Annotated in this window: 50 protein-coding genes, 1 tRNA gene, 1 pseudogene and 1 riboswitch (2 of these 53 only partly in view); of the genes and pseudogenes, 32 read left to right on the top strand and 20 right to left on the bottom strand. The window is 45.5% G+C overall.

What is annotated here, in order from left to right:
* From EHV08_RS06515 to EHV08_RS06500, 4 genes and pseudogenes are all read right to left on the bottom strand, one after another.
* A protein-coding gene (locus EHV08_RS06515) for a DUF4465 domain-containing protein (protein ID WP_126678601.1) crosses the window boundary here: on the bottom strand, positions 1-4,209 show its 5' portion. It extends 2,355 nt beyond the left edge of the window; the window shows 4,209 of its 6,564 coding nt (coding positions 1-4,209); the start codon lies at positions 4,207-4,209; its stop codon lies off the left edge, out of view.
* 41 nt (positions 4,210-4,250) lie between these two features.
* Positions 4,251-4,556 (bottom strand): hypothetical protein, encoded by a 306-nt coding sequence (locus tag EHV08_RS06510; RefSeq protein WP_126678600.1) that lies wholly within the window; start codon positions 4,554-4,556, stop codon positions 4,251-4,253.
* Between the two features lie 40 nt (positions 4,557-4,596).
* Positions 4,597-5,523 (bottom strand): annotated as a pseudogene (locus tag EHV08_RS06505) (TonB-dependent receptor); the annotation flags it as partial.
* 187 nt (positions 5,524-5,710) lie between these two features.
* A riboswitch (cobalamin riboswitch) is annotated at positions 5,711-5,896 on the bottom strand.
* A 47-nt stretch (positions 5,897-5,943) separates the two neighbouring features.
* Positions 5,944-7,665, bottom strand: coding sequence for a Na/Pi cotransporter family protein (locus tag EHV08_RS06500; RefSeq protein ID WP_126678599.1), 1,722 nt, complete (start codon positions 7,663-7,665; stop codon positions 5,944-5,946).
* Positions 7,666-7,808: 143 nt separating this feature from the next.
* Between EHV08_RS06500 and EHV08_RS06495 the strand changes: the two genes are divergently transcribed.
* The 6 genes from EHV08_RS06495 (at position 7,809) to EHV08_RS06470 (ending at position 14,762) form a co-directional block, all read left to right on the top strand.
* Positions 7,809-9,476 carry a nucleoside kinase gene (locus EHV08_RS06495; protein ID WP_126678598.1) on the top strand — a complete coding sequence of 556 codons (1,668 nt, stop codon included), beginning with the start codon at positions 7,809-7,811 and terminating at the stop codon, positions 9,474-9,476.
* A gap of 685 nt (positions 9,477-10,161) precedes the next feature.
* The gene (locus EHV08_RS06490) at positions 10,162-10,500 is read left to right on the top strand and encodes a TM2 domain-containing protein (protein ID WP_126678597.1); all 339 of its coding nucleotides are present in this window, start codon (positions 10,162-10,164) and stop codon (positions 10,498-10,500) included.
* Positions 10,501-10,807: 307 nt separating this feature from the next.
* A complete protein-coding gene (locus tag EHV08_RS06485) occupies positions 10,808-11,188 on the top strand; it encodes a TM2 domain-containing protein (RefSeq protein WP_126678596.1) in 381 nt (126 codons plus the stop codon).
* The gene (locus tag EHV08_RS06480) at positions 11,188-11,619 is read left to right on the top strand and encodes a DUF2752 domain-containing protein (protein WP_126678595.1); all 432 of its coding nucleotides are present in this window, start codon (positions 11,188-11,190) and stop codon (positions 11,617-11,619) included. Before EHV08_RS06485 ends, EHV08_RS06480 begins: the two co-directional genes overlap by 1 nt.
* 41 nt (positions 11,620-11,660) lie before the next feature.
* Positions 11,661-14,363 carry a hybrid sensor histidine kinase/response regulator transcription factor gene (locus EHV08_RS06475; protein WP_158676063.1) on the top strand — a complete coding sequence of 901 codons (2,703 nt, stop codon included), beginning with the start codon at positions 11,661-11,663 and terminating at the stop codon, positions 14,361-14,363.
* A 213-nt stretch (positions 14,364-14,576) separates the two neighbouring features.
* Complete coding sequence (locus EHV08_RS06470) at positions 14,577-14,762, top strand: hypothetical protein (protein ID WP_126678593.1); 186 nt, start codon at positions 14,577-14,579, stop codon at positions 14,760-14,762.
* A gap of 202 nt (positions 14,763-14,964) precedes the next feature.
* On the opposite strand, the gene EHV08_RS06465 is transcribed toward EHV08_RS06470, so the two are convergent.
* The 7 genes from EHV08_RS06465 to EHV08_RS06435 form a co-directional block, all read right to left on the bottom strand.
* Positions 14,965-15,035, bottom strand: a tRNA-Gln gene (locus tag EHV08_RS06465).
* Between the two features lie 294 nt (positions 15,036-15,329).
* On the bottom strand, positions 15,330-16,247 hold the full coding sequence (locus EHV08_RS06460) for a DUF6935 domain-containing protein (protein ID WP_126678592.1): 918 nt from the start codon (positions 16,245-16,247) through the stop codon (positions 15,330-15,332).
* Between the two features lie 255 nt (positions 16,248-16,502).
* Positions 16,503-16,796, bottom strand: coding sequence for a nitrous oxide-stimulated promoter family protein (locus tag EHV08_RS06455; RefSeq protein WP_126678591.1), 294 nt, complete (start codon positions 16,794-16,796; stop codon positions 16,503-16,505).
* A 162-nt stretch (positions 16,797-16,958) separates the two neighbouring features.
* The gene (gene argS, locus EHV08_RS06450; RefSeq protein WP_126678590.1) at positions 16,959-18,779 is read right to left on the bottom strand and encodes an arginine--tRNA ligase; all 1,821 of its coding nucleotides are present in this window, start codon (positions 18,777-18,779) and stop codon (positions 16,959-16,961) included.
* A gap of 186 nt (positions 18,780-18,965) precedes the next feature.
* Positions 18,966-19,382 (bottom strand): hypothetical protein, encoded by a 417-nt coding sequence (locus tag EHV08_RS06445; protein ID WP_126678589.1) that lies wholly within the window; start codon positions 19,380-19,382, stop codon positions 18,966-18,968.
* 240 nt (positions 19,383-19,622) lie between these two features.
* Entirely contained in the window at positions 19,623-21,116 is a 1,494-nt protein-coding gene (locus tag EHV08_RS06440; protein WP_126678588.1) for an MBOAT family O-acyltransferase, read from the bottom strand.
* A 13-nt stretch (positions 21,117-21,129) separates the two neighbouring features.
* A complete protein-coding gene (locus tag EHV08_RS06435) occupies positions 21,130-22,506 on the bottom strand; it encodes an SGNH/GDSL hydrolase family protein (RefSeq protein WP_126678587.1) in 1,377 nt (458 codons plus the stop codon).
* Between the two features lie 336 nt (positions 22,507-22,842).
* On the opposite strand from EHV08_RS06435, the gene EHV08_RS06430 reads away from it, so the two are divergent.
* Together EHV08_RS06430 and EHV08_RS06425 are read left to right on the top strand one after the other, a co-directional pair.
* The gene (locus EHV08_RS06430; RefSeq protein ID WP_126678586.1) at positions 22,843-24,369 is read left to right on the top strand and encodes a DUF438 domain-containing protein; all 1,527 of its coding nucleotides are present in this window, start codon (positions 22,843-22,845) and stop codon (positions 24,367-24,369) included.
* Between the two features lie 85 nt (positions 24,370-24,454).
* Positions 24,455-24,778, top strand: a complete 324-nt coding sequence (locus EHV08_RS06425) for a cupin domain-containing protein (protein ID WP_238988085.1) — start codon at positions 24,455-24,457, stop codon at positions 24,776-24,778.
* A 110-nt stretch (positions 24,779-24,888) separates the two neighbouring features.
* Here EHV08_RS06425 and EHV08_RS06420 read toward each other — a convergent pair whose 3' ends face one another.
* The 6 genes from EHV08_RS06420 to EHV08_RS06395 all read right to left on the bottom strand — a co-directional run bounded on the left by EHV08_RS06420 (position 24,889) and on the right by EHV08_RS06395 (position 31,043).
* Positions 24,889-25,557, bottom strand: coding sequence for a Crp/Fnr family transcriptional regulator (locus tag EHV08_RS06420; RefSeq protein WP_126678584.1), 669 nt, complete (start codon positions 25,555-25,557; stop codon positions 24,889-24,891).
* A 34-nt stretch (positions 25,558-25,591) separates the two neighbouring features.
* Positions 25,592-26,191, bottom strand: a complete 600-nt coding sequence (locus tag EHV08_RS06415; protein ID WP_126678583.1) for a hypothetical protein — start codon at positions 26,189-26,191, stop codon at positions 25,592-25,594.
* 274 nt (positions 26,192-26,465) lie between these two features.
* Positions 26,466-28,109, bottom strand: a complete 1,644-nt coding sequence (gene hcp, locus EHV08_RS06410; RefSeq protein ID WP_126678582.1) for a hydroxylamine reductase — start codon at positions 28,107-28,109, stop codon at positions 26,466-26,468.
* 277 nt (positions 28,110-28,386) lie between these two features.
* A complete protein-coding gene (rnc, locus tag EHV08_RS06405) occupies positions 28,387-29,436 on the bottom strand; it encodes a ribonuclease III (protein WP_126678581.1) in 1,050 nt (349 codons plus the stop codon).
* Positions 29,426-30,688 carry a beta-ketoacyl-ACP synthase II gene (gene fabF / locus EHV08_RS06400; RefSeq protein ID WP_126678580.1) on the bottom strand — a complete coding sequence of 421 codons (1,263 nt, stop codon included), beginning with the start codon at positions 30,686-30,688 and terminating at the stop codon, positions 29,426-29,428. Before fabF ends, rnc begins: the two co-directional genes overlap by 11 nt.
* Positions 30,689-30,806: 118 nt before the next feature.
* Positions 30,807-31,043: an acyl carrier protein gene (locus EHV08_RS06395; RefSeq protein ID WP_126678579.1), complete on the bottom strand. Its 237-nt coding sequence runs from the start codon at positions 31,041-31,043 to the stop codon at positions 30,807-30,809.
* A gap of 218 nt (positions 31,044-31,261) precedes the next feature.
* Here EHV08_RS06395 and EHV08_RS06390 point away from each other — a divergent pair, with 218 nt between their 5' ends.
* The 17 genes from EHV08_RS06390 (at position 31,262) to tyrS (ending at position 47,422) form a co-directional block, all read left to right on the top strand.
* Positions 31,262-31,867 carry a DUF4254 domain-containing protein gene (locus EHV08_RS06390; protein ID WP_126678578.1) on the top strand — a complete coding sequence of 202 codons (606 nt, stop codon included), beginning with the start codon at positions 31,262-31,264 and terminating at the stop codon, positions 31,865-31,867.
* 5 nt (positions 31,868-31,872) lie between these two features.
* Positions 31,873-32,919 (top strand): glycosyltransferase family 9 protein, encoded by a 1,047-nt coding sequence (locus tag EHV08_RS06385; protein WP_126678577.1) that lies wholly within the window; start codon positions 31,873-31,875, stop codon positions 32,917-32,919.
* 16 nt (positions 32,920-32,935) lie between these two features.
* Positions 32,936-33,109, top strand: a complete 174-nt coding sequence (locus EHV08_RS11450; protein ID WP_158676062.1) for a hypothetical protein — start codon at positions 32,936-32,938, stop codon at positions 33,107-33,109.
* Positions 33,110-33,141: 32 nt separating this feature from the next.
* On the top strand, positions 33,142-34,077 hold the full coding sequence (locus EHV08_RS06380; protein ID WP_238988025.1) for an acyltransferase family protein: 936 nt from the start codon (positions 33,142-33,144) through the stop codon (positions 34,075-34,077).
* A 130-nt stretch (positions 34,078-34,207) separates the two neighbouring features.
* On the top strand, positions 34,208-35,698 hold the full coding sequence (gene cysS, locus EHV08_RS06375; protein WP_126678575.1) for a cysteine--tRNA ligase: 1,491 nt from the start codon (positions 34,208-34,210) through the stop codon (positions 35,696-35,698).
* 563 nt (positions 35,699-36,261) lie between these two features.
* The gene (locus tag EHV08_RS06370) at positions 36,262-36,879 is read left to right on the top strand and encodes a DUF2975 domain-containing protein (RefSeq protein ID WP_126678574.1); all 618 of its coding nucleotides are present in this window, start codon (positions 36,262-36,264) and stop codon (positions 36,877-36,879) included.
* A gap of 53 nt (positions 36,880-36,932) precedes the next feature.
* Complete coding sequence (locus tag EHV08_RS06365) at positions 36,933-37,142, top strand: helix-turn-helix domain-containing protein (protein ID WP_126678573.1); 210 nt, start codon at positions 36,933-36,935, stop codon at positions 37,140-37,142.
* Between the two features lie 123 nt (positions 37,143-37,265).
* Complete coding sequence (locus tag EHV08_RS06360) at positions 37,266-37,583, top strand: heavy metal-binding domain-containing protein (protein ID WP_126678572.1); 318 nt, start codon at positions 37,266-37,268, stop codon at positions 37,581-37,583.
* An 18-nt stretch (positions 37,584-37,601) separates the two neighbouring features.
* A complete protein-coding gene (locus EHV08_RS06355) occupies positions 37,602-38,507 on the top strand; it encodes a TraB/GumN family protein (protein ID WP_126678571.1) in 906 nt (301 codons plus the stop codon).
* Between the two features lie 282 nt (positions 38,508-38,789).
* Positions 38,790-38,957 (top strand): hypothetical protein, encoded by a 168-nt coding sequence (locus EHV08_RS11445; protein ID WP_158676061.1) that lies wholly within the window; start codon positions 38,790-38,792, stop codon positions 38,955-38,957.
* A 108-nt stretch (positions 38,958-39,065) separates the two neighbouring features.
* Positions 39,066-41,891: a M16 family metallopeptidase gene (locus tag EHV08_RS06350; RefSeq protein ID WP_126678570.1), complete on the top strand. Its 2,826-nt coding sequence runs from the start codon at positions 39,066-39,068 to the stop codon at positions 41,889-41,891.
* A 283-nt stretch (positions 41,892-42,174) separates the two neighbouring features.
* A complete protein-coding gene (gene metK / locus EHV08_RS06345; protein ID WP_126678569.1) occupies positions 42,175-43,479 on the top strand; it encodes a methionine adenosyltransferase in 1,305 nt (434 codons plus the stop codon).
* Between the two features lie 57 nt (positions 43,480-43,536).
* Positions 43,537-44,586 carry a DUF4271 domain-containing protein gene (locus tag EHV08_RS06340; protein ID WP_238988024.1) on the top strand — a complete coding sequence of 350 codons (1,050 nt, stop codon included), beginning with the start codon at positions 43,537-43,539 and terminating at the stop codon, positions 44,584-44,586.
* Positions 44,587-44,590: 4 nt separating this feature from the next.
* The gene (locus EHV08_RS06335) at positions 44,591-45,337 is read left to right on the top strand and encodes a uroporphyrinogen-III synthase (protein ID WP_126678568.1); all 747 of its coding nucleotides are present in this window, start codon (positions 44,591-44,593) and stop codon (positions 45,335-45,337) included.
* 17 nt (positions 45,338-45,354) lie between these two features.
* Entirely contained in the window at positions 45,355-45,786 is a 432-nt protein-coding gene (gene rnpA, locus EHV08_RS06330) for a ribonuclease P protein component (RefSeq protein ID WP_126678567.1), read from the top strand.
* A 13-nt stretch (positions 45,787-45,799) separates the two neighbouring features.
* Positions 45,800-46,039, top strand: coding sequence for a membrane protein insertion efficiency factor YidD (gene yidD, locus EHV08_RS06325; RefSeq protein ID WP_126678566.1), 240 nt, complete (start codon positions 45,800-45,802; stop codon positions 46,037-46,039).
* A 78-nt stretch (positions 46,040-46,117) separates the two neighbouring features.
* A complete protein-coding gene (tyrS, locus tag EHV08_RS06320; RefSeq protein ID WP_126678565.1) occupies positions 46,118-47,422 on the top strand; it encodes a tyrosine--tRNA ligase in 1,305 nt (434 codons plus the stop codon).
* 6 nt (positions 47,423-47,428) lie between these two features.
* Here tyrS and EHV08_RS06315 read toward each other — a convergent pair whose 3' ends face one another.
* Complete coding sequence (locus EHV08_RS06315; RefSeq protein WP_390892057.1) at positions 47,429-48,082, bottom strand: DUF4294 domain-containing protein; 654 nt, start codon at positions 48,080-48,082, stop codon at positions 47,429-47,431.
* 176 nt (positions 48,083-48,258) lie between these two features.
* On the opposite strand from EHV08_RS06315, the gene ribD reads away from it, so the two are divergent.
* On the top strand, positions 48,259-49,239 hold the full coding sequence (gene ribD, locus EHV08_RS06310) for a bifunctional diaminohydroxyphosphoribosylaminopyrimidine deaminase/5-amino-6-(5-phosphoribosylamino)uracil reductase RibD (RefSeq protein ID WP_126678564.1): 981 nt from the start codon (positions 48,259-48,261) through the stop codon (positions 49,237-49,239).
* Between the two features lie 269 nt (positions 49,240-49,508).
* The gene (gene eno / locus EHV08_RS06305) at positions 49,509-50,819 is read left to right on the top strand and encodes a phosphopyruvate hydratase (protein WP_126678563.1); all 1,311 of its coding nucleotides are present in this window, start codon (positions 49,509-49,511) and stop codon (positions 50,817-50,819) included.
* Positions 50,820-50,919: 100 nt separating this feature from the next.
* Here eno and EHV08_RS06300 read toward each other — a convergent pair whose 3' ends face one another.
* Together EHV08_RS06300 and EHV08_RS06295 are read right to left on the bottom strand one after the other, a co-directional pair.
* Positions 50,920-51,336 carry a rhodanese-like domain-containing protein gene (locus tag EHV08_RS06300; RefSeq protein ID WP_126678562.1) on the bottom strand — a complete coding sequence of 139 codons (417 nt, stop codon included), beginning with the start codon at positions 51,334-51,336 and terminating at the stop codon, positions 50,920-50,922.
* A gap of 289 nt (positions 51,337-51,625) precedes the next feature.
* Positions 51,626-52,042 (bottom strand): DUF3127 domain-containing protein, encoded by a 417-nt coding sequence (locus EHV08_RS06295; RefSeq protein ID WP_126678561.1) that lies wholly within the window; start codon positions 52,040-52,042, stop codon positions 51,626-51,628.
* Positions 52,043-52,244: 202 nt separating this feature from the next.
* Between EHV08_RS06295 and dnaN the strand changes: the two genes are divergently transcribed.
* The 5 genes in view from dnaN to recN are tightly spaced (at most 56 nt apart) and all read left to right on the top strand, a layout consistent with a single transcriptional unit that may run on beyond the window.
* Positions 52,245-53,369, top strand: coding sequence for a DNA polymerase III subunit beta (gene dnaN, locus EHV08_RS06290; RefSeq protein ID WP_126678560.1), 1,125 nt, complete (start codon positions 52,245-52,247; stop codon positions 53,367-53,369).
* A gap of 10 nt (positions 53,370-53,379) precedes the next feature.
* Positions 53,380-54,234, top strand: a complete 855-nt coding sequence (locus tag EHV08_RS06285; RefSeq protein WP_126678559.1) for a 3'-5' exonuclease — start codon at positions 53,380-53,382, stop codon at positions 54,232-54,234.
* 7 nt (positions 54,235-54,241) lie between these two features.
* Positions 54,242-55,453 carry a bifunctional phosphopantothenoylcysteine decarboxylase/phosphopantothenate--cysteine ligase CoaBC gene (gene coaBC / locus EHV08_RS06280; RefSeq protein ID WP_126678558.1) on the top strand — a complete coding sequence of 404 codons (1,212 nt, stop codon included), beginning with the start codon at positions 54,242-54,244 and terminating at the stop codon, positions 55,451-55,453.
* A gap of 56 nt (positions 55,454-55,509) precedes the next feature.
* Positions 55,510-56,412, top strand: a complete 903-nt coding sequence (porD, locus tag EHV08_RS06275) for a type IX secretion system protein PorD (protein ID WP_203227060.1) — start codon at positions 55,510-55,512, stop codon at positions 56,410-56,412.
* 3 nt (positions 56,413-56,415) lie between these two features.
* Positions 56,416-57,671, top strand: the 5' portion of a protein-coding gene (gene recN / locus EHV08_RS06270; protein ID WP_126678557.1) for a DNA repair protein RecN. It continues 412 nt past the right edge of the window; only the first 1,256 of its 1,668 coding nucleotides appear in the window; its start codon is at positions 56,416-56,418; the stop codon falls past the right edge of the window.

Here is a 57,671-nt window from a genome sequence, read left to right as displayed (position 1 = left end):
GGCCTGTGCACCCTTCTTGCCGGTAACCGTGTTCTCTATATTGTTGTTGAGAATCTTCACTCCCAGTTCGTCGTAACTATATATGCTCTTGTATCCTTGGTTCTTGAAGACGTTATTCTCGATTACTCCACCAATTTCCTTAGGCAAGGCAACATAACCTGTTCCACCCATATTGACACCCATGTAACCGCCTTCTATGAGAGAATTCTTGACAGTAAGGAAGTCATTGTTCTTGTTTGCAACGTTCTCTGCGAAATGACCTACAAGGTTTATTGACTTCTTGTAGTCACCATCTGCGGTTTCGGTCGGAGCATGCAGCCAGCAGTTGTCTATCGTTGCGTGGCGGCTCTCGTTCTTAACCATTACTACGGCATCGTAATAAACATCTTCCGTGCAAATTTCAAGGTCCTTGAGTGTTACATAGTTTACGCCAAACAGTGTTACAACACCATATCCGTTCTTATACTGATTCGGGTCGTATCCGCCGCTGCTGGTGTAGGTGTTGTGGAATATTTTAACGTCGCGCTTTCCGCTTGCAGACTGCAGAGTGAGAGTGTTGTTTGCGCTCAGTCCCTTTATTCCGGATATGAGTACGCGCTCGTTGTATTCGCCTGCGTTGATGTTAAGAACCACAGGGCCGTCAACACCTACTGCTGCGATGTCGTCGATTGCTGCCTGAATAGTTGTATAGTCGGCATCGGTGGCACCCACTGTGAATGTTCCGTGCTTTCCGCTCTTCACAGTTACTGTTGCCGTTGCGGGGTCTGTAACGTTTACAGTTTCTCCACCTACGGTGATTGCAGTTACCTGAGCCGTTGCAGTCTGATCAACTTCAGCATCGCCCTTGATGTCGTAAGCCACCCAGAAATAGTATGTGCCGAAACGCTTCAGAGTGTATTTCTCTTTGAACTCTTCGTTTGCAGAGAACCCGTCAACAGTACCTGTTGCATAGATGTGATGTGCTTTCACAGCCTCACCATCGGTTCCTGTTATGGTGAAACCTGTGATGTCGGTGCTTTCTTTCTCACCTTCGGCTGTTACGGCAACCTTCAACATCTTCACGTCTGTCTCTCCCTTCAATACTTCGGGAACTGCCACAGCCTCGGTTGTAACGCTTGTAACCTTTACGTCAGTCTTCTTGTATGCAGTAACCTCTATGGCAAATCCGTCGGGAGTGCTTGTCTTGTTGGTGAACTTAACAGTTATTTTACCGTCTTCCGACTTTGATGTTATAGGGCCATTCTCATGCGGTTTGTCATACATACTAAGTTCCATGTCTGCTTTGTCTTTGACTTCGCCGCCATGATAGATATAGAATTTGGTAGTATATGCAAGATCCCACTCCTTGAAATCGAACTTGATATTGTCGGCAGGAGACTCCGGAACGAATGTTACCGTACCATTGAAGTTCTTAGAAACAGTACCATCTGCACCGCCATCGTCATAGAACATAAGTGCCATTCCTTCCTTGACCTTTACCTCGCCGTTCTCTCCATTCTTGATAAGATAGATGTTCTTTATCTCGCGTGCGCCTTCCGGGTCACCGTTTTCAACGGCTTTCGTAGTACCGTTTATCTTTACCGATGTCACCTTTGCATCGATGGTCTGTCCCACTTGTGCGTTGTCAGACACATCAACATTCACGCGGAAGAAGTTGTTTCCTTCCAGAAGTGCTACCTGATTTGTTGTATTAACGGTAATAACCGATTCTGTTCCGTCCACCATTGCAGTAGCAACTGCTGCGTCGGCTTCAGTGATTTCGCGGTCGGTTTTACCTACAGAGAACACCTCTATCTTGCTTATATTAGCCTGAGTGTTCTTCAGATCGAGAGTAAGTGCTTCAAGATTCAGAGTGCCTTGGTCTCCTTCTGCCTTAACATTCAGCGTCAGCAGGCTCTGCGATTTGTTTCCTACAGAAACGATACCGGTGCTTGTTTGTGTTACATCAGTTGATGTATATTCCATCGGTTTGCTCATGTATTCGCTTACTGTTGAGGTCCAACCCTTACAGTTATAAGCATAAGTTGAGTTCGGATTGAATAGCACTGTAAGTGCACCATCAGGACTTGTAGAGCGTATTATCTTGCCCGGGCCGGTTTTCTGCTCGGCATTTGATTTCAGTTCATAGAGAACTTCTCCCGTTGTACCGTCACCGTTTATAATCTTGAAAGTTGAACGTGTGCCGTAACTGTTTGGAGCATACAAGACATCAAATTCTGTGATGTCAATCTGCATAACATTACCGCTGTGCTTCGGCTTGAAGATGTTCACGCGGTTGTCATTTCCCGGCTGACAGTAGTTGTTGTATGAGTTCGTCTTGGTTTTGAATACCATAGAACCGTTCACGGTTTTTGTCTGTGTTCCCATTTTCTCGTAGGAATAGACAATATTCTCCACCTTACGTTCTGCAACATTGCTTGTTGTGGCAGTTGCTGTGGTGTTGTTTGTGAACGTTGCGCTTACGAAGTTGGCGGCAACTTTTTGCTCGTTTTGTGCCTCATCGCTGATGTTGTATGTAAGCCAGAAGTAGTTGTCGCCCTCGTTAAGGGTAACGGTCTTTCCGGTTGTTGTGATCTCAAAGGCATCAGCAGTCACGTCAGCCTCGCCCACTTTATATGTTTCGGAGTCAGAGAAATTCTTTTTGTTGCCTGTGTAGTATAGCGTAGCATGTGTTACGTTGGCATTTGTGGAGTTGGTGTTGAAAGCAAACTTCTGAGCCACGAGAGCCGGTTCGGTGTCGTGGGTCTTAATGTTCACACACATCATAGGCTGATTTGCATCGCCTGCACATACCGTTTCTGTAGAAGCGGTTTCCGTTTCGGCATCGTCAGCAACCATTGCCTGCGGTGTGAACAGAGAAACTTCTGCCTCGAAACCATCAGCAGGCACAGCGTTGCTTGCATCACTGAACAGCACCACTGTCAGCGAACCATCGGCTGTGGTGGAACTGAATTCACCCAATTCACCCTTTTGCAAGGTCTGAATAAGGTTCTCCGGTTTTACTTCGCTACCGTTATATATACGCAACTCTTGGTTGTAAAGAGAGCCGTGCCAAATCTTGTTGACATTGAATTTTACCCTTACTTTTTTGCCGGAAACACCCGGTTGGAATGTTACCTGTCCGTTTGTCTTAGATACTATGCCGCCGTCTTTTCCTCCTTCATCGTAGAACAGCATTGGTGTCTCGCCCACGGTAATTGTCTGTGGGGTAGATGTCATTATAACGATGGCAGGATTTTTTACTGCAACCGATGTGCCCGCAGTGAATGGATTTACTCCGTCGGGATGAGCCGTCGTCGTTATTTTAGTGATGTCAAGCCTAACTTTTGCATTAATAGCAGCCGTTTCGAGGAAGTCGCCTATAATGTCGAAATTATTGATTCCTGACGCAAGAACTTGTTCGAGAGTGAATTTATAACCGCTACCTTCTGCTTCAACGGTTGCATTGAGAGGTTTGTTGCCATAGAAAAGTTTCAGAGCCGTAGGGTTAACTGCGCCTTCGTTCTCAGTAAGGTTGAACAGAATAGAGGTCACCTTGTCAGGATTCATCACGCCTGTTGTTGTGACAAAGGCTCTCGCAAGGTTTACATTGTTTTTGCCTGATACCGTTTCAGTAACGTTGTCATAGTTTGAGCCGGCACCGGTAGTGGTCTGATTTTCCAGTGTGACACACCTAACCTTTGCCACCCAGCCTTCACAAGTCTTGGAGTAGCGGTGCATGAAACCCACCGAAAGAGCACCATCAGGGGTAGAAGAGTAGTAAGTCTTATTCTCATGACTGCCGGTCAGTTTCTCTTCGAGCAATGTTCCGGTCATGCCGTTGAAACTTGAAGTTGAAGTTACACTGATTGCATCTTTCGCAAAACTGAACGTATCGCCGGCATCGGCGATACCGTCGTATATGTTCAAATACATGAAATAATGGTCACTATGCTGCTTCAAATCGATTTTCTCGAATGTGATTTGAATCGATTTTCCTGCCTCAACCGGCTTGAACACCGTTAAAGACTGGCAGTTGTAACTGTTCTCTCCCTTAATCTTGTCCGTGCCCCAAGGGTCATAGAACGTGATTACCTCGTCGGAAGCCACCTCTATGGTTTGCTTTCCGAATTGCAACTGATTGACGTTTCGGTCTGCCATCATCTCTAATGGCACCCCTAACAGTACTGTCAGAAGCAATAGTGATAACTTTAAAAATTGTTGTTTCATAAAAAATTGATGATTAATTAATGTATAAAATTATTTTCGTTTTAGGGTATTAATACTTTTCTTACCTCTCCGTTACTCATTTTCACGATGTTCATACCGCGTCGCGGAGTTGTAATTCGTGCTCCGTCGGCGGCATATCGTGCCACCTCTGTTGATGTATGTGAGCCGTTAATGTCGTCTATTCCGGTTGCAATGATTGCTGCGATAGACTCTTCGAGGTGCAGGTCTTCGGCTCCGCTCACCTCCGTACTCGTTTCTCCCAGCGCTCCCACGGTCTGGTTCAGTCCGCTATATACACGCACGAAATCAACAAAATCGAGACTCACCGGTTGGCGATTATTGTCCACCGCCCACGCTATGTCTATGCTACGGGCATCTATATTGTCATATTATTTCGAACACATTTGACGACGACACGTAGAACTCTTGCTGGCGATAACGGTTGTCGATCATCAATGTTGTCGTGTCGCGGTTGATGTAGTGGGTGTTATAGTGTACGTATTTCGTCAGCAGTCGTGTGCTGAATACGTTCCCTATGCTCTTCTGCAACGAAGCCTGTGCGAATGTGTTATGATCCCATTGTCGCTCACCGCGTCGCCATACGTTGTTCACTATTGCTCCGGGAATGCCGCGCCCGGAGTGGTAGGTGTATGCCTTAATGTTCCACGCGCCCTGCTCGAACACCCCGTTAAGATTGGCCTCGGCGCGTAATGCCCAGATGTCGCCGTTCTGTCGGGTGGCAGTGGTGTCGTATGCAACAGTTCCGTCGGGAGTTATCCTGCGATAACGGAAATCATATTTTCCGCTCGATGATATTATTCCGGCACTCATTGAAGAACTCACAGCCTCTGATATTCTCTCTTCCCAAAGCGTGGACAGAGCCACCATGTCGCTCGAACCATATTTAATATTAAAGCGAAGATGCCTGTTCTCGCCTATTGCAAAGCGTGGGCGACGTGTGCGGATATACACCGAACCGGCGTTCCCGAACTCGCTTGCGGGCTGGAATATCGCGCTCTTCTGTCCGTTGTATAGTGTTATTTCTTCAACATTGTCGAGTGAGAATTGTCCAAGGTCAATCTGTCCGTTCTGTGCATTGCCAAGTTCTACGCCGTCATAGAATATGCCCAAATGGTTTGTGCCCATAGAGCGTATGTTAGCGGTTTTTATGCCTCCCACGCCTCCGTAGTCTTTCAGTTGCAGTCCGGCGAAATATCTCAGTGCGTCGGCAACGTTATGAGAGTTGAGTCTTTTCAGTTGTTCTACGTTCAGGGTGTGTGACGGAATTACCTCTCTGAACGTGAGACGCGACATTACGACCACCTCGGCAACATTTTGAATGCTGTCAAGACGGCTCTTCTTTATTTGTCCGTATGAAACGGAGAAAACAAAGCAAAGCAGGCATATAAGCCATGAGCGCAGAGTGATTTCCACAAATATTTACACGTAATGACTACACGTCATAGTCGTTTCCCCATCGATGCCCATACCCAGGGGCGTTCCGATGGTATTTATGCAGGCAGGTCTTCTGACTTTGCCGACGGCAACGAACGTCTTCCCAATAATCTCAGTGACATTCTTGTTCGTGCCTTTACAATTTCGGCTTACAGCAGCGGGTCTGTCCGGGAGTTTCACCCGATTCCCTTTTCATCTCCAAAAGGCGAGAACCTGCATATTCGATGCAAAGTTACGGTGTTTTGTTTTAATCCCCAAGAAAAACCTTAAGAATTTATCTTAGGCATCCCGATACTTGATTCCGGTGCGTGCCTCTACCACGTTCACCACGTAGTCGCCAAGTTTTTCACACTCGTTCACGATGTCCATGTATATCGTTCCGGTGCCGTAGGAATAAACATGGTTGTTTACATCTTTTATGTTGAGGCTTCGCAGTTGGTCACGGAAATTGTTGATTTCATTCTCTATGTTGAACGTAAGGTTTACGTCGAAACTCTCCTTGCGTCCTGCCATGAGGGTATTCATGTGGGTGAGTGCCTGATCGGTGAGTTCCATCATCTGATGTATGTGCTCGTATTGTTTCTCAGTGAAATGATCTTGCTTGGCCTGTATCTTACGGCTTATTGTGCGTGCGACGTTGTAGCATGAGTCTCCGATGCTCTCTATCTCGGTTATCTCGCGCAGCATGGCGCGTATCTTGGCCTTCGTTTCGTCAGAAAGGTGGTTGTCGCTCACTTGGTCAAGATACGTTGCTATTTCTATTTCCATGTTGTCGGAGATATTCTCATACTTCTCTATCCTCGCATAGAGTTTCGCAAATTTCGCTTCGTCTTTCTCCACGAGCAGTTCTCTCACCATTCCGAACATGCGCTGCATTCGCTCGGCAAACGATTGAATCTCTTTCTGTGCCTGAAGAACCGACAACTCAGGGGTTTCCATAAGTCCGGCAGGGATGAATCGCAGACGGAAATCTTCTTCCTCATCGAGTTTCTTAGGCTTGATTATACGGCACACGATTTTTTCTATCTGAGGAATAAACCAAATCAGAATTGACGTATTGGCAATATTGAAACAGGTGTGGAATGCGGCCAATACGAAACTCAGTTTGGCGGCATTGGCAAGAAAAACATCTTCTCCCACGCTTGTCTTTGTCATCGTTACATCGTAGCCTGCCAAGCCGCAAACGAGGTCAACGAACGGGCGGAAAATGAGCAGAATCCAGCAAATGCCGAACAAGTTGAAGAACATGTGTGCGAATGCGGCACGCCGTGCCTGTGTATTGGCGGTGAGGGCAGCGATGTTAGAGGTGACGGTGGTGCCGATATTCTCGCCCATCACGAGCGCGATGCCTTGATAGATGGGAAGCACACCGCTCGAACATAGAATCATGGTGATGGCCATGACGGCGGCCGACGACTGCACGCACATCGTAAGTACGCCGCCAATCAGCAGGAACACCAATGTGGTGACAAAACTGTTGGGGTCGAACGATGAGAAGAACTCAAGCACCGACAAGTTCTCGCCGAGGTGCATGTCGATACCCGTCTGGCGCAGGGTGCCGAGTCCGAGGAACATGAACGCGATACCGAAAAGGAAATCGCCGATGTCCTTACGCTTCTTATTATATATAAGGAGTATGGCTATGAAGAATGCAGGATATACGAAGTCGGTGATATTGAACGAGAATCCGGCCGACATAATCCATGCCGTGAGAGTGGTACCTATGTTGGCACCCATGATTACAGATATGGCTTGGGCAAGTGTCAGCAGACCGGCGTTAACGAACGAAACGGTCATCACCGTCGTCGCCGTTGACGATTGCACCGATGCGGTGACGAAAACTCCTGTGAGCATTCCCGTGAAACGGTTGGTTGTCATTGCCTGAAGAATGTGGCGCAGTTGCGAACCGGCCATTTTCTGAAGGCTTTCGCTCATTGATTTCATACCAAACATCAACAGTGCGAGAGAGCCTATCAACTTGAAAAATATCCAAACATCCATAGCGGATAAATTAAAAAATATAAATATTAAATGTTTAATCAGGTTTTAATTCCTCGATAGCAAGATTGTTGTTATCTTTGCCATTGACTTCGCGAAAACTATTCGCACGGGTTTCGCGAATATTAACCGTAAAATCCATTATTATGAAACAAACAGTTAAAATCCGTTGCAAAAATAATAAAAAAACGGTAAATGTGGAAATAGGAAGCACACTTTCTGATATTTTTTCTATTTCGGGGGTGGAAATGAAGCATGGACCGGTAAGTGCCGAGGTAAACAATCGCGTGGAAGGAATGCATTATAGGGTTTATCATAATCAAGACGTGGAGTTCCTCGACATCACCACACCAAGCGGTCACCGTGCCTACGTGCGTTCGCTTTTCTTCGTGCTGTGCAAGGCGGTGAGCGACATCTATCCCGACGGACATGTGGTGATAGACATCCCGGTGAGCAATGGATACTATTGCGACCTGCGCATTGGACGAGCCGTGACGCTCGAAGATGTGACAAAAATCAGACAGCGTATGGAGGAAATCATTAAATCGGCCAGGCCGATACGCCGACATGAATGTCCCACCGAGGAAGCCGTGGAAGTGTTCAGTCGTGTCTCCACGCACTCGTCTAAGGTGAAACTGCTGCGTGGCATAGGCTCGCTTTACACCGTGTATTACGAAATAGACGGATATAACGATTATTACTATGGCACGCTGCTTACAAATACCGAACAACTATATCTATTCGGTCTGGAAAAATATTACGACGGACTTTTGCTGCGTATTCCTTCACAGGACAATCCGGATGTGCTTGGCGAAATGGTAAAACAGGATAAGATGTTCGAGATTTTCCAAGAACATCATCGCTGGCAGGACATCATCGGTATATCCACAGTGGGCGACCTGAACGAGGAAGTGAGGCACGGGAATGCAACAGACATAATAAAAGTGTCGGAGGCTTTGCAGGAAAAGAAAATCGCACACATCGCAGAAGCAGTGGCAAACAGCCGTGGCGTGAGAATGGTTCTCATCGCAGGGCCGTCGTCAAGCGGTAAGACAACGACGTGCAAGCGTCTCTCGGTGCAACTGATGACATGCGGGTTGCGTCCGGTGCAGATTTCGCTCGACGACTATTTCGTTGACCGCGCAGAGACACCGCTTGACGAAAAGGGCGACTATGACTATGAGAGCCTTTATGCTCTGAACATACCGTTGCTCAACAAACATCTGAAACAGTTGTTCGACGGTGAGGAGATAACGCTGCCGAGATACGACTTCCAGACAGGGAAAAGTGCCCCGGAGGGGGGAGGAAAGATGCGGTTGCGCGAGAACGATATTCTCGTAGTGGAGGGAATACATGCACTGAATCCGAAACTCACGGAGCAGATTCCGGACGAGATGAAATACCGTGTCTATGCCTCGGCACTGACAACGATACTTATAGACAATCATAACTATATACCCACCACCGACAACCGACTGCTGCGACGCATCGTGCGCGACTATAAATATCGTGGATGTTCGGCACGGGAGACCATCAGACGTTGGGGTTCGGTGCGTGCAGGAGAGAATAAATGGATTTTCCCGTATCAGGAGAATGCCGACACGATGTTCAACACCGCAATGCTTTTCGAACTCGCCGTGCTAAAGAGTCAGGCGGAACCGATACTGAGAGAGGTGCCGCAGAATGCTCCGGAGCATTCCGAGGCCTACCGCTTGCTGAAGTTCCTCAGTTACATATCGCCAATCAACGACCGCGAAATACCGCCTACTTCACTGATACGCGAGTTCCTCGGTGGCTCGTCATTCAAGTATTAGGTATTACGGAAACAGGGGCTTTGCCTCGCTTTTCAGCATGGTAAGATAGGGACAAAATGCTTGGAGCATGTCTATGGCGATATAAAACATGCCCTATCGTAATGCAAAATGGGCGAAATTGGTCAGCAATTTCGCCCATTTTGCTGACCAAATTCGCCCAATTTGTTTTCTGGTAGGACAGAAAGACATGAAAGTTTGGGACAAAAAGACATAAAGGTCTGTGGACAAAAAGACATATTTTGGGGGACATAAAGACATAAAGGATTTAGGACAAAAAGACAAAAAGATCATTTTTTGTATGAATTTATATGTCATTTCTTCAAATCCTAAAAGTCTTTATGTCTTTTTGTCCTAAATCCATTATGTCTTTTTTGTCTTAATAATATGTCTTTATGTCCTCCCAAATATGTCTTTATGTCTAAAATTTTTTATGTCTTTTTGTCCGGAAAATATGTCTTTATGTCCCAAACCTTTATGTCTTTATGTCAAAATCGGCTCTTTATGTCTCAAAAATCCCATCTTTTTATCAAAATTTTATCTTTTTTTTTGCAGAATAAATCAATTTGTTTATCTTTGCAGAGTAATTTCTTTTCACGGCTTAAGCACAACGAGAGCCTGTGATTTGGAATCCAACTGAAATCAGGAAAGGTGATATACTATTATTAACTCATAAATAAACAATATTATGGACGCAAATCAGATTGATCAGTTTTTAGCACTGAACAGTGAAAACCTCCCGGAAGAGAGACTTAACGAAATTCGTGAACTTCTTGCAGCAGCAGATGATAACAAGGTAAACTTGCTTAATGCAACTCCTTTGAAAGGTAAGACAATGATGCTGCTCATCTCTGTCTTCCTTGGCAGTTATGGCGTTGACCGCTTCATGCTGGGTGACACTACAATGGGTGTTATCAAGTTGTTGACATGTGGAGGTTGTGGTATCTGGACCATCATCGACTGGTTCAGCATCATCAACAAAACCAAGGAGTACAACTACAAGAAGATTATTGAGGTGCTTGGATAATCCTTACACGGATTTCATCCGCTTCCAAATTTAATCACAAAGACTATTTGCAGCGTGCTATGGCGCGTTGCTCATAGTCTTTTTTTTAACCCCAATCGGTCATTAGAGTCCTTGGCTGATTTTGTTCGATTGTTGAGCAAATATGCTGACGTTTCATCGAAGGCGTAGCGGGCTACATCGAGATGTAATGGCTGCGGCAGATGTCGGCAAACGGACTAAAGTAGTAAGGAAGTATGCCGGTAATAACAAATCTAAGCAAATGCGTTCAAATGACCGATTGGTGTTTAATATTATATTCTGAACAATAATGGATTCTAACAAAGTAAGCACTTTCTTCATTGCCAATCAGGGATATATCCCCACGGAGTATATCCCAATTATAAGGCAAAGATTAGAGGCTATGGACGACAGCAGATCGTTCACATTGATGTCGATAAGTCTCAAAAGTCCGTTAGTTGCACTCTTTCTGTCAATCTTTTTGGGTACGTTCGGGATAGACAGGTTCTATATCGGAGATGCCACTAACGGTGTGATAAAACTCATCGTGGGACTCTTCGTTCTGCCTACAGCGTCGGTGTTCACTTTCGGCATTGGAGCGATTCTGTATGTTGGCTATATGCTCGACTGGTTCTTGATAATGGGTGCCGCGAAGAAAAAGAATGCCGAAAAGATGATGATGTACCTTTGATGACGGCGAGGGAAGAAAGAAAAAAACTGTGGCTGCTCAATATTGTGTGGGTAGCACTACTATTTTGGCTGCTAATCAACTGGACTGACGGTGGCTATAAAAACACTGTGACGGTGTGTCCCACTAAACTGTTGTGGAGCGTACCGTGTCCGTCGTGTGGTGTTACGCGTGCTTTTCTGCTTGCTGTGCATGGTCGTTTTCTCGAGGCGGTGCAGATGAACATCAATGTGATTTTCCTCGTCCCGATATATGTAGTTTTCCCGATAGTGGGAATTGTGGGAATGATAATGCGCAAGAATCTGCAACAGATGATGCTTGACACGGCAGAGAAGTATATGAGGCAATGGCGATTCATTGTGCCGTTCGCCCTTTTCGAGATAACTGCCGAGGTTTTGAATATATATCACCATTTAACCTGCGGCATGCCATGAATGCATGGTCGCGGATAATCCTTTTAAATAAGGCAATCTTGATGAAACGAATTTGTCTTTTCCTTATATTCATCTATGCACTCCTCTTATGTGCATGTAGCGACAACGGAGATTCCGGTGCATCGAAAAATTCGGTCATGCAGAAAGCCGACTCTTTGCTCGAAGCATCGTTCGATACATTCGACAAAGGAAATTTCTCTGATGCGCAGAGCATGGGAGAGAGGGCTTTGGCAATTTATACCGAAGCAAAAGATACGGCAAACATGCGCGAATGTTACTCTCATTTATGTTGTTGTTATGCGCGTACCTCCAATACGGAGAGGGCGATAGCAATGGGAGAGAAGGCTCTGAAGATAGACAGTATAAAGATGGATTATGAGTCGATGGGGTCTGACTATAACAATCTTGCTGCCGTTTATCTGGCCGTGAAGGATGTTGAGAATGCAAAGAAATTCATCGATAGCTCTATGAAAATGGATCGTATATCGGGCACCAACAAGAGTGAGTCGGCACATTTGGGAATTGCATGCGAGGTGTATAATAAACTCGGAAGGCATGAAGAGGCTCTGAATTTTGTTGCACAGGCATTCGAAATTGACAGTGATGCCGGCGATTCGCTGAAAATGGCACGCAGGTTGTCGCAAATGGGCGATGTTTATGCCGATATGGGAAACTATGTTAAGGCGGAGAAAAACTATTTGGACGCAAATGTGTTGATGCATGACACGCCGGAAAATATTTCCGTATGTATCAACTTAAAGCAACTGGGCAACGTCTATCTGAAGATGGGAAGACGGACAGACGCGGTAAAAATGCTGGAGAAAAGCAAAGAAATGGCGGAGCGCATGGGCGTGAAATATCTTATACAACAGAATCTTGAGATTCTTGCTGAGATATACAAGACCACGCAACCGACAGTCGCCGTGACTTATTTGCAGAAAGCAGGAGAACTGAAAGACAGTATCTTTAATGAAAATACATGTCGGATAAAAGAGAACTATGCCGCAATGTACGAGTCAACACAAAAGCAAGAGACGATTAAAAAACAAGAAGCACTGCTGTCTATTCATAAAATGGTGTTTTGGGGAGGTGTGACATTGGTACTCATGTTGCTGTTTCTTTGCGTGGCGTTGTTCTACATAGTAAGGCTGCGCTCGCAGCAACAAAAGATGATTGCTCGGACAAACTCCATACGACAAGACTTCTTCAAGAATATAACGTATGAGTTCAGAACGCCACTCACGGTGATACAGGGACAAGTGAACAGCATGAAAGAGGGCGAGACCGATCCGCAAAAACTGAACGCTTATGACACTATAACAGGACAGTCGGATGTTCTTCTCAACCTCATTAACCAACTCATTGAAATTTCGAAGGTGCATACCGATGACGTAAATAATGTGTGGCGTTCGGGCGATGTCGTGGCTTTGACGCGTATGGTGGTTGAAAACTTACGCACTCATGCCGAAAAGAAACTCATAACATTGGAGTTCGAGTCGAAGCAGCCGTGTATTAATATGGACTTTGTGCCGGGCTTTATGAAGAGGTGTTTGTGTAATCTGATATCCAATTCGCTGAAATTCACACCGCGAGGTGGGGTAATTATCATCACTATGAAGAGGGAGGAAGGGATGATTGTTATCAATATCGCCGATACGGGAATCGGTATTCCGAAAGAGGACTTGCCACATATCTTCGAACCTTATCACAGGGGGAGCAATGTGGATCCAAATATAGGTTCGGGAATTTCGTTGTCGCTGACACAGCAAATGGTGCTAGCAATGAACGGAAGTATTGAGGTTAAGAGCATTGAAGGTAAAGGTACGTTGTTCACACTTTCTATTCCTCTGAAACATTCCGAGCGTGAATTACCATACTGGATGCCTTCGCTGTTTGCCATGGGAAATGCGGTAGTGGAATCTGGTTTGGGGGAAGTAAAAAAGGGATGGGTAAAAGAGGAGTCCCGAGAGATTGCCGATGGTGACAGACTACAGGTGCTATTGGTGGAGGATAATGCCGAGGTAGCGCGGTATATGCGTGCAATACTGACAGAGAAATACAAAGTGATGTATGCCCCGAATGGTAGTGATGCGCTTGCAAAAGCCATGGAATATGTGCCAGACATCATCGTTACAGACCTTATGATGCCCGAAATGGATGGGTATGAGTTGTGTCGCAGCGTAAGGGCAAGCAAATTGCTGAACCACGTTCCTGTGATTATCGTAACGGCACATGCCGAGCATGATAATCTTATGAAAGGTTTTGAGGTGGGGGCCGATGCTTATATTGCAAAGCCCTTCGATAGCGAAGAACTGATGTTGCGCGTGGAAAAACTGCTCGAACAGCGACGGTTGCTGCGAGAGAAATATTCTAATGCGCTGCTTGACGAAAGTGTGGAAAAGGTGGATACCACCGCTGCCGACCAGAAATTCATGTCGCAACTGCATCAGATACTACAGGCGAATATGAGTGATACGGGACTTGGATCGGCCTTCGTGGCAGAAAAGTTGTTCATGAGTCAGCGACAACTGAACCGTAAAGTGAAAATGCTGACAAATGTTGACACCGCTACCTATATCCGGGAGTTCCGTATATTGTTTGCAAAACAGATGTTGAAGAATACCGATAGTTCGATAACCGATATTTATATGCAATGTGGCTTCGACTCTCCTTCTTATTTTTCTAAGATGTTCAAACAATCAACCGGGATGACACCTACGGAATATAGGAAAAAGAATGTATAGCGAAAATATTTGATTGTAACATAATAAAAAAGGTAAATCGATGTTTATTAGCGATTTACCTTTTCTTATGTCCTTACTGTTATATTTTTTATTGTTCAAAAAGTCCTATTTGTTATACTTTTTGTCCGTAATATAACATAAAATATAAAATAAACTTTGCACCTTTGTACCAACAAAAGTTCAATAGCCTACACTATCAATATATATAAGAGTATGATGAAAGAATGCCCTCAAGCGACACACGATAAATCAGAGACCGGTGATGTTTCTGCCTATGAAATGATGAATATGGAAATAGAGAAGTTCATTAATATGGTGGATGAAGAAGAACGCAATAATAATGTAGTTCTCCACAACAAACTCAGTTGGAGGGACGGAAAATATTTTAAACCATCATGATAAATTGCTCAAATAATGCTTTGGGCGTATGCTAAATTAGTTACTTAGCGTGCATTTTCAGTGTTATGTGCGCAATCAGACTACACAACACAAGGCTTTAAGTAAGTGTTAGACTTATTCATACATAAAGATATGAAAAATTTTAGAAAGTGGTAAAAAGAGTAAAGCCGCGCTGGAAGTGATTCCGACGCGGCTTGTGTTGTTGTCCAAGGCGGATTCGAACCACCACAAACAGAACCAAAACCTGTTGTGCTACCATTACACCATTGGACAATTGCGGATGCAAAGGTACGATTTTTTTTGCTCTCTTACAAAATTTTCGCATTCTTTTTTGTCAAGCGATTCTATTTTGTCGGTTTCCAAGCGCGCCTAATGTTACTTTTCGCTTGTTATACGATACAATTCGCTCATCGCTCCGCTCGTCTCCGACAGGATACGCTTTCAAAGCGAAGCGGAGAAAGAATCCCTCATCGCTCAAAGGTCAACAAAAAAAGAGAGTGTGTCAATATAAAACTTTGGCACACTCTCATTGCGTTTTACCTCAGCCGACACAAGCGGCTCGGAAAATTATTTCAAGCCATTCCAAGTACCACGAATATTACGGCATTGTACAAATAAATCCGGGAAATTGAATATCTTGTATGGGCCACTTTCACTATCGTACATTCTTATTACGCTGACCATACGTTTGTAACTATCCCATCCACCGCTGGTAATTACAAGAGCGTGCAGTACTTTACCGCCTGCAACTTCCGAATCTTCATTCGCTTTATTTGGGTTTGCAGTTATTTGTACGGTGTATGGTTCATTAGGCTTGTATGCATTTGAATAAGTCGCTCCTTCCAATGAGGCTGCCGGGAGATAACGTTGAACATAAGGGTCTTTGCTATTCGACTTGATTTTATCCTTTATTATTTTTAGCGAACTGCTTGCACAAGTTGGTGTACATAACAACTCAATACACTTTTTTCCTGTTTCATGGTTGCGACCATATATTTCCATAGCCATTGGCAACATGGCAATACAACCCTCAGCAGTTAAGCCGAGAAATTTCTCATAAACGGCCTTGAACTCTGTGTAGCCTGATGGTATGTTTGTGAAAGATACCCTGTTTTTAGCATTTTTGTTATATTCATCAAAAGAGAAAGCAGATGTCACGCGACGAATGGCATTTCCATTAGACGAGAAATTGTCCTCCTTGGAGTTTATTTGCACACCTATAGTGTAGGTGTGATCACCATAAGTTGCAGTGTTACCATCAATTTGCAACGTTTTTTTATCTTCATTTACGAGGTTTGCCCAAGGGTCTTTATTTGTGCTTCCGCCGCCTCCGCCACCTCCGCCGGAGTCATCACCACCGCCTCCGCCGCCTCCGCTTGGGATATCCGGATCATCACTACCACAAGATACAAACGTCAGTGTGCCTGCTGCGAATAGTCCGAGCACTGATAATAACATGATTTTCTTAAAAATGTTCTTTTCCATAATTGTTGTTTTTAGTGTTAATACTATATGAGGAAATCACTTTTTCAGTAGTAATCGTTTCATTTGAATTGATATTTCTGTTTTATGTTTTTCAGATTTTCATCTAATAGATGTCATCACTAATTTATTGTTGTACTTATTTTTGTTTTTGCAAAAGTAAGTTTTTTTTTAAAAACGTGCAAATTTTTAATAGAAAAATAATTTAAACCCATAAAAAAATGAGTTTCTCTGTTTTTATTTTATGATAAACATGCGCTATCTGTTTAACAGGTGGCGTATTGCAGAAATTGGGGAAAATAACAACATTCTCGGGCCAGACCATCTCATAATCTTTCTTATCATTTCCCGCTCTCGTGGTGCATAGCAATGTATCGGGCATTTCTTGCAGGCGGTTTTTTTATCCCCGAACCTACATCGTTCAAGTCTTTTACAGGCATATTCTGCCAACCTTTGGTATTCTTCAGGGATATCTTTCTGCTTCAGTTTGTAACGAGAATAATGCTCAATCATTGTTCTCACTGTCTTTTTCTCTCGTTCTATTTTTCTCATTTGCTTTTCAATTATTGCATGCCGGCATACCAATCATTCCCCGTATGATATTTTTCGCTTTTAGAAAAATCACCAATGCCGCAGAAAAGTGGATGTTTTGTATAAAATACAATCCATTTCTTCAGCGGCATTGGCGGTATATAATTAAATGTGTGAAGTGACTTACATGCGTTCCGGAACCTCTATTCCGAGCAGAGCCATGCCATTCTTGATTATCTTCGCCACGTTCTTGGCGAGTACAAGTCGTGTGATGCGTGTCTGTTCGTCGTCGGCATTCAGTACGCTGAAGTCGTGATACCACTGGTTGAACTCCTTGGTAAGTTCGTAACAGTAGTTCGCTATTCCGCTCGGACTATAATCCTTGCCGGCCTGTTCCACTGCTGTTGCGAAACTGTTCATCTTCTGCACCAGTTCGATTTCTTTCTCGTTCAGCACCGCATCATTCCTTGTCGCTATGCCATTGATGTTAATTCCCATTGCTTCTGCTTTTCTCATAATGCTCTTTATGCGTGCATGGGTGTATTGTATGAACGGACCGGTGTTGCCGTTGAAGTCGATTGACTCCTCCGGATTGAATAACATATTTTTTCTTGCATCGACTTTCAGAATGAAGTATTTCAGTGCTCCCATTCCCACTATTCGTGCAATGGACTGTTTCTCCTGTTCTGTGAGGTCGGCGTTTTTGCCCGCCTCGTCTGCTGTGCGTCGTGCGTCGTCTGTCATTACGTCAATCAGGTCGTCGGCATCCACTACCGTGCCCTCTCGGCTTTTCATCTTTCCGTTAGGCAATTCCACCATTCCGTATGAGAAATGTACGAGTTCCTTGCCCCATTTATATCCCAGACGGTCGAGCAATATCGAGAGAACTTGGAAATGATAGTTCTGTTCATTGCCCACCACATATATCATCTTGTCAATAGGGTAGTCGTTAAATCGCATCTCGGCGGTACCGATGTCCTGTGTCATATATACGCTTGTGCCGTCGCTGCGCAGTAGAAGTTTCTTGTCGAGTCCCTCGTCTGTGAGGTCTGCCCATACCGAGTTGTCCTCGTGACGTTCGAAGAGTCCTTTCTCCAAGCCCTCCTCAACCTTTGCTTTTCCGCGCAGGTAAGTCTGACTCTCATAGTAAATCTTGTCAAACCCAACGCCCAACGCTTTGTAGGTTTCATCGAAACCGGCATACACCCACGAGTTCATTTTCTCCCAAAGAGCGCGTACTTCCGGGTCGTTCTGCTCCCATTTTACAAGCATATCGTGAGCCTCCTTTATTAACGGAGCCTCCTGTTTTGCCTTCTCTTCGGCCTCTTTTTCAGGCAATCCTTGTTCTATGAATTTGGGTTTTAGCAAAGAAATTTCTTCCCTATAATGCTTGTCGAAGAGTACATAATAGTCACCGATTAGGTGGTCGCCCTTCTTTCCGCTTGTTTCCGGTGTCTCTCCGTTGCCCCATTTCTGCCATGCGAGCATAGACTTGCAGATGTGTATTCCCCTGTCGTTCACTATATTAGTCTTCACCACTCGGTATCCGTTGGCCTCCATTATGCGTGACAGCGACCAGCCGAGCAGGTTGTTGCGCACATGTCCGAGGTGCAGCGGCTTGTTGGTGTTAGGCGAAGAATATTCTATCATTACCAATTGACTGTCTTCTCCGGCTTTCTTATAACCGAAGTCAGCATCTTTATTTATATCGTTCAGTAAACTAATCCATGCCGATTGCGAGACCACGAGGTTAAGAAATCCTTTCACCACGTTGAACGAAGCCACCACTGCGGTTTCTTTTATCAGTCTTTCTCCAATCTCCTGTGCCGTATCTTCCGGCTTTTTCTTTGATATTTTCAAGAAAGGGAACACCACAAGCGTGAGGTTTCCTTCAAAGTCTGCACGTGTTTTTTGCAACTGCACGGCAGTGCGGTCAACGTCCTGACCATATAGTTCCTTGACAACTTTCAGCGTTGCCTTTACTATTTCGTTTTCTATATTCATAACTTATTGATTTCCAATTTGACTGCAAAGTTACTGAAAATTGGAGACAATACAAAGAATTTGCTACTGATTTATCTCAAATCTAAGCACATGCGTCTTAATGCCCGAGTTTGGTTTATACAAAAGAAAGACTTCGGAATCAGGCCTAAACCCTCATCCGAAGTCTTTTACCAACATGAAAAAAAACTACATATCTTCTACTAATTTATCCATTCCAAGTTCTTTTGCCAACTCCTTTTGGAATTCCAGGTCTTCAGAAACTTTCTTACCGTTTTCTGTTGCATGTGCTGCCTTGTTAAAAGCCTCTAACTGATTGCTGAGTTCCTCATATTTCTTCATCTTCTCAGCAAGTTCACCTAACATCTTCACCTGGTCTTCCTCGCTTAAATTCTGAGCATTCTCCTTGATTTTGCTAAGTTCCTCAAGCATAGGCTTTGTAGCCTGCATAGAAACTCTGTAGGCATCTTTCCACTCTTCTACACTCCAATTTGCGCCATCTTTCTGTGCATTTTCAAGCACTGTCTTAAAGTCTTTTGTTCCTGAGCAAGAAACAAAGAATAGACCCATCATCATTAAGAATGCGCTAAAAATTACTTTTTTCATTGTTTATTAAATTTAAATGGTTAATAAAAATCGGACTTTCTTATACGATTGTATTTTTATATCTTCGACTAAGCGTGTTGCATAATATCATGTTTGCAAATATAACTAAAAACATGATAAGTTCCAAATTTTTTTTCATAAAACGATTTTTTTCGTCTGTTTTCTGTGTGTTATGTCTTGATTATTTCTTGTATTTCACTATGTTCCATGCAGATACCAACCCGATATCTGCATGAAACATCAGAACTGGAAGTAGATGAAGGGCTGTATGTCGCTCGACTTCACCTGAATTACGATGTATATCACGGCCGTGATAAGTGCCGCACTGACAAAAACATTGGTCATGGACAGTCGGACGATGATGTGCTGCTGCCATCTGTCCGGCAGGAAATGGCTTAAGAAACCGAATGCCATCAGACCGAACACCCATGGATAACCGCTCACCACCTGCCACAACAGTTCGGGGTGGAAGTTGGTCAATACCTGTCCGATTATCGTGAGACTCGTATCCAAATCGCTGCTGCGGAAGAATATCCAGCAGAAACAAACGAAGTGGAAAGTAATGATTATAGCCCCAATCTTGCGTATTCCGGTGCTTTTATATCGTTTGTCGTGACGGAAAATGTTCTGTGAGAAGAACTTATGAACGCTGAGTGCCAACCCGTGCAATGCTCCCCAAAGGATGAAATTCCATGATGCGCCGTGCCATAGTCCGCCGAGCAGCATTGTCAGCGTTAGGTTCAAGTATGTCTTAAATTTGCCCTTGCGGTTGCCGCCGAGCGAAATATACAGATATTGCTTAAGCCATGTGGAGAGCGAAATATGCCAACGTCGCCAGAAATCGGTCACCGACACCGAACTATAAGGCGCATTGAAGTTCATCGGGAAACGGAAACCGAGCAGCAGTGCTATACCTATGGCCATGTCGCTATATCCTGAGAAGTCGCAGTAAATCTGCAGGGCATAGCCATATATGCCTAACAACACCTCCAAGCCACTGAACATTTCGGGCTGATCGAACACGCGTTCCACGAAGTTGATGCTTATATAGTCGGAGATTACCGCTTTCTTGAAGAGTCCTATTATGATAAGATATACACCCATGCCAAACATTCGTCGGGTTATCGAGAGTGGTTTTCGAATCTGCGGAACGAAGTCGCGTGCTTTCACGATAGGTCCTGCCACGAGTTGTGGGAAGAACGAAACGAAGAAAGCATAGTCGAGAAGCGAGTCTAATGGGCGTATTTCGCGACGGTAGATGTCTATCGTATAACTCAGACTTTGGAACGTGAAGAAACTTATTCCCACCGGTAGGAATATGTCGAGCGGCTGGAAATTGTTGCCGATAATCTGTGACAGCGAACCGAGGAAGAAGTTGGTGTATTTGAAATAAGCCAGCAACGAGAGGTCGATTACCACACTCAGTGCCACGAGCAATCGTGTCTTGCGCTTGTCATCCGGTTCGCGTTCGATAATCTTTCCCATCATCCGACCTATCAGCCAGTCGCTCACCGTAACCACGGCGAGCAAAAAGAAATAGATGCCACTGCTCTTGTAATAGAAGAAATAGGAAAACATTGTCACGAACACAAGCCGTGGCATGAGTTTCTTCTGCAAAAGCATATATATGAAACAGAAACCGAGGAAGAGCCAAAGGAATATGCCGCTGCTGAAAATCATTGGCTGGGCAGGGTCGTAAGTCAAGACCTGCGCAATATTGTCTATTATTGTCATCTTTGCGTCTTGTTTACTTTCCGGCCATTATCCCGTCATACAGTTTCTTTGCAAGGTAGGCTCCGCCCTTGAAATTGATGTGGGTATAGTCCTTGCCTGCCATACCTTTCTGTGCCATTTTGCTTATGCCGCCATTTCCTCCCATTGCCTCGAAGAGGTTGAAGAAAGCCACTTTGTTGTCGGCAGCCAATAATTGCTGATAGGAAACCAGTTCTTCTACACCTTTCATTGTCTTGATCTCTCCACCGGAACGTTGGTCTCTGTCGCTCATGCTGACAATCAGTATTGTGGCATTGGGGTAGCATCGCTTCAGCATTTCCACTACTTTCGACATCTGTGTCACATAGTGCTGCAACTGTTTCTGGGTGCTTCGCTGACTCGTTGCGTTCAGTCCGAACTGCAGCACCAGCATGTCGTATGGGCGTTTTGCCGCCATCTCCTTCATTGTCTGCTCCGGTATGCTTGCCAATGACATTCCGGCACTTCCGCGCATGGCGAAATTGTCCACCACCACACCGTTTTTCGGGTCGAGTGCCGTGCCGTAGAACTGTGTTGAAGAATTTGCTCCGTTCACAGCCCATTTCACTTTCGTCATCTGTCCTGTCACCGAAACGCTCTGCACATTTGACGCAGCCTCTATCGAGAACGACTTCTGTTCTCCGTCATTCATCGTCGCTGTGATGCTGATTGGCGTTGAAGTCTTGAAGTAAAGGGTTGATGTGCCCCACGAACCGCAGTGGTTGTTCCATGTTGTTCCGCTGAACGTAGCCTGTGCAGAGCCTGCTACGGTAAAATATCTCTGCGAAATACCCTGCTGTGAGGTGTTGAATGTCTTTCGTTCCATTACCGAATGGCTCGTGAAGCCGTTTGTTGCCACCCTCACTGTTGGTCGTGCACTGTTTGTTGTCTTGCCACAGTCAACCCACCCGACACCATTTCCGCCATACTTGTCTTGCAGCAGTGCTCGCAGGTCTGTTGTCATTATGTCGCTTTCGATGAACGAGTCGCCCCAATAAGCCACCCTCACCGGACGGTTCATTTTCTGCACATTTTCAAGAGCCTTGTAGAAACTCTCCATGCCGTGAGCACTGCCTCCCGAATAGTCTATTATGCACGTAGTGCCCGGTGGGCAAGGTTTCTTTTTCTTTGCCGGTGCTTGCTCGCCAGGTTTTCCTGCCTTTGCGGTCACTGTCGGAGCAGCCGGTATCACCGGTTTCGCTATTACTTCGCTGTTGTCATCACCGTCAATTTCGGGCAATACGTCACTCAGAATGTCAACATCCCTAAGTGATGTCCCTGCCAGCGACACCTGCGGCATGAAGTGCATATAAACCAATATCGTTACTATAATTGCTATAAGAACAAATGTTCTTGCCGGTTGATTGTTCATATTGTTGGAAATGAATAATTTAAATAAAATCCTATTGCCTATATTAATATAGAGTTTGCAAAATTACTACTTTTTTATCAATTAGCCTTATTGCCAAGAGTTTTTTTACAAAATTATTTAGAATAATATTGCGTAAAAAGGATGGATTCCATAAACATGTGCAAATTTATATAATTACACGAGTTAGGGATAGACACTTGCGCACCAATAGTCTCGGTGGTGAAACTTATTGAACATTTAACAATACTTAAGTCTGTTGAATAACATTTGTTACCAACGGCTTATTTTTACACCTATATCTTTGCACTAAAAAAGAAAATATAAAAAGATAAGCATATGAAGAAGTTAGATTTATCGCAGAACATATATGAGTTGACAACTCAGTACCCGGAACTTATTGATATTATGAACAATCTTGGTTTTGTAGAAATCAAGAAGGAGTTCATGCGTAAGTCGATGGGCAAGTTGATGACATTGCCAAAAGGTGCCAAACTTAGGGGTATCGCGATGGAGAAAGTAATTGTTGCTCTTATGCAGAATGGTTTTGAATTATCTGGTGAAATGACACATTTTGTAAAGGAGAAAACAGAAAAGTTTACTTATGCACCGGAGACATCTACTAAAGAAGAGAGAATAGATTTACTAAAAGGATATTTACATCGACTAAATGCCGGTGAGGATATTGAAAAGGTCAGACGAGATTTCGTCAAGAATTTCAAGGATGTGGAAGCATCAGAGATTATGCGTGCAGAACAAGAACTTATTCGTGAGGGAGAGTCTATAGACAAGGTGCAGAAACTGTGTGATGTTCATTCTGCATTATTTCATGGTGCTACGCGCGAGGAAAAGATAGCCAATGCAGAAAAAGAAGTATCAGCCTCACTAAAAAGAGAGCATGCATTTGCTGAAACTAAAGCACAAGAGACTCATAACATGGCTAAGGCAAGAGAGAATATTGATAAATGTGGAACACTCATAAATATAGATGGTCATCCGCTGCAGACATTCACTCGGGAGAATGACTCTCTTGCAAAACTCATTGCTGATATTAGAAATCTCTTGGATGAAGACAAGGATGTATCTTCTACTTTAACTAAGATTCGTGAGATAGCAGTGCATTACGCCAAGAAGGGAGATTTGATCTATCCCCATCTGAAGGTTAAATACGATATTATTGGTCCTTCGCAGATAATGTGGACGCTCGATGACGAGATACGTAATGAATTGAGTTCACTTGTAAAACAACAGGCTCGTGATGAAGAGTGGACTATACGTGTACAGAATGTCATTCAGCGTATTGATGAGATGATATATAAGGAGCAGAACATCCTTTTCCCTATATGTGCAGCCAATTTTACTGATGAGGAATGGATGGGTATTTATCGCGACAGTAAGGATTACGCTACTTGCCTTGATGTTGTGAGCAATAAATGGGTGGTTGCAGAAGAATATACCAACTCAATTCCTGAGCATCAGGGAGAGGTGGTTATGCCTGGTGGTCATCTTACAATAGAGCAACTGACAGCATTACTTAATATCATCCCACTGGAAATCACTTTTGTGGATGGAGATAACATTAACCGATTCTTTAATGAAGGCGAGAAAGTGTTCCATCGTCCACAGATGGCCATTGATAGAGAAGTGTTCTCATGTCATCCTCCTAAGATAGAATCAATTGTAAGAACCATTATCAATGATTTTCGTAGTGGCAAACGTGAAAAAATACAGATATGGATGGAGAAAAATGACAGAACAATGCTTGTAACATATCAGGCAGTACGAGATAAAGCGGGAAAATATATTGGCACCGCTGAGTTTGTTCAGGATATGGAGTTTGCCAAGGAGCATTTCCTAGAGAAATAGTATGTAATAAATGTTAGAATTTACAGGCTAATGGCACAACTGTTGCAGAATGTATAATAGAAGTAATAACAAGTAAAAAGATAATATTATGAAGTTCGAAAAAGGAAAAGTATTTGTAACAAATGATTTGGTAGATTACGCAGAATGTGGAGTTGTTAGTAAGGAATTGGTTCACAATAATGCCGGTAGTATAACAATCTTCTCATTCGATGAGGGGCAGGGATTATCAGAGCACATTGCTCCATACGATGCATTTATACATGTTATAGATGGCAATATGGTACTAAATGTAGAAGGAACAGATAATCACATAAAAGCAGGTGAAAGTTTCGTTATCCCAAGTGGTGCTCTTCACTCTGTAAAGGCCGAACAGAAATTCAAGATGATTATTACCATGATCAGAGGCTAAACAATCCGTAGATGCAAGGTCAGAAAAACAGTTGCATAGGAAATAATAAAAAAGACCAGAGTATTTTAGTAATCTCTGGCCTTTTTATTATTAAGCACAATGCTGTTCTATCATTTCATTTTATCGGAGTTGATAATCGTGATAGTTTTTCCCTCTATCTTAATAGCTCCATTATCCTCGAATTCTGATAAGCAACGAAGTAGCGAGAACTTCCGAATACCAAAAATATCTGCCATTTCCTGACGACTCACATTAAGTTTAATAGTTCGACTTTGTTGTTCTGTAGCTATTTTTATCAAGTATTGAGCCACCTTTTCTTTAACACTGAAAAGCGAGAGCATGCGCATCTTTTGCGTAAGGAAAACATCAATCATTGACAATTGTTGAATAAAATTCCAACGTATTCTTTCGTCTGTATCAATAAGTTTTTTCAGTTCTGATGGCATCATACGCATCAGAAGTGTTGGCTTGCTAGTCTCTACGCTTACAGGCATTTCATTCTTATTGGCAAAGATAAAAGCTGGAGATATCAGGGTTGATGCAGGTAACCTGTCTATCTGAACTTGTTTACCCGATATTCCTGTCATACGAGCAATCATCTCTCCCTCAATGATAATATCGGCATACTTGCAAGGCATGCCAGCGAGAGTATATATATCCCTGGCAGGATAATTCACTATTCTATAATCTGCTAACATCAGTGCTTGTTTAATTTCATCAATTGTAAATCCGTGGAATAATGGACATTTCTGTAAAGTAACGAATGCAGTTTCTTTCATATTGCGTCTTTTTTATTAATAGTACGTTAAAATACTATGCTGCGTCAGCAGCGAAACTAAATATCTCATTTGCACTTTCTTTATTTAATGGCGTGTTCGGGTTCTTCTCTAACACGTCAATAATTCCTTGCGCATAGTAGGCGTTGACCATCTGCGCTTTAAGGCGGTCTATGGAGATGTCAAGTTCCTTGCACCATGCCTTGAGTGCATAAGCCTTGCCTGAGGCATCCTCCAACACCCTGGCATACCGGTCGAATAGGTTCATCTTGTTTTTCTCCTCAACTTTTCCAAGTGTGGTATGTACGGTCTTGAGCATCATGCACTCATGCAAGTCCACGTCTATCACTCCGATGCCGAGTATCTCAATACCGTGCTTTACTGCACCTGCACAGCCCGACCAAAACGTACCCACGTATGGGGTATGCTTCCCGGCCTTCTGCCGATAGCATTGCTCGCCACGCTTGCCATAGCGTCCCATCTGCGTGAATTTGCATCTCCTTGGGATGACCATCAAAAGAAAAAGCATTTCCATGTCGCTTGTCTGAATACTTTTGGTTAACTTTGCCCCATCTCCGGCACTAAATGCTACTTTGCAGAGTTTCATATATCGGCTAATCAAGTTGGTTATCAGCATGAACTTTATTGTATTTTGAATCTACAAAGTTGCTGAAAATTAGAGAGATAACCGGTTTTATGTTATATTTCATTACTTAACTCATTCTTTTTCAACCATTTATATTCTATCGCTGAATCGTATTTTTGTCTCACTTTTGAAGTCATGCTCAAACGCTCTCCAAAAAATTAACGGACTAACGGACTATTGTTTTATAAGAACGCTATTTTTACATGTTTTATTGCTCTAAAACATAAATTCCCCCGATAGTGTTTTCTATCGAGGGAAATACATATTAAATAATATATTTTTGAATATCTTCTTCTACTGTAGAATTCCCAGCAAGACCGAAGTTATCAATCAGTACCTGAAGCACACCTTCTGAAACGAATGCAGGAAGGGTCGGCCCAATATGTATATTTTTCACGCCAAGATGTAGAAGAGCCAACAGAACAATAACGGCCTTCTGTTCATACCATGCAATATTGAAGAATATTGGCAGGTCGTTGATATCGTTTGCACCAAATATTTCTTTTAGTTTCAAAGCCACTACAGCCCAAGAATATGAATCGTTGCACTGACCTGCATCCAACACACGAGGAATACCATTGATATCGCCAAGGTTCAGTTTGTTGTACTTAAACTTTGCACACCCACTGGTAAGAATTACCACATCATTTGGTAAAGCTTTAGCAAAATCTTCATAGTAGTTGCGACTCTTCATACGGCCGTCACAGCCACTCATAACCACGAATTTACGTATAGCCCCACTCTTCACTGCCTCTACAATCTGATCAGCAAGGGCAAAAACCTGAGCATGGGCAAAACCACCGATAATCTCACCACTCTCTATCTCATTTGGTGCATCGCATGTCTTTGCAAGTTTTATCACCTCGGAGAAGTCCTTGTGCCCATCCTTACCAGCTTCAATATGCTTCCAACCAGGAAAACCAGTAGAATTAGTTGTGAACACGCGATTGTTGTATTCTGCGGACAATGCTGGTGGAACAATACAATTGGTGGTAAACACAATAGGACCATTAAAACTTGCAAACTCCTCCTTTTGCTTCCACCATGCATTGCCATAATTACCCACAAGATGTTTATACTTCTTTAGTTGTGGGTAGTAGTGAGCGGGCAACATCTCTCCATGAGTATAAACATCGACACCAGTACCATCTGTCTGAATGAGCAGTTCCTCAATATCTTTTAAGTCGTGACCTGAAATCAAAATACCAGGATTCTTGCCTACCCCGATATTTACCTTTGTAAGTTCTGGGTTGCCATATGCTTTAGTATTTGCTTTATCGAGCAACGCCATGACATATACACCATACTTACCCGTTTCAAGTACTGTTGCAAGTAGTGTTTCCATATCAGCTTCAGGATTACTGATGATTGCAAGAGCCTTACACATAAATGCAATGATATCATCGTTTGTTTCGCCTAATCGAGCCGCATGCTCATAGTAAGCCGCTATGCCCTTTAAGCCGAGTATGGTCAATTCTTTGAGCGAGCGTAAATCTGCATTTTCATTACGAAGAATACTCTCGCGACGGCTCTCTGCATCATAATCGGCCTTTTCACCTCCCCAACTTACCTCTTGGTAATTCGGTAGAGAGATATTTTTGCTTGCAGCTATTTCAAGCAGTTGTTTTTTTATATTAAGACCTTTGTCCACCTTGTTCAGTATACTCTGATCATCAAAGTTGGCATTAGTGATTGTCGTAAACAAAGCATCGGTAATGAACTCTGCAACATTGTCTTTCGCCTTTTCTCCGACAGCATCCTGAATTGTACCAACACCACGAACCACACTCAACAGCAAATCCTGCCATTGCGAGGTTGTTGCCTCTTTTCCACATACACCCTTAATAGTACAACCTGTTCCTTTTGAAGTCTCCTGGCACTGGAAACAAAACATCTTATTTTCTGTCATTTATTTTATTTTTTGAATTATGACTGCAAAGGTATATTCATTAAGAAAGGATATTGGTAACAAATGTTACTTGGGGTAAATAAGAAACGTTAAAATCTCTTTTATATATCCTAATTGTCGCGTATAAAATGGGCGAAATTGGTCAGCAATTTCGCCCATTTTGCAAACCAATCTCGCCCAATTTGCAAACCAAATTGGGCGAGATTGGTTTCTTGAAGAAATGTGATTAGTGATTGTTTCGTTATCGACAATCGCCCGAAAGCACGTTCCGTATAAATCAGTTCTCTGCAAATGCAGATGCTTCGGCTGCTGCAATGATTTCTTCGTAAGACTCTCCTTTGTTCTTTATGTAGATATCAGAGAGGTCGAACTCGTCTTCTTTGTCCTGTTTTTCCGGCCATTGGCGGTCGTTGTTTCTTGCATTTTCTTTGGCAATGCCGTCTTCGCGGTATGTGTTTGGTGCATCTTTCCGCATGCCGTTGTTCATGTCGGATATGATGAAATCATTCTTTGTTTCGCGCTCGGGCACTCCCACCGGTTCCTCCTCCATCTTCGTTCTTGCGGACTTAGAGGCAAACACGGCATCGATGAACTTGGGTTGCTTTCTCAGTCTGCTCAACGTCAGTCGGCTTGCCTGCTGCTGACTCTCTTTTTTCGAGTATCCTCTTCCCATGTCACCGTCAATACCTTCGAGCACTGCTTTATAGCAGAATGTAGGGTTGCCGTCCTTGTCTTTGTCGCTGCTTACGAGTTTGAACTCCAGTCTCACTTTGTTTTTCTGACTCCATTCTATCAGTTTCGACTTGAAGTTGACTTCCTTATAAGCCACTTTGTCGATATTTATGAGTTGCGCCAATATGCGCTTGTCCATGAAGCGCATGCAAGCGTCGTATCCACGATCCAGATAGATTGCGCCCACGAGAGCCTCGAAAGCGTTGCCGCCCATGTGGTTGTTGTGGCTCGTATTGGTTCGCGACGACTGTATAAGACGGTTTATGCCCATCTCTTCGGCAAGTCGGTTGAGGGTCTCTCGCTGCACTATCTTAGAGCGTGTGTTGGTTAGGAATCCCTCACGTTTGCCCGGAAAGTGATTGTAAACGATATGTCCCACCACGGAGTCGAGCACAGCATCGCCGAGGAATTCAAGTCGCTCGTTGTTCACGGGTCGCCCTTTCTCGTTGCGGCTGTGCATACTCTTGTGCATCAGTGCCGTTTTATAAAATTCTATGTTGTGCGGATAGAAACCGATAATATCGTAGAGAGCCAAAAAAAACTCCTTCTCCTTGCGGAAAGGGAGTTTTATTCTGTCAATGAGATTACTCAGCATATTTCTTGAAAATAACACACGCATTGTGTCCGCCGAAACCGAATGTGTTGCTCATGGCAGCACGTACTTCGCGCTTCTGAGCCTTGTTGAACGTGAAGTTCAGGTTGTAGTCGATTTCCTCGTCCTTGTCATCCTCACTATGGTTGATGGTAGGCGGTATGATGTCATTCTGCACAGCGAGCACTGTCGCCATTGCTTCCACCGCACCGGCAGCACCGAGCAGGTGTCCGGTCATTGATTTTGTGGAACTTATGTTGAGTTTATATGCAGCCTCTCCGAATACGGATTTGATGGCTTTCACCTCAGAAACGTCGCCCACAGGTGTCGATGTGCCGTGCACGTTGATGTAGTCGATGTCCTCCGGTGTCAGGTTTGCGTCCTTGAGGGCATTCTCCATAACGAGTCTTGCACCGAGACCTTCGGGGTGAGAAGCGGTGATGTGGTATGCGTCGCCGCTCATTCCCTCTCCCACCATCTCTGCATAAATCTTTGCACCGCGTGCTTTTGCGTGTTCCAATTCTTCGAGAATGAAGCATCCGGCACCCTCAGCCATTACAAATCCGTCGCGGCTTGCGCTGAACGGACGGCTCGCAGTCTCCGGAGAGTCGTTGCGTGTAGAGAGTGCATGCATGGCATTGAATCCTCCTACACCGCTCTCGCAGACCGCAGCCTCGGCACCGCCGGCCACAATGGCGTTTGCCTTGCCAAGTCGAATAAGATTGAAAGCGTCGGCTAATGCGTTTGTCGAAGATGCACAAGCACTTGTCGTTGCGTAGTTAGGACCGTGGAAACCATATTTGATAGAGATGTGTCCGGCAGCGATGTCGCTGATCATCTTAGGGATGAAGAACGGTCCGAACTTCGGTCCGTTTTCTATGTTCTGTCCATAGTAAATAATTTCATCCTGAAAGGTTTTTATACCTCCGATTCCTACACCGAATACTACTCCGATCCTTTCTTTGTCAACAGTCTCCAGATTCATTCCGCTGTCTTCAACCGCTTGTATCGCACTGATAAGTGCCAACTGCGTGTAGCGGTCAATCTTGCGTGCTTCTTTACGGTCGATATACTGGTTGATATCGAGCCCTTTCACTTCGCAAGCAAATTTGGTTTTGAATTTGGAGGTGTCAAAATTAGTGATAGGTGCTGCACCGCTCTTTCCTGCAACGAGGTTGTTCCACGTTTCTTCCGGATTCAGACCAACAGGTGTTACGGCACCAAGCCCTGTCACGACAACTCTTTTTAACTCCATTTATTTATAATAATAATTGATAACTGATAATTGATAATTGACGTAGTGCTGCAAAATGAGCAACATAAATGAATAGTCAAATGTCAATTATCAATTATCAATCTGATTTTAAACAATCTTATTTCTGGTTGTCCTCGATGTATGCGATAGCATCGCCTACCGTACCGATTTTCTCAGCCTGATCGTCCGGAATAGAGATGTTGAATTCTTTCTCAAACTCCATGATCAACTCTACTGTATCCAAAGAGTCTGCGCCAAGGTCGTTTGTGAAACTTGCTTCTGGCTTAACTTCTTCCTCGTTTACACCGAGTTTCTCAACGATGATGTCTCTTACTTTAGATTCAATTTCTGACATAATTGTAATTTTTTTAATGTTAATAATATTCACTAATATATAAAAATCGGCTGCAAAGGAACAACTTTTTATTCATGTGTGCAAATATTTCAACGAAAAAAAACATTTTGTTTGCACACACCACCCCTATGTGTGCATGTTTTTGATGTTTTTACTTAAAAACTTTGCCGTTTGAAAATAAATATTTAAATTTGCATCAAATCTAAATAAAACACCAAATGTCATTTACACAACTCTGTAACGAGATTTTCGACAAGGCAATTAAAGACTACCATGTTGCCGACAACGTTGATACTCCTATCAACAACCCGTATGAATGTGACTCTATCGAGAACAGGCTATACTTGAAATGCTGGATTGACACCGTGCAGTGGCATTTTGAGGACATAATACGCGACCCGAACATCGACCCGGCGGAGGCTCTGATACTGAAGAGACGCATCGATCGAAGCAATCAGGACAGAACCGACCTCGTTGAACAAATAGACACTTATTTCCGTCAGAAATACAGCGAAATAAAGCCTTTGGAAGAGGCAAGACTCAATACCGAGAGTCCGGCATGGGCGATAGACCGCCTCAGTATTTTGGCACTGAAAATATACCACATGGCCGAACAGGCCGCTCGTAATGATGCTTCGGAAGAGCATCTGGCGAAATGTGCGCAGAAATTGGAGGTGTTGAAAGAGCAGCAGGTTGACTTATCTACGGCTATCGACCAACTTCTTGAGGATATTGAGACCGGTAGGAAATATATGAAGGTATATCGCCAAATGAAGATGTATAACGATCCGGCTACCAATCCTGTGCTCTACGGCAAGAAATAAGGTAGATGAGAACCGAGCACATATTAATAATAAGGTTCTCCGCGCTTGGAGATGTGGCGATGACCGTGCCTGTGGTGAGTTCGCTCGCACGGCAATATCCCGACCTGCGCATTACCGTACTGAGTCGTTCTTTTATGCGCCCGCTGTTCGAGGGGATTGCCCCGAATGTGGGATTTATGGGAGCCGACTTCAATAAAGAGTATTGCGGTGTAAAAGGACTCAATGCTCTTTACAGACGGTTGGTGGCGAAGAATTTTACCGCTGTTGCCGACCTGCACGATGTGTTGCGCTCAAGTTATCTTAGAATGAGATTCAGTGCGGCGCGTTATCACGTGGAACATATCAACAAGAATCGTCGAGGCAGGAAGGCACTGACAAGGAAAAACGACAAGAAACTTGTCCCACAGCAGACATCGTTCGAGAAATATGCCGATGTGTTGGCGCGTTTGGGCTATCCTGTAGAACTGGATTTTACTTCGCTGTTCCCACCCGAAGGAGGGCCGTTGCATGAGATAGAAGCGGCCATAGGTGGAAAAAAGGATTCGCAAAAATGGATCGGCGTGGCTCCGTTTGCCGCCCATGAAGGTAAGGTCTATCCCAAAGAAAAGACATTTGAGACGATAAAACTATTGCTCAAAAGTCATCCGACGGCACGCATATTCCTGTTCGGTGGAGGCGAGAAGGAACTGAAAGTGATGGACGCATGGGCCGGCGAGGAGCCTCGTTGCTCTGTGGTGCCGCGCATGGTGCAAGGCTTTCGCAACGAACTTATACTCATGAGCCACCTCGACGTGATGCTTTCAATGGACAGCGCGAACATGCACCTTGCATCGCTCGTTGCCACACCGGTTGTTAGTATATGGGGGGCAACGCATACATTGGCCGGTTTCAAGGGTTGGAATCAGTCGGAAGCGACTGTCATACAGGTCGATATGCCATGCCGGCCGTGCAGTATATTCGGAAACAGCCCGTGTCATCGCGGTGATTATGCTTGCCTGAACAGCATCACTCCGGAACAGGTGGCCGGCCGGATTGAGAGTTTCTTGAAGTAGGATTGTATTTCAAACAATGACCGAGAAAATAAAATTTATTCTCTCCGCAATGCTCTTCCTCGCCCTTCTCGCCGCTTGTATGAGGCAGCGAAAGGAAATGCCGGACTCGGAATGCTTTAGGACAGACTTGCTGATGAAGACCACCCCGGTGAATCAGAATGAACACTCTCGCTGTATGGTATTCGCGTAATGACAGTTGAAACGAAAAGAAGTAAAGGGAGAATGAAACAGAGATTGGAAGAGATTGACTTCTTGCGGTGTGTCTTGATACTGTTGATGATAACGTTCCACATCGTCTATATCGGCGACACTTACGCCTTTGCGAAGCAGTTCGTATATACTTTCCACATGCCGGCGTTTCTCCTTGTATCAGGTTATCTGTGCAATACGGATAAGAAAATGGCAACTTTCATGAAGTCGATGATGTGGATATTCATTCCCTATTTGGTCATGGAAACTGCTTATGTGGTAATGGCCTCGCTGCTGCCGATACGCGAACACATTGACAATATTACGCCAATGCTGCTTTTCGACAAAATTTTCTTGCATCCGCTTGGCCCTTATTGGTATCTGCATACATGGATATTGTGTTCTATGGTATGTTATTTTGCCATGCGACTGAGGGCGATAAAGCCCATGTTGCGGTTTCTTGTTGCGGTGGCAGGATGTCTGCTGTTAGGTTTCTGTGGACTCGTAAGTCTGCCCAATGCCATGTATTTCATGGCCGGAGCGATGATAAGCCTACTCGGAATGAGGTTTCTCGCAGTATTCCACCCTGCATGGTGGGCGGTGCTTCCGGTGCTTTCGATAGCCCTTTTCATGCCTTCGCAACTCGACCGCGCCACGATTGGCGGAATGGCAATAGTCTTTTTCATGATCTCTTTCATATTATATATATATCGTTTCACGAGCAGCAGAATGCGTCGTCCTTTGCTTTTTGTGGGAAGAAACACCCTGTTGCTGTTGCTCTTCTCCCCCATATTCACAGCTGTTTCAAAACTCTACCAACCCCTTTTTTTATCTTTCGACCCCAGCGGATTCTCTTTCTGCATCGTCACCGTGACCATTGCCACCCTTGGCAGTCTCCTTATCGGGCACGTTTCAGATCTGCTCCGTCTCTCTCCGTTCTTTTTCGGGAAAGAGAAAGCGGTTAATTGACACTTATGTAGTAATGTTTTTTCATTTTGCAGATGTCGTTTTGGCTGTTAAGATGAATAAAAAACCACCTTCCTTTATCGTTCTTCATTATATTTTTATTACCTTTGCAAACTAATAAACAACAGTGATTATGGAACAGAATTTTTTGATTTACAACACACTGCATAGGCAGAAAGAACGTTTCGAACCGCTTCATGCGCCCAACGTGGGTATGTATGTGTGCGGCCCTACGGTATATGGCGACCCGCATTTGGGACACGCCCGCCCTGCCATAACATTCGACATATTGTTCAGATACTTGAAACATCTCGGATATAAGGTGCGCTACGTGAGGAATATTACCGATGTGGGACACCTCGAACACGATGCCGACGAGGGCGATGACAAGATAGAGAAGAAGGCTCGACTTGAGCAACTTGAGCCAATGGAGATAGCGCAGCACTACACCAATCGCTACCATGATGCGATGAATGTGCTCAATGTGCTGCCGCCATCGATAGAACCGCATGCCACGGGGCATATCATCGAGCAACAGGAACTGGTGCAACAGATTATTGATAACGGATATGCTTACGAGAGCAACGGTTCGGTTTATTTCGATATTGAGAAGTATAATAAGAAATTCAAATATGGAAAACTGAGCGGAAGAAACCTTGATGATGTTATAAACAATTCGCGACAACTCGATGGAGTGGGCGAGAAGCGCAACCAAGTGGATTTCGCTCTGTGGAAGAAAGCACAGCCGGAGCATATCATGCGTTGGCGTTCGCCGTGGAGCGAGGGCTTCCCCGGCTGGCATTGCGAGTGCACGGCGATGGGCAAAAAGTATCTCGGCAACCACTTCGACATTCACGGCGGAGGCATGGATCTTGTCTTTCCGCACCACGAATGTGAGATTGCACAGTCGGCAGCATCACAGGGTGACGACATGGTGAAGTACTGGATGCACAACAATATGATAACAATCAATGGCCAGAAAATGGGCAAGTCGCTCGGCAATTTCATAACCCTTGAGCAGTTCTTCACCGGCAACCACGACTCGCTTGAGCAGGCATACGGTCCTATGACGATACGCTTCTTCATTCTTGGAGCGCACTATCGCGGCACGGTGGACTTCTCAAACGAAGCACTGAAGGCGAGTGAGAAAGGTCTCGAACGACTGATGCAGGGCATAAAAGACCTCAAACGCGTTCCGGTATCTGAAAAGTGCGACCCGCAGACGGAAAAAACCGTGAAAGAGTTGCGCCAAAAATGCTATGACGCAATGAATGATGACATGCAGACACAGATAGTGATAAGTCATCTCTTCGAGGCTTGCCATGTCATAAACTCGCTCATCGACCACAAGGCTACAATCTGCGAGGCATGTCTGAAGGAACTTTCAGAGGTGTTACATCTGTTTGCTTTCGACATCCTCGGACTGAAAGCGGCCGGCGATACCAACAATGCGGCACGCGAGGAGGCCTACGGAAAGGTGGTAGATATGGTGCTGTCGCTGCGCTCAAAGGCAAAGGCCGATAAAGACTGGGCCACATCAGACAAGATTCGCGACGAACTTGCCGCTGCCGGTTTCGAGGTGAAAGACACCAAGGACGGTGCAACATGGAATCTGAACAAATAGAAAGCAACAACGCCGCAGGTGTTGATTTATGTCAAAATAATAACGTAAAAAGGCATTTTTTGACACCTGCTGTTGCGAAATTCATAGAAACTGCTTACCTTTGCAGTGTGTTCGTGAGAATACATCACAAAAGTTTTCATAGGTTAGTAGTTTGATAGATTTAAGGTAAAGATTATGTTATTAGATTTTTAAACATGCGTAATGTTGATTGTTGCCTTTATTTTTATGATGCTTTGCATTGTTACATTAGGCAAGATTCAAATACGCTGAAGTTTTCAGGAGGCCGAAGTGAGAGATTCATATCGTCCTCTTTTTTGTTTTTAAAAGGTTATCTGCTCCGCAAGGGCAGATAATTTTTTTTGATACATAGTCGTTATAAAAAAATATATTACCGCCATACTGCGTCATATATATAATAATGTATAATATGGCAAATATTGTTTTGTAATGTTAAATTATTGTTTTTCGATAAAATTTTATTGTGTATTGTTTGCGCATTTCATTTATTAATCATATTTTTGCATATCGAATAACGATAAGAACGATATAAACATTGCATATATATGAAACAGAGAATGAACATACTTTGCATCGTGATACTCATCTTCATGGTAGCAATGGCATTGTCGCAGTTCACCGACCTGTTTTACTCGACAGACAATTCGAGTTTGATGTTGCCGGTGTGTGTGACTCCGACGCATATCGGTGACGACAACATGGTGACACTAACTGACGGCAACACAGGTAGCGATGTAAGGGTATGGGTGAAGGAAGTGATGTTGGAAAGCACCCTTCTTGAAAGCAAAAAGGGTGAAGTAATGAAACTTATCTTTATGCTTCCTATCTCGGTGATAAGTCTTGTGACATGGTTCATTTTCATAATTTATCTCATTCGGTTTGTTGTTGCAATCAACAAAGGTAAGGTGTTCACGTGGAAAACAATACGATTGCTGCGCACGGCGGGCTGGGCGGCACTCATTTCGAGTGTGTCAATGATTGCCGTCGCGTTCTATGAGGTTTATGCTCCTTCAATGTTGTTTGTGCCACAAGGTTACATATACAATTATTCCTACGCCATCATGCAACTTCCTTCGTTACTGCCCGGACTGCTTCTGCTGCTCATGGCACAGATATTCGGAATCGGAGTGAAGCAGAAAGAAGAACTCGAACAGGTGGTTTAAGTTGCCATAACGCATAAGATACATGGCAGAAAGGAACAAAAAACACAAGTGACATGGGTAATATTATAGTGAATTTGGATGTCGAGATGGCGAAGAAGAAAGTGGGGTTGGGCGAACTTGCCGAACGGATAGGCCTCACACAGGCTAACCTCTCGATATTGAAAACAGGAAAGGCAAAGGCAATACGTTTCACCACGCTGGAGTCTATATGTCGCGAACTGGGGTGTCAGCCCGGGGATATACTTGAATATCGTGACGAATGAACATAAATTTAATGAGAAGAAAGAAGAAATAATTACATGAACTTTATGTGCCATTTATGGCAATTCGAGTTCAAAAGAAATAATGATTTGTAACAACAAGTTTAACGTTAAATATAAAGTATTATGATTATCAGTACAACACCCACACTGGAGGGATATCCTGTGAGACAGTATTTAGGAGTAGTTACCGGCGAGACAATAGTCGGAGCAAACTTATTCAAGGACTTTATGGCAAACATCCGCGACATTGTGGGAGGGCGTGCAGGCTCTTACGAGAAAGTCCTGATTGAGGCAAAAGACACCTCGTTGGCAGAGATGAGCCGACGTGCAGAAGCCCTTGGGGCAAATGCCATACTCGGAGTGGACATAGACTATGAGACGGTAGGGCAGAACGGTTCCATGCTTATGGTGGCAACAAGCGGTACGGCAGTAATAATATAAATCGGAAACAGAAATACTATGAAGAAAATAATGCTTACGCTGGCACTCGTGACAGCAGTCGTAATCGGTGCGAATGCACAACTGTTATACCGAATTTCCGGCAACGGACTCGAAAAAGACAGTTACATCCTCGGTACACACCACCTTGCTCCGGTGTCGTTTGCAGACAGTATTCACGGAGTGAAAGCCGCGCTCGACAACACCGTACAGGTGTGTGGAGAACTCGACATGGCAGACATGATGAACCCGGAGAAACTTATGGCAATGCAAAAAGCCATGATGCTTGAAGACGGAAAGACGCTATCTTCACTGCTTGATGAGAAGCAGATGTCGAAACTGAATTCGCTGCTGAACATTGTGATGGGAGCCGACATGAGCAATCCTATGGTGAAAATGCAACTGGAAAAGATTACACCTTCGGCCTTGGTGACACAACTTACGATGATAATGAGCATGAAACGTTGCCCCGATTTTGACATGACAAACCAGTTCGACGGATATTTCCAGAAACTGGCGCAGAAGAATGGCAAAGGGGTGAAAGGCTTTGAAACAATGGAGTTCCAGATTGCTACATTGTTGAAAGGTGCCACAATGGAGCGACAGATAGAACAACTGATGTGTCTATGCGACAACTATGAGTATATGGACTTGATGTCAGAACGGCTGACCAAAGCCTATTTCTCACAGGATCTCAAGAAGATTAAGGAGGTGATGGACGACAAACTCAACAGTTCGTGCGATGCTACAGATGAGGAAAACGACCGTCTTATATACAATCGTAATCGCAAGTGGCTGGCAGAGATGCCGATGATGATGAAACAGAACCCCACGTTCTTTGTCGTTGGTGCCGGCCATCTCGTAGGAGATGAGGGCGTGCTTGAAGGTCTTCGCAAGGCCGGATACACGGTGACGGGAGTAGAATGAATTGATATGGTTAGCAATTAGGGAGTTTGAGAATGTATGATGTTCGGGAGATATGCAGCAAATAAATGTACTTGCCACTTTTTTAAATATCATAAACAGATATGTTGTATATGCCCCTGAACTCATATATTCAAGAACAAACGGAGAGCAATTTCGGCGAATTTGCAAACCAAAATCGCCGATTTTGCAAACCAATTTCGCCCAAATTACTTTCCAATTTCGCCCATTTTGCAATGTTGTCGAGGGCTTTGATGTTGAGCGTTTAGCGTTGAGGGTTGAGCGATGAGCGGTGAGCGATGGACAATCAACGATGAACGTTCTATCTTCGCTCTGCTCGGCTCTGCCAGGAGACGCTTTCAGAGGAAGCGGAGAAAGGACGCACAACCCTCATCGTTCATCGCTCAACCCTCGTCGTTTACCGCCACCGCTCAACATATTAATGAATATTAATGATAAAAAAAGCGAAATAATAGGTGCTTAAAGAATATTTTATTAATTTTGCAAGCATAATTTAAATTTGATACTAATTGAAATAAAATTATTTAATAAACCAAAAGTATGAAATTCAAAAGAATCTTTTTTGCTGCGGCTCTATTTGTTGTAAGTGCCACGGCAATGATGGCTCAGCAGTTGCCTCCTATCCCACAGGACGAGAAAGTGCGCGTGGGTAAACTCGACAACGGACTGACCTACTACATTCGTAACAACAACTGGCCGGAGCATAAGGCCAATTTCTACATCGCACAGCGTGTAGGCTCTATTCAGGAGAACGACGACCAGCGCGGCCTGGCACACTTCCTCGAGCACATGGCGTTCAACGGTTCGGAGCATTTCCCCGACTCAACATTGTTGGAATATACCCGCTCACTGGGTGTAGAGTTCGGTAGCGACCTCAACGCTTACACATCAATCGACCAGACAGTGTATCGCATTTGCAACGTTCCTACTACGCGTGCCACTGCTGTAGATTCTTGTGTCTTGATATTGAAAGACTGGTCTAACGGTCTTACCCTTGATTCAAAGGAAATCGACAAGGAACGTGGTGTGATACATCAGGAATGGCAGATGGGCGAAGGTCCCGGCCAGCGTATGTACCAGAAAATACTTCCGAAACTCTATCCGGGATGTAAGTATGGTGAGCGTCTGCCTATCGGACTCATGGAAATCGTCGATAACTTCGAGCCGGATGTGCTCCGCGCATACTATCACAAGTGGTATCGTCCGGACAATCAGGCGATCATCGTTGTGGGTGATGTTGATGTTGATCGTGTAGAGGCTCTCATCAAAGACCTTTGGAAAGGTGTTGTGGTGCCGGCAGACGCTGCTCAGGTGGTTCCTGAACAAGTGCCAGACAATGCCGAGGCTATATACATCTTCGAGAAAGATAAGGAACAGCAGTACTCCATCGTGAACATAATGATGAAGCACGACCCTGTGAAAGACGAGGAAAAGGGCGACATGGGCTATCTGCTCGACCAGTATGCAAAGCAGGTTATATCAATGATGCTGAACCTCCGACTGGAGGAACTTACAAAGAAGGCAGACTGCCCGTTCATCGGTGCATCGGCTGCTGACGGACGTTACATCTTCTCAAAGACAAAGGATAACTTCGAAATGCAGGCTCTTGCAAAGGATGACAAAGACTTGGAGGCTCTCTCTGCAATCTATCGCGAGGCTCAGCGCGTGCGCCAGTTCGGTTTCACACCGGGCGAATACGATCGCGTGAAGGCTGAATATCTTAGCCAACTGGAGAAGGAATACAACAATCGTGACAAGGTGAACAATGCTGTTTTCGGCAATGCTTACCGTGACAACTACCTCGACAACGAACCGATTCCATCTATAGAGGTGAAGTATCAGATAATGAGCCAAATCTTAGGCTCTCCGATGATTAACGTTGACATGATCAACGAGTATGCTAAGGAACTCATCAGTGAGAAAGATTCAAATCTCGTTGTGCTCATAATGGCACGTGAGAAGGAAGGAAAGGTTTCACCGACAATGGCACAGATGGCAGAAGCAGTGGCCAAAGTGCGTGGAGAAAAACTTGAGGCTTACGTTGACAACACGAAGAACGAGCCGCTCATCGCTCCGGAGAAAATGCCGAAACCGGGCAAAATCGTTAAGGAGAAGGAAAACAACGTGCTCGGATACAAGGAGTTGGAACTCAGCAATGGTGCTAAGGTGATAATGAAGAAGACCGACTTCAAGAATGACGAGGTGCGCTTCCAGGCTATTGCAAAGGGTGGAAACACTCTCTATGGAGAGAATGATTTCGTGAACTTGAAATACTTCGATGAGGTTATCTCACAGAGCGGACTCGGCAATTTCTCTAACACCGAACTGCAGAAGGCTCTTTACGGAAAGCAGGTTTCTGTAAGCCTTGGCATGAGCAACTTCTATAAGTCACTCTCAGGCTACACTGTTCCGAAGGACATCGAGACCATGCTGCAACTCGTTTACCTCAACTTCACTAACGTATCTAAGGACGAGAACTCTTACAACTCTATGATGCAGCAACTCGAACTGATGCTTGCAAACAAGGGACTCACACCGGAGGCTGTATATAGCGACTCGCTCATGTTTACCCTCTACGGACATAACCCACGCTTCGCACCGAGCGACAAGGCCGATCTGCCTAAGATAAGTTACGACCGTATAATGCAGATATGGAAAGAAAGTTTCAGCAATGCACGCGGTTTCGTGTTCTATTTCGTGGGCAATTACGATGAGGCTGCACTCCGTCCGCTCATCGAGAAGTACATCGCTTCACTGCCATCTACAAAGAAAGTTGCCGATTGGAAGCCTATCGAACTCTACCCGACAGGAAAGGTTTCGAATGTTTTCACACGCAAGATGGAAACTCCGAAGGCTACGGCATTCAAGTTCTGGCACGCAATAATGCCTTACACTCTTGAGAACGAGGTTCTCTCTGACGCAGCCGGACAGGTACTTGCTATGGTTTATCTGAAAGATATTCGTGAGGATGCAAGTGCTGCTTACTCTGTAAATGCAAGTGGTGGCATTAGCCGTCAGTGCGATAAGGCAATGGCTGTGATGCAGGCTTACTGCCCGATGGATCCTGAAAAGGCAGAAACAGCAATCGCTCTCTTGGCGAAAGGCATTGCCGACAACTCTATCAAAGTTGATGCCGACAAGGTTGCTAAGGTAAAAGAGAATATGCTCAAGAATGCTGACATAAATGCAAAGAGCAACGGCCGCTGGGTTGTTTACCTCAGTGAGTATGTATTTACAGGTGTTGATCTCCAAACCAATTACAAGAAGGTGGTTAACGAGTTGACACCTGAAAAGATTGCAAACTTCCTCAAACAACTTCTTGCTTCAGGCAATGAAATTGATGTCATAATGACTCCGGAGAAGTAATGAAATAAAAAACCGACCGCCGAAACGGTCGGTTTTTTATTTAGGAGGTTAGGAGTAGTGGAGTATAAGGGTTAAAACATATTGTAAAGAAATAACTAAGATGTTCTACAAGCCCCTATACTCCTTTATTGTATTAATCCTAAACCATTCCCACTCACCTGTTTCACTTCCCTCACTTTTTCCCGAATAAGTTAATTTCTCATAACTTATAACCACCTTATACCTTTTTTTTGTACCTTTGCCCCCGATAAATTAATTTACTATTTTTAATCAAGCAAAGCAAATGGCATATTTATTTTCATCCGAATCAGTTTCGGAAGGACATCCCGACAAAGTGGCCGATCAGATTTCAGACGCGCTACTCGACCAGTTTCTGGCCTATGACGAAAAAGCCCGCTGCGCCATAGAGTCGTTCGTTACCACAGGACAGGTGGTCATAATGGGCGAGGTGCGTAGTGAAGTTTACATAGATTTGGAAACTATTGCGCGAAAAACGATTAACAAGATTGGGTACACCAAGAGTGAATATAAGTTCGACGGAGACTCATGTGGCATTCTTTCTGCCATACATGAGCAGAGCGGAGACATAAACAGAGGCGTTGATAAAGAACTGAAAGGTGCCGGACAGACTGCCGAAGACCAAGGTGCAGGCGACCAAGGTATGATGTTCGGATATGCCGTTAACGAAACAGAAAACTACATGCCGGTGTCGCTCGACCTCGCACATCGTTTGGTTTACGAACTCGCGGAGATACGTCGTGAGGGCAAAGAGATGACCTATCTGCGTCCCGACTCAAAGAGTCAGGTGACCATAGAATATAGTGATGAGGGCTTGCCGCAGCGCATTCATACCATCGTTGTTTCTACACAGCATGACGAGTTCGTGTCCGCAAAAGATGCGGGAAGTCAGGAAGAAGCCGACACACAGATGCTTGAGCGCATACGCGAGGATGTGAAAAACATACTCGTTCCGCGCGTAAAGGCCGGTATCCACAGCAATAAGGTGTTGGATTTGTTTAATGATGAAATCATATATCACGTAAATCCTACGGGAAAATTTGTAATCGGAGGACCCAACGGAGACACCGGACTGACAGGGCGAAAGATAATAGTTGACACCTACGGAGGCAAAGGTGCGCACGGCGGAGGTGCTTTCTCGGGCAAGGATTCGAGCAAGGTTGATCGCTCGGCGGCATACGCAGCGCGTTATATTGCAAAGAATATGGTTGCCGCAGGAGTGGCTGACGAAATGCTGGTGCAGATAAGTTATGCCATCGGAGTGGCAAAACCTCTGAATATTTACGTTAATACCTACGGTAAGTCGCGCGTCAATATGACTGACAGCGAGATAGCAGAGAGAATAGTGAAGATGTTCGACCTCACACCAAAGGGCATCGAACGACAGTTGAAACTGCGCCAGCCGATGTATCTGGAGACTGCGGCATACGGTCACATGGGTCGCCCGAACGAGGTGGTTAGGAAAACATTCACCTCGCGCTACCACGATGAAAAGACAATGGATGTGGAACTGTTCACTTGGGAAAAACTCGATCAGGTGGAACGAATAAGGAGAGAGTTCCTTATTTAGAATCAAGGATTGCAAGTTGATAATTTACAGATTTCATATCTACAGTTGATATAACGGATGATGAAAGGCATGTTGTTAAGGGCAGACTCTTTGCATAACGCTCGACAATACGCCGCCACAGAAGTGACGGAAGGACATCAGGAGGGGCAACACGGTGGTGTTGCCCCAAACGAATTGACCCCCAAGCATGTGTTGCAACAGTTGCCGAAAGATGCCACACCGGCACAACAAGACTCGGCAATACAGGCTAACTTCAAGCCCACAAGGGAAAATCTGAGTACACGTCCGGACACTCTGCGCATGCCTTTCGATTCTCTTTCGAGCAAGAAAGACACTAAACCATTCTTCGAAGAGTCGTTCTTTGACCGCGACTCGATGTATCATCCCGAACTGTCGGGCGGTCGCTATGGAGTGGCAGGCGACCCTGTGCCTTACAATATGCGTGGCGACACACTCATAACCACCCTTCTGCTGGCCAGTTTCATTCTCGGTATAATCGCATTTTCACACTCACGCGACTTCATTTTCCGTCAGGCCAAGAACTTTTTCCGCGTTCGCAGCGGTAATACCACGACCGAAAACGAAACCATATCGGAACTTCGCTTTCAGTTCTTCCTTGTCTTTGTGACGTGTCTGCAATTCTCTTTGCTCGCGTTTTTCTACGTAGAAGAAACCGTCAGAGAGCCATTGATACTGAAATCCCACTACACGCTGATAGCAATATTCCTCGCGTTGTTCTCCGGTTATTTCCTATTGAAAGCAGCGGTCTATTCCTTTGTAAACAGGGTTTTCTTCGATAGGACGAGCAACAGGGTGTGGCTCAAGTCGCAACTCTTCGTCACAAGTGTCGGCGGAGTGCTGCTTTTCCCGACAGTTGTGTTGCTTATATATTTCAATCTGCCACTACAGACGGTACTTATTTATACTGCTGCGTTGCTGATTTTGATTAAAATACTTTCTTTTTACAAGTGTTATGTAACATTTTTTCGGCATAACGGCCCAAAATTGCAGATTTTTTTGTACTTTTGCACGCTTGAAATAGTGCCCCTCCTAACATTGGGTGGTGGCATGATGATGATAGTGAACAGTTTGAAAATAAATTATTAGATAGATGATAAAGAAGATATTGGTATCCCAACCGCAACCTTCAAGCGAAAAATCACCCTATTACGACATTGCCAAAGATTTCGGTGTAGAACTGGTGTTCCGTCCTTTCATAAAGGTAGAGGGACTCACCTCGAAGGAGTTCAGGCAGCAGAAAGTGAGCCTGCTCAACTATACGGCAGTGGTGTTTACGTCGCGTCATGCCATAGATAACTACTTCAAGTTGGCGAAAGAGATGCGTATCGAGGTTCCCGAAGAAATGAAATACTTCTGTGTTACGGAAACTATCTCACACTATATTCAGAAATATGTGCAGTATCGCAAGCGCAAAGTGTTCTTCGGAAACACAGGAAAGATTACCGACTTGGTGCCAATCATGATGAAGCATAAGGTAGAAAAGTATCTCATACCGATGAGCGACGTACACGACAACAGCGTGAAGGAACTGCTCGACTCAAAGAAATTGTCTCATCAGGAGTGCGTGATGTATCGCACCGTGAGCAACGACTTCAACGAGGAAGAGGCTACAGCATTCGATTATGACATGGCCATCTTCTTCAGTCCTTCGGGCATAACGGCTTTCAAGAAGAACTTTGGCGATAAATACAACCACATCTCCGTGGCTACCTTCGGGCCGGCAACGGCAAAGGCTGCGCATGATGCCGGGCTCACGGTGGTGATAGAGGCTCCTACAAAAGAACATCCGTCGATGACCGGAGCACTGCGGCAATACCTGCGCAAGCAAGAAAAATAAATCTCATACACTGTTTAATGGCGATAACCGACGCTCCTACACTGGAAAAGAGAGAGCGGATCAGCAGTAAGAAAACTATCGACCGCCTCTTCTGCGGAGGGCAAAGCAAAGCAATGTCTGCCTTCCCGCTAAGGGCGGTATATGCCGTTATGCCGAGAGAAAAGGATGGTGTTGAGGCAGCAATGATGGTCAGTGTGCCGAAGAGAATGTTCAAGAGAGCCGTTAAACGTAACCGAGTGAAAAGACAGGTGCGTGAGGCTTACCGTCTGAACAAACATGTTCTCAAGGACGCTTTGGAATCAATGCCCGAAATGACGTTGCTCGTTGCTTTCGTGTGTATAGACGACAAACTGCACTCTTCGGCAAAGATAATTCATAAAGTGCGCAACTTGCTGGAGCGTATAGCAGAGCGAATGCTTAACGGCAAGATACCACAGACGGAAGGATAGGAGGAGAGAAAACATGAAAATCATATATGCCATATCCAAAGCCTTTATATGGTTGCTGACAAGTCCGATATTGTTCTATCAGCGTTTCATAACGCCATACACCCCGCCCTCGTGCCGTTTCGTGCCCACATGTTCGGAATATGCAAGGCAGGCAATAGTGAAACATGGCCCGATAAAGGGCCTCGCCCTCGCTGTGTGGCGCATTCTTAGGTGCAATCCTTGGGGCGGAAGCGGCTACGATCCGGTGCCGTGATGCCTGCAACAATTTAGCACCGAATAAAAATAATCCCTCAAAACAATTCAATAATAACCCCCGGAAAACCATATAGCAATGAATAAAAACTTTGTTGAAGAACTGAAATGGCGCGGTATGCTGGCACAGATAATGCCGGGAACCGAGGAGTATCTTAACGAAAATATTGTATCGGCATACTTGGGAACCGACCCCACTGCCGACTCACTGCACATCGGACACCTCTGCGGAGTGATGATGTTGCGCCACCTGCAGCACTGTGGGCATAAGCCGATAGCACTCGTTGGCGGAGCCACAGGCATGATAGGCGACCCGTCGGGAAAAAATCTTGAACGCAACTTGCTTGACGAGACTACACTGCGACACAACCAAGAGTGCATAAAAAGACAACTCGCAAAGTTCCTTGACTTTGAAAGCGATGCGCCTAACCGTGCCGAACTCGTGAACAACTACGACTGGATGAAAGATTTCTCTTTCCTCGACTTCGCACGAGAGGTGGGTAAGCACATCACCGTCAACTACATGATGGCAAAGGATAGCGTGCAACAACGTCTTAACGGAACAGCGCGTGACGGACTGTCATTCACCGAATTCACCTACCAACTGCTGCAAGGATACGACTTCCTGCACCTATATCGCAGTCATGGAGTGCGCCTGCAACTTGGCGGAAACGACCAATGGGGCAACATGACAACCGGAACCGAACTCATAAGACGCACACTCGGAAGCGAAGCAGAACCGGCTTTCGCACTGACATGTCCGCTCATCACGAAGGCCGATGGCAAGAAATTCGGTAAGACAGAGAGTGGAAACATCTGGCTCGACCCCAAACGCACGTCCCCATACCGTTTCTATCAGTTCTGGCTTAACACCGGTGACGAGGAAGCCGAACGATACATCAAGATATTCACATCGCTCGACCGCGAGACAATCGAGACTCTCGTAGAGGAACATAAGCAAGACCCGGGACGACGCATGTTGCAGAAGAGACTTGCAGAAGAAGTGACAGTGATGGTACATTCGCAAGCAGACCTCGACGCAGCGATAGAGGCTTCGAACATACTTTTCGGCAAAGCGACAAAAGAAGGACTGCAAAAACTTGACGAACAGACATTCCTTGATGTCTTCGATGGTGTGCCACACTATGAAATTACGGCTGACAAACTGAATCGACCGGCAGTAGAACTGTTCACACAAGATGCCGACATATTCCCCTCGAAGGGCGAAATGAGAAAGATGGTGCAGGGCGGTGGAGTGAGCCTGAACAAGGAAAAACTTCAGGCTTTCGATCGTATCATCACGACCGAAGACCTTATCGCCGGCAAATATCTGCTCGTACAGAAGGGCAAGAAGAACTATTTTCTGCTCACGGTGAAAGCCTGATTATTGTTATAATTGGCCGGCCTCTACCATAAGTACGACCCTCTCGGTAAGACGATCCTTGCCGTTGGGGTCGTATTTTTTTGTCAGTGATGCGCCGAAAGCCCAAGCGAAAGCCTGATAGAAGCCGGCTTTCACGGGACCGAGGAAGGCCTGTACCAATTGGTATGAGGACGAGTTGCATTCACGGTGAATAAGTTTTATGAGTAGTTTACCCTGCGAGAATGTCAGTTTTTTCATTCTTGGGGTATATTGTTTCTTTATCGCTTCCTCCACCTTTTTCATGTGCTGATCCTTTGCTTTCTTGTTAGGTAGCGTCTGAAGATATTCGTATGTCTCGATGATGATGCCGTTCACTTCCTTCGCTATCGGCAATACCCGCTTCACATTCTTCACCAACTGGTTGTATTGTTGCTGTTGTTTCTCGTCCTTGAAGGCTATTGCCGGATACACATAGACGCGGTTCAACTGCACACACTGTATGCTGTCGCCCTGTTTGTCGAGTACACGCGTCACCTTGACCCTCGGCTCCATTGTCGGCTCATTCATGCTGATGGGCATATCTTCGGGGTTCATCTTGTCGTTATCCACAGCCTGTGCCGTGGCATTAAGTGCAAGGCAGAAGAACATAGCCGTAATTACGGCGCGTGTAATCACTCTCATAATATCGGCAAAAATACATAATAAATCCCATTTCTCAACATTCCTTTGACTATATTTAACCAAAACCTCCCCTCCATAGCATGCCTTTTGCCGCAGTGAAACATAAGATTATGTTGCCCGCAAAGCCGTTTTCTCGATAAGATTTACTAACTTTGCACAAAATCATCGACTGTAATATGGCTAATCAAAGAGCAGAAGACGAGAAGTATATGCGACGATGCCTGCAACTGGCACGCTGCGGTGAGTTCTTCGCCAAACCAAATCCTATGGTTGGTGCGGTGATAGTGGCGCGCGAAAGGATTATCGGTGAGGGCTTCCATGTGTGTTGCGGAGGAGCTCATGCCGAAGTCAATGCTTTCGCATCGGTTGCCGTTGAGGACGCTCATCTTCTGAAAGAAGCGACAATATACGTAAGTCTCGAACCTTGCTCTCATTGGGGTAGGACACCACCTTGTGCCGACCTTATAGTCAGCAAGGGCGTTAATCGTGCCGTGGTGGGTTGCATCGACCCTTTCGCCGAGGTGCAAGGGCGCGGCATAATCAGACTTCGCGAGGCAGGAATAGAGGTAGAGGTGGGCGTGCTTGAGGAAGAATGTCGGCATCTGAACAGGCGTTTCTTCACCTATCACAGTCTGCACCGCCCTTACATAACACTGAAATGGGCGCAAACGGCCAATGGTTTTATAGACGATTGCGGCAACAGTCTCGCCATTTCAACACCCGTCACGCTGATGCTTATGCACAAGATGCGTTCGGAGAACGATGCCATCGTGGTGGGGCGAACCACCGACGAGCGCGAGCATCCGCAACTCACGGTGCGCCATTGGGTCGGTCCGTCGCCGGTAAAAATGGTACTTACACACAAAACCGAACCATGTCAGGGAATGGAAAACGAACTCACCGACAAGCAGGTGCTCGACATACTGATGAAGGCGGCGCACGATAGCGGTGTGCAGTCGATGATGGTCGAGGGCGGAAGAAAAACCTTGCAGTCGTTCATCAACAATAACCTGTACGACGACATACGCGTGGAAACCTCCCCGCAGTGCGTGGAAAAAGGAACTCGTGCCCCCGAACTCCCCGGCGATGTCAATGTGGTAGAACAACAAAGCATCGACAACAATACGATTACCCTATACCGACGAACCAAAATATGACGTTCTAAGTCAATCCGAACGCTCATTCTTCGGCATATTGAAATGCTCGTTTCGCAACATCAGATGCGCATAAAATCCGCTCAAGCAGTCGTTTTTGCAATATGCATCTGACAAGTTGTAACTCGTTGTATTAAAAATAATTAATAAGGAAAGGCAATACCCCTGTTATTGTCTTTTTATTTTTACCTTTGCACTCCAAAATAATTATATGGTAAAAAGATTAATAAACCGAAACGACAACGATTTGAACATTTAAATATTAATCAATTATGAAGATTCAAAAAATTCATGCAAGAGAAATCATCGACTCAAGAGGTAACCCGACTGTTGAGGTTGATGTAGTATTGGAAAACGGAGTATTGGGACGCGCTGCCGTACCATCAGGTGCATCTACAGGCGAGAACGAGGCTCTCGAACTTCGCGACGGCGACAAAGGTCGCTATCTTGGCAAAGGAACTTTGAAGGCTGTTGAGAACGTGAACACTATCATCGCACCTGCACTTCAGGGCGACTGTGTTCTCGATCAGCGTGCACTCGATTATAAAATGCTGGCTCTTGACGGCACACCTACAAAGAGCAAACTCGGTGCTAATGCCATTCTCGGTGTTTCTCTGGCTGCTGCAAAGGCTGCTGCAAACGCACTCGGAATGCCACTCTATCGCTACATCGGCGGTTGCAATTCATACACCATGCCTGTTCCGATGATGAATATCATCAACGGTGGTGCTCACTCTGACGCGCCAATCGCTTTCCAAGAGTTCATGATACGTCCGGTAAGCGCACCGTCGATAAGGGAGAGCATCCGCGTTGGTGCCGAGGTGTTCCACAACCTTGCCAAACTGCTGAAGGCTCGCGGACTTTCCACAGCCGTAGGCGACGAGGGAGGTTTCGCTCCTGCGCTCAACGGTATCGAGGACGCACTGCAGATTATCTGCGACGCGATAAAGGCTGCAGGCTATGAGCCGGGCAAGGACGTTAAGATTGCAATGGACTGCGCTGCCAGTGAGTTTGCTACTCAGGACGAGAACGGCAACTGGTGGTATGACTACAGCCAACTGAAGAACGGTAAGAAGAAGGATCCCAACGGCAAGAAACTCTCTGCCGAGGAGCAGATAAAGTTCCTTGAGAAACTCATTACCGACTTCCCAATCGACTCAATCGAGGACGGTCTCGATGAGAATGACTGGGAGAACTGGGTGAAACTGACCGCTGCCATTGGCGACCGCTGTCAGTTGGTGGGCGACGACCTCTTCGTTACCAACACCAAGTTCCTGCAAAAGGGTATCCAGATGGGTGCTGCCAACAGTATTCTCATCAAGGTTAACCAGATTGGTTCGCTCACCGAGACCCTCGAGGCAATCGAAATGGCACACCGTCACGGCTACACCTCTGTTACCTCTCACCGTTCAGGCGAGACCGAGGATGCCACAATCGCCGACATCGCAGTGGCAACTAACTCCGGTCAGATAAAGACCGGTTCTATGAGTCGTACCGACCGCATGGCCAAGTACAACCAACTCATTCGCATCGAGGAGGAACTCAACGCCACAAGTCGTTATGGTTACGCGAAAATAAAATAAGAAACCGCGATATAAAAAGAATGAAAGGTCATGCCCGCGACGGTATGACCTTTCTTCGTTTCTGTACTTTTCGTTATTTCTGCAGTGCGCGTCTTACGACTCAGATGTCGCTGTCGCCCTGCGGTTTCACTGTTGCCTTCCCTGCCTCTTGCCACGCAAGGAAACCGCCAGTGAGGTTTACTACCGTTTTGTATCCCTGCTCGGTGAGTTTTTTTGCCGCTGCTGCCGACCTGCGACCGCTGCGACAGAACACCGCTATGGGCTTTGTCTTGTCGAGTTTTGCCGTTGCTTTCTCCATAAAGTCACTCTCTTTCACGTCTATCAGCACCGCTTCGGGTATCGTTCCCTCGGCATATTCTTCTGCCGTTCGCACGTCAACGAGTTGCACTCCGTCGTCCTTATGTTCTTCGAGATAGGCCTCAAACGCCGTCACATCAAGGTCGGTATAGTTTTTTTGTCCGCATGCCGTACCGCTGATGCACAGGCATGCAAGTAATAGTTTCAGAAAATTGTTCATTGTTTTGTTCCCATTTTTAAGATGATTGATATTCTTTTCCGCCTGCAAAGGTAATGAAATTAATTTATTTCAGATACCTTAGGCAAAGCAATTTGGGCGAATTTGCCGACCAATTTGGGCGAAATTGCAAAGCAAAACAGGCGAAATTGCTGACCAATTTGGGCTAAATAGGTTTCTGTTACGTGGCATAACAACAATAGCGGAGATGTTTCTCGCCATGACGAAAAGCACCTCCGTTAGTATTTTTGCCGTCGCATTTCGCCGGTTTCTTATATGACATGCGGAATGTTTAGAATGGCAGATCGTCGGCCGGAGTGTTGTCCGAAGCCTGTGCCGCAGGCTGTTCGCCGAACGGTGCCGCAGATTGCGGTGCGCCGAATGCTGTCGGTGGTATCGGTTGCATTCCCGGTTGTGCTGCCTGTGCGGCTGCCGGGTCTATGCGATCCACTTTCCATGCGTTTACGGAATTGAACCAACGCCCCTGATACTCGCGTGCATCGATGTCGAAACTCACGCGCAACTCCTCGCCGGCCTGAATGTTCATGGCGTTGATGCGGTCTTCTCCGAATATGCGGAAACAACATTTCTTGGGATACTGGTCGTGTGTCTCGATAACGTATTCCTGTGATGCCCAGTGATTACCGGTGCGTGCTGATGTTCCCTCCTGTTTCGGCAGGACGTTGATTATTCTTCCTTCTATTTCCATTGTCGTTTATGATTTATTGTTTGTTATTATTGTCTTTCCGTATGTAAAAAATGTGCTAAAGCGCGAAATCGTTTGCGAAATTAATAAAATAGATTTAAAAGAGGAAACTTTTTTGCTTGTTTTTTTGTTTACCACTGTCGTTTTTTGTAATTTTGTGGCTAATTCATGATAATATAAATAAACCATAACATAATTTCAGAATATGAGATTTACCGTATCAAGCACGGCTCTTAGCAGCCGACTGGGCATCCTTTCAAGGGTGATTAACAGTAAAAACAGTATAGCAATCCTCGACTGTTTTCTCTTCGAGGTGAGCAACGGCAGGTTAGAGATAACTGCATCTGACAGCGAAAACGTGATGAAGACCGAGTTGACTCTCGACGAAATGGAAGGCGAGGGCAGTTTCGCCGTGAACAATCGCACCATTCTCGATGCTGTGAAAGAACTTCCGGAGCAGCCGCTGACGCTTGATGTGAACATGGAACAGATGACAGTAAAGGTGATTTATCAGAACGGTATGTATAATTTCACATGCCAGAATGCCGAGGAATATCCGCGCTCACAGCAGATGGGTGATGAGGCTGCAACGCTTCAGATTTCGGAAAAGGCATTGCTTGACAACATCTCGCGTTCGATATTCGCCGTGGCCAACGAGCAACTGCGTCTCGTGATGAACGGCATCTACATGGATCTCACGCCGGAGTCGCTGAACATCGTTGCAACCGACGGTCGTAAATTAGTGCGCAACAAACTCTTCTCGCTGAAGAGCGACAACCCCCGTTCGTTCATATTGCAGAAGAAACCGGCCACGCTTTTGAAGAATGTGCTGACAAAAGAAGAGACCGATGTCATTATACGTTTTGACGACCGCAACGCCGAGATAACATTCGGGCATACGATGTTGGCATGTCGTCTTATAGACGGACGTTACCCCAACTACGCTTCGGTGATACCGGAAGACAACCCATACGAACTCAGCATCGACCGCAAGGCACTCATCGGTGCACTGCGTCGCGTGCTTCCGTTTGCCAGCGAGAGCAGTCAGCAGGTGCGCCTGCGCATCGGTACCGGTAAGATAGAGGTGTCGTCAGAAGACATCGACTTTGCTACAAGTGCCAAGGAAGAGGTGAGTTGCTCGTATGAGGGCACTCCGATGAGTATCGGTTTCATGGGAACGTCGCTCGTTGAGATACTCGGCAACCTCGAAAGCGACGAGGTGCTGATGCAGTTTGCCGACCCGAGTCGCCCATGTATCATCATTCCATCTGAGCAACCGGAGGGCGAAGAGGTGCTTATGCTCTTGATGCCAATGCTGCTGAACGACTAAGAACGACGCGATGAAACTGAACCTGAAGAAGCCCCTCGTGGTCTTCGACCTTGAAACAACAGGTCTTGACATAGTGAAAGACCGCGTGATACAGATTTCGTACATAAAGGTATTCCCCGACGGTAAGGAGGAACGTGTGAACAAGTTTGTGAACCCCGAAAAGGAAATTCCCGTTGAAGTGGAACAACTGACGGGCATAAAAAACGATGACGTAAAGGACGCACCGACGTTCAAGCAGATAGCAAAGACGCTGGAGGCCGACTTTAAAGGGTGTGACTTCTGCGGTTTCAACTCCAACCACTTCGACATTCCGATGCTTGCAGAGGAGTTTCTTCGTGCCGGCATCGACTTCGATTTCAATGCTTGCAGACTCATCGACGCACAGACGATATTCCACAAAATGGAGCGTCGTAACCTTGCTGCGGCATACAAATTCTACTGTGGCAGGAAAATGGAGGACGACTTTGAGGCTCACCGTGCCGACCAAGACACGGAGGCTACCTATCGTGTGCTGATGGGCGAACTCGACATGTACGAGCCGGGACGACAGGAAGAACCGGAACGGCAGTTGCGTAACGATATGGACGAACTTGCCGAGATGTCGAAGAATAACGACAATGTGGATTTTGCCGGGCGCATGATATGGAAGGATATGCTTGACAAAGATGGCAAGACATTGCTCGACAAGGACGGGAAACCGCGTCGTCATGAGGTGTTCAACTTCGGAAAATACAGAGGCTGGGACGTGGCAGAGATACTGCGGAAAGACCCCGGCTATTTCAGTTGGATGCTCGGTGGCGACTTCACCTATAACACAAAGCAGGCACTTACGAGAATACGCCTGCGCGAAATGAAGAAAAATTGAGAAAGATATGCTGAACGGCAAGAAGATAGTTTTGGGCATTACGGGCAGCATCGCCGCATACAAGGCATGCCTTATAGTCAGACAACTCGTAAGAAAGGGTGCCGAGGTGCAGGTGGTAATAACGCCTGCGGGAAAAGAGTTCATCACCCCCGTCACCCTCTCGGCACTGACACGTAAACCCGTGATAAGTGAGTTTTTCGCACAGCGCGACGGCTCGTGGAACTCGCACGTGGAACTCGGACTGTGGGCAGACGCAATGCTCATAGCCCCGGCAACGGCAAGCACCATCGGGAAAATGGCCAACGGCATAGCAGACAACATGCTCATTACTACCTATCTGTCGATGAAGGCACCGGTGTTCGTTGCGCCGGCGATGGATCTCGACATGTATGCCCATCACTCAACGCAGGCAAATTTGGAACGGCTTCGCAGTTTCGGAAACGTGATAATAGAACCGGAGAGCGGTTCGCTGGCAAGCGGACTCGAAGGGAAAGGTCGCATGGAAGAGCCTGAGAAGATAGTGGAAATGCTCGACAGGTATTTCGATGAGCAGTATTATGCCAACTCTCCGCTGTGGGGAAAGAAAGTGCTGATAACCGCAGGACCCACATACGAGAAAATAGATCCGGTGAGATTCATAGGCAATTACTCAAGTGGTAAAATGGGTTTTGCACTGGCCGAGGAATGTGCACGGCGTGGAGCAAAGGTGAAACTCATTGCCGGACCGGTGAGCATGAAAGCATCGGAGCGCATCGAGCGCATTGACGTGGAGAGTTGCGAAGAGATGTATGAGGCCGTCGTGGCATCATTTGGCGATGTGCATGCAGCAATATTATGCGCTGCCGTGGCCGACTTCAAGCCCGCTGAGGTGGCCGACAAGAAGATAAAACGTGAGGGAGAGTCGCTCACGCTGCACCTTGATGCGACACACGACATTGCCGCCGAACTGGGTCGCCGCAAGCATCGTGACCAGATTCTCGTGGGCTTTGCGCTCGAAACGAACGACGAGGAGCAGAACGCATTGAGCAAACTGAAAAAGAAAAAACTCGACTTCATAGTGATGAACAGCACGCGGAACGAGGGTACTACATTCGGTAGCGACGACAACCGGATTGTCATTATCTCGGAAACGGCGAAGAAGACTTTCCCGAAGAAGCCGAAAACAGAGGTGGCACGAGACATTATCGACGAACTGGAGATTCCGCTTCGCGAACAATAAAACTATTTTTCCATTCTTTCATTGCCGTGACGCTGTCTCGGCCAGACAATAAAACGATGAAAAAACTCCTTCTACTCATACCACTGCTTGCCATGACACTGTGCTCGGGAGCACAGGAATTGCAGGCGCGTGTCAATGTGAATCATCAGCAGGTGCAGGGCACCGATGCTTCGGTGTTCGAGAGTTTGCAACAGACATTGGAGCAATTCATCAACGAAAGGCAATGGACCTCGCTGCAGTTTCAGAAGAATGAGCGCATACAGTGCAGTTTCAATATTACCGTGACAAAGTATGATGCCTCGTCAAACTTATTCACATGCAATGCGCTGATACAGGCAAACCGTCCGGTTTATAACTCTTCGTACACCACGACGCTGTATAACAACCGCGACAATAACTTCGATTTCGAGTTCTCGCAGTTCGACCAACTGAATTTCAACGAGGATCAGATAGATAACCAACTCGTGGCTCTGACCGCCTACTACGCGTTGCTGATAATCGGTATCAATCTCGATTCGTTCGCACCGATGGGTGGAGAAGACGTGCTGCAACGCTGCCTGAACCTAACCAACAACGCTCAGAACCTGACTTATAGCGGATGGAAAGCGTTCGACAATGACAGAAACCGATTCGCCATAATCAACGACTACATGGAAGGAGCGATGAAACCGTTCCGGCAGTTGCAGTATGATTACTACCGACTGGGGCTGGACGAAATGGCCAACAACGTAGAGCGAGGACGCACAAACGTGACGGCAGCATTGGAGAACGGGCTGAAAAAAGCGCACGAAGACCGGCCGATGAGTATGCTGCCGCAAATATGGACCGACTATAAGAAGGACGAACTTGCCAATATATATAAAGGTAAGGGTACGCAGAAAGAAAAGGAAACGGTCTATGATATTCTGTTCTCAATCAACGCCTCGCAGAACAACTCGTGGGAAAAGATAAAAGAATAGGAAATGCTGAAACAACTATACATAAAGAATTTCACGCTGATTGACGAACTCGACATAACGTTTGAAAACGGTTTTTCTGTCGTTACGGGAGAGACGGGAGCGGGAAAGAGCATCATTCTCGGTGCAATAGCATTACTGCTCGGACAGCGGGCAGACTCGAAACTTATAAAAAAAGATGCCGAAAGGTGTGTTATAGAGGCGCATTTCGACATTGATAATTACAATATGCAGTCTTTATTCGAAGAGAACGACATCGACTACGATGCCGAAGACTGTATATTGCGTAGAGAAATCACTGCTTCGGGCAAGAGCAGGGCGTTCGTGAACGATACACCGGTGGCTCTGACGACCATAAAAACGCTCGGACAGACACTGATAGACATACACAGCCAACATCTTAACCTGTTGCTGCGAGAGGAAGATTTCCAACTTAGCGTGGTGGACATCATGGCCGGAAACGACAGTCTGATGGCCGAATATCAAGATGCCTACAATGCCATGACGAAGGCAAGAAAGGAACTGGAGCAACTGAAAGACAACATAAGCCGTAACGCGGAGAACGAAGACTTTATGCGTTTCCAACTCAACGAACTGCGAGAGGCAGAACTGCGGGAGGGAATACAGGAAGAACTGGAACAGGAAAGCGAGACGTTAAGTCACTTGGAAGACATAAAAGGGGCTTTGTATCAAGCCGAGTCGCTGGTGGAGGGAGACAACGAACGCAGTATGACCGACAGACTGAAAGAGGCCGCACGGGCACTGAACGGCATTGCAGAGGTTTATGGCGAAGCGGCTGAAATGGCAGAACGCCTTGACAGTTGTGCAATAGAACTGAAGGACATCGGACAAGACCTCAGCCGCAGGGCAGAGAATGTGGAATTCGACCCGCAACGTCTCGAAGATATAAACAACAGGCTCGACATTATCTATTCGCTGCAAAAGAAACATCATGTGGGTACGATAGATGAACTTATTTCGATAGGGAAAGACCTCGAGAATCAACTCTGTAGAATAGAGAATGGTGATGAAGAACTGCTGCAACTGACGGCCGAAGTGGAACGTTTGCAAGCAAAATGCACCGATGCTGCGGCACGTCTTACCAAGCAAAGGCGTAAGGCTGCCAATGAGATAGAGAAAGAGATGAAGCAGCGACTTGTGCCATTGGGCATTCCTAAGGTGCGTTTCAGTATCGCCATTGACGACAAACCTCTCTCACAGAGCGGTGCCGACAGGGTGTCGTTCCTGTTCAGTGCCAATAC

The organism is Prevotella koreensis, from assembly GCF_003977605.1.
Classification (GTDB): Bacteria; Bacteroidota; Bacteroidia; order Bacteroidales; family Bacteroidaceae; genus Prevotella; species Prevotella koreensis.
This window is presented reverse-complemented; position numbering and strand designations above follow the sequence as displayed.

What these genes read in the sequence shown, in the direction of transcription:
- EHV08_RS06475 (WP_158676063.1), top strand. Translation starts at nt 11,661, where the DNA reads ATGAAACGAATTTGTCTTTTCCTTATATTCATCTATGCACTCCTCTTA.
- EHV08_RS06470 (WP_126678593.1), top strand. Translation starts at nt 14,577, where the DNA reads ATGATGAAAGAATGCCCTCAAGCGACACACGATAAATCAGAGACCGGT.
- EHV08_RS06365 (WP_126678573.1), top strand. Translation starts at nt 36,933, where the DNA reads ATGGGTAATATTATAGTGAATTTGGATGTCGAGATGGCGAAGAAGAAA.
- EHV08_RS06335 (WP_126678568.1), top strand. Translation starts at nt 44,591, where the DNA reads ATGATAAAGAAGATATTGGTATCCCAACCGCAACCTTCAAGCGAAAAA.
- EHV08_RS06385 (WP_126678577.1), top strand. Translation starts at nt 31,873, where the DNA reads ATGAGAACCGAGCACATATTAATAATAAGGTTCTCCGCGCTTGGAGAT.
- EHV08_RS06360 (WP_126678572.1), top strand. Translation starts at nt 37,266, where the DNA reads ATGATTATCAGTACAACACCCACACTGGAGGGATATCCTGTGAGACAG.
- EHV08_RS06355 (WP_126678571.1), top strand. Translation starts at nt 37,602, where the DNA reads ATGAAGAAAATAATGCTTACGCTGGCACTCGTGACAGCAGTCGTAATC.
- yidD (WP_126678566.1), top strand. Translation starts at nt 45,800, where the DNA reads ATGAAAATCATATATGCCATATCCAAAGCCTTTATATGGTTGCTGACA.
- EHV08_RS06300 (WP_126678562.1), bottom strand. Translation starts at nt 51,336, where the DNA reads ATGAACAATTTTCTGAAACTATTACTTGCATGCCTGTGCATCAGCGGT.
- dnaN (WP_126678560.1), top strand. Translation starts at nt 52,245, where the DNA reads ATGAGATTTACCGTATCAAGCACGGCTCTTAGCAGCCGACTGGGCATC.
- EHV08_RS06480 (WP_126678595.1), top strand. Translation starts at nt 11,188, where the DNA reads ATGACGGCGAGGGAAGAAAGAAAAAAACTGTGGCTGCTCAATATTGTG.
- EHV08_RS06485 (WP_126678596.1), top strand. Translation starts at nt 10,808, where the DNA reads ATGGATTCTAACAAAGTAAGCACTTTCTTCATTGCCAATCAGGGATAT.
- EHV08_RS06285 (WP_126678559.1), top strand. Translation starts at nt 53,380, where the DNA reads ATGAAACTGAACCTGAAGAAGCCCCTCGTGGTCTTCGACCTTGAAACA.
- cysS (WP_126678575.1), top strand. Translation starts at nt 34,208, where the DNA reads ATGGAACAGAATTTTTTGATTTACAACACACTGCATAGGCAGAAAGAA.
- EHV08_RS06440 (WP_126678588.1), bottom strand. Translation starts at nt 21,116, where the DNA reads ATGACAATAATAGACAATATTGCGCAGGTCTTGACTTACGACCCTGCC.
- EHV08_RS06295 (WP_126678561.1), bottom strand. Translation starts at nt 52,042, where the DNA reads ATGGAAATAGAAGGAAGAATAATCAACGTCCTGCCGAAACAGGAGGGA.
- EHV08_RS06455 (WP_126678591.1), bottom strand. Translation starts at nt 16,796, where the DNA reads ATGAGAAAAATAGAACGAGAGAAAAAGACAGTGAGAACAATGATTGAG.
- EHV08_RS06315 (WP_390892057.1), bottom strand. Translation starts at nt 48,082, where the DNA reads ATGAGAGTGATTACACGCGCCGTAATTACGGCTATGTTCTTCTGCCTT.
- argS (WP_126678590.1), bottom strand. Translation starts at nt 18,779, where the DNA reads ATGAATATAGAAAACGAAATAGTAAAGGCAACGCTGAAAGTTGTCAAG.
- EHV08_RS06390 (WP_126678578.1), top strand. Translation starts at nt 31,262, where the DNA reads ATGTCATTTACACAACTCTGTAACGAGATTTTCGACAAGGCAATTAAA.
- EHV08_RS06500 (WP_126678599.1), bottom strand. Translation starts at nt 7,665, where the DNA reads ATGGATGTTTGGATATTTTTCAAGTTGATAGGCTCTCTCGCACTGTTG.
- EHV08_RS06460 (WP_126678592.1), bottom strand. Translation starts at nt 16,247, where the DNA reads ATGGAAAAGAACATTTTTAAGAAAATCATGTTATTATCAGTGCTCGGA.
- EHV08_RS06490 (WP_126678597.1), top strand. Translation starts at nt 10,162, where the DNA reads ATGGACGCAAATCAGATTGATCAGTTTTTAGCACTGAACAGTGAAAAC.
- EHV08_RS06350 (WP_126678570.1), top strand. Translation starts at nt 39,066, where the DNA reads ATGAAATTCAAAAGAATCTTTTTTGCTGCGGCTCTATTTGTTGTAAGT.
- EHV08_RS06430 (WP_126678586.1), top strand. Translation starts at nt 22,843, where the DNA reads ATGAAGAAGTTAGATTTATCGCAGAACATATATGAGTTGACAACTCAG.
- EHV08_RS06420 (WP_126678584.1), bottom strand. Translation starts at nt 25,557, where the DNA reads ATGAAAGAAACTGCATTCGTTACTTTACAGAAATGTCCATTATTCCAC.
- EHV08_RS06415 (WP_126678583.1), bottom strand. Translation starts at nt 26,191, where the DNA reads ATGCTGATAACCAACTTGATTAGCCGATATATGAAACTCTGCAAAGTA.
- rnc (WP_126678581.1), bottom strand. Translation starts at nt 29,436, where the DNA reads ATGCTGAGTAATCTCATTGACAGAATAAAACTCCCTTTCCGCAAGGAG.
- tyrS (WP_126678565.1), top strand. Translation starts at nt 46,118, where the DNA reads ATGAATAAAAACTTTGTTGAAGAACTGAAATGGCGCGGTATGCTGGCA.
- porD (WP_203227060.1), top strand. Translation starts at nt 55,510, where the DNA reads ATGAAAAAACTCCTTCTACTCATACCACTGCTTGCCATGACACTGTGC.
- coaBC (WP_126678558.1), top strand. Translation starts at nt 54,242, where the DNA reads ATGCTGAACGGCAAGAAGATAGTTTTGGGCATTACGGGCAGCATCGCC.
- fabF (WP_126678580.1), bottom strand. Translation starts at nt 30,688, where the DNA reads ATGGAGTTAAAAAGAGTTGTCGTGACAGGGCTTGGTGCCGTAACACCT.
- metK (WP_126678569.1), top strand. Translation starts at nt 42,175, where the DNA reads ATGGCATATTTATTTTCATCCGAATCAGTTTCGGAAGGACATCCCGAC.
- EHV08_RS11450 (WP_158676062.1), top strand. Translation starts at nt 32,936, where the DNA reads ATGACCGAGAAAATAAAATTTATTCTCTCCGCAATGCTCTTCCTCGCC.
- EHV08_RS06340 (WP_238988024.1), top strand. Translation starts at nt 43,537, where the DNA reads ATGATGAAAGGCATGTTGTTAAGGGCAGACTCTTTGCATAACGCTCGA.
- EHV08_RS06380 (WP_238988025.1), top strand. Translation starts at nt 33,142, where the DNA reads ATGAAACAGAGATTGGAAGAGATTGACTTCTTGCGGTGTGTCTTGATA.
- EHV08_RS11445 (WP_158676061.1), top strand. Translation starts at nt 38,790, where the DNA reads ATGAGCGGTGAGCGATGGACAATCAACGATGAACGTTCTATCTTCGCT.
- EHV08_RS06395 (WP_126678579.1), bottom strand. Translation starts at nt 31,043, where the DNA reads ATGTCAGAAATTGAATCTAAAGTAAGAGACATCATCGTTGAGAAACTC.
- EHV08_RS06445 (WP_126678589.1), bottom strand. Translation starts at nt 19,382, where the DNA reads ATGAAAAAAGTAATTTTTAGCGCATTCTTAATGATGATGGGTCTATTC.
- rnpA (WP_126678567.1), top strand. Translation starts at nt 45,355, where the DNA reads ATGGCGATAACCGACGCTCCTACACTGGAAAAGAGAGAGCGGATCAGC.
- EHV08_RS06370 (WP_126678574.1), top strand. Translation starts at nt 36,262, where the DNA reads ATGAAACAGAGAATGAACATACTTTGCATCGTGATACTCATCTTCATG.
- hcp (WP_126678582.1), bottom strand. Translation starts at nt 28,109, where the DNA reads ATGACAGAAAATAAGATGTTTTGTTTCCAGTGCCAGGAGACTTCAAAA.
- EHV08_RS06435 (WP_126678587.1), bottom strand. Translation starts at nt 22,506, where the DNA reads ATGAACAATCAACCGGCAAGAACATTTGTTCTTATAGCAATTATAGTA.
- EHV08_RS06495 (WP_126678598.1), top strand. Translation starts at nt 7,809, where the DNA reads ATGAAACAAACAGTTAAAATCCGTTGCAAAAATAATAAAAAAACGGTA.
- ribD (WP_126678564.1), top strand. Translation starts at nt 48,259, where the DNA reads ATGGCTAATCAAAGAGCAGAAGACGAGAAGTATATGCGACGATGCCTG.
- eno (WP_126678563.1), top strand. Translation starts at nt 49,509, where the DNA reads ATGAAGATTCAAAAAATTCATGCAAGAGAAATCATCGACTCAAGAGGT.